The following is a 54384-nucleotide window of genomic DNA, read 5'->3' as shown; positions in this document are numbered from 1 at the left end:
CCGGTCTGGCTCGGCGACCGCGTTGTCGCGAAAGCGCCCTATGAAGGCCCGTTGATCCGCCTGCAGATCGGCCTCGAGGATGTCGACGATTTGAAAGCCGACATTTCGCGCGGCCTGACCGCCGCGGCGACAGCCTGAACGATCAGAAGTCACGGAATTCTATTCCCACAAAACGCGACTTCGCGGATCAATTTGGCTTTCAAATCTCGTGAAGTCGCGCCATTGCGTTGCGATCATCACGATTTCTACTTTCCCTGGAATACGGCAGAAGTTTTTCGACGTCATGGCGTTCCGCCTCTTTGTTCCCATTCTTGCCGGCGCGACGCTGCGCGAACGCCTCGTCGCCTGTATCGGCGCGACGGTCGGCATTGCGCTCACTGGTGTCATCGCCAGCCTTGTGCTCGGCAACGGCCCGCACGTGCCGCTGCTGGTGGCGCCGATGGGGGCGTCTGCCGTGCTCCTGTTCGCCGTGCCCGCCAGCCCGCTGGCGCAGCCATGGTCGATCATCGGCGGCAACACGATTTCGGCACTAGTCGGCGTGATCGCGGCGCATTTCATCCACGAAACCGCCCTTGCCACCGGCATCGCGGTGGCACTGGCCATCGCCGCAATGTCGTTCACGCGTTGCCTGCATCCGCCAGGCGGGGCGGCCGCCCTGACCGCGGTGCTGGGAGGGCCCGCCGTCATCAGCGCCGGCTTCCTGTTTCCGTTCGTGCCGGTGGCGCTGAACTCGATCCTGCTGGTGGCACTCGGATACGGCTTCCACAGACTGGCCCGGCGCAATTATCCGCATGTAACGGTTGCAGCGCCGGCGAATAGCCATGGCACCAGCGATCCGCCTGCACAGTCGCGCGTCGGCTTCCGGTCCGAAGACATCGATGCCGCGCTTGGCGCACTCGACGAGACGTTCGATATCGATCGCAGCGATCTCGACCGGCTGCTGCGGCAAGTCGAATTGCAGGCGATGGTGCGCGCGCACAAAACCGTTCTGTGCGAGGACATCATGTCGCGCGATGTGATCTCGGTCGACGCACACACGTCGGCCGAGGCGGCGCGCCAATTGCTGCTTGACCACAACATCCGCACCTTGCCGGTCGTCAACGCGGAGGCAAGGCTGGCGGGCACCGTGGGATTGCGGGAACTGACCCAGGCCTGCGGTTCGGTTGCATCCGTGATATCGCCCGCCGCGACCGCCGGCGCCGATTTCGCCGCCATGGGCCTGCTGCCCGTGCTCACCGATGGCCGCAGCCATGCGGTGATCATAGTCGACGACGACGAGCGGATCCTCGGCCTGATCACCCAGACCGATCTCCTGGCGGCAACGGCGCGCCTGCAGGCTGCTGGCAAGCCTTCATTGGATGCGGTAGCTTAACCCCGCCGGACCCGGAGAAAGATCGTCGGGAACCTTTTGCCGGCAACAGCGTCCAATCTCTCAATCGAGGTTCCGGTCCAGAGATCGGGTTGAGGAAACTGGCCATGCCTGCTGTTTTGACGGCCGTGTCGTCCGCATCGGGCGACGTGCAACTCGTGCGGCGCGCCCTGGCGCGCGAGGGCGATGCCTTCCGCACCATTATCAAGATGCACAACCAACGGCTCTACAGGATCGCGCGCGGCGTCGTGCGCAATGACAGCGAGGCCGAGGACATCGTGCAGGAGGCCTATGTCAGGGCGTTCGCCCATCTCGATGCCTTTCGCGGCGACTCTTCGCTGGCCACATGGCTGTCGCGCATCGTCATCAACGAGGCGCTCGGCCGTCTGCGCAAGAGGCGCCGAACGGTGGCAATGCCGGAAAACCCGCAAGCCGAGATCATCAGGTTTCCCCTCAACCCCAGCGACGATCCGGAACGGACGATGGCGCAACGGCAGATCCTCCAACTGGTCGAACAGGCCACCGACAGCCTTCCCGATGTCTACCGAACCGTGTTCGTGGCACGTGTGATCGAGGGGCTGAGCATCGAAGAGACCGCCGATCTGCTCGGCGTGCGGCCGCAAACCGTCAAGACAAGGCTGCACCGCGCCCGTGCCCTGGTGCGCAAGGCGCTGGACGACCAGATCGGGCCGGTGCTGCTCGATGCCTTCCCCTTCGCCGGCCGCCGTTGCGAAAGGCTTACCAGCGCGGTCATGCGGCGGCTCGGGCTGGAGAGCTGACTCCGGCGGATTCAGTTTATTTTGACGGGAACGTTTGCCGCCGTCCCGCATCCAATGATCGTCAACCGAAAAACGCTGTCCGGCGCGACCCTGCGTCCGGGCGAAGGAGATGCCATGCTAATCCGAAACACCGCTGCCCTGGCCGCCCTGCTGCTGCTTGGCACTGCCCCATTTGCGCAAGCCGCCGACAAGCCGACCGACCCGCAGATCGCCCATATCGCCTACACCGCCGGCGTGCTCGATGTGGAGGCCGCCAAGCAGGCGATCAAGAAATCCAAGAACAAGGAAGTCGTGGACTTCGCCAAGGACATGATCCGCGACCATGAGGCGGTGAACGTGCAGGCGCTCGATCTGGTCAAGAAACTCAAGGTCACGCCGGAAAACAACGCCACCAGCAAGGCGTTGACCAAAGCGGCGGAGGAGGAGCGGGCGAAACTCGCCAAGCTCAAGGGCGCGGCCTTCGACAAGGCTTATGTCGACAATGAGGTGGCCTATCACAAGCAGGTCGACGGCGCTCTTGAAACGCTGCTCATCCCGTCGGCGCAGAATGCCGAATTGAAGAGCCTGCTGGAAACCGGGCTGAAGATTTTCCAGGGCCATGAGCAGCATGCCGAACACGTCGCAGGCATGCTGAAGTAAGGGCCGGGTGCATGCCGAAACGCCCTCCGTGGATTGCGTTGATGCTGGCCGTCGGTATCATTCCGGCGCAAGCGGAAACCATCCGGGTCACCATCGACAAACTGGTGTTCTCGCCGGCCACCGTCGAGGCGAAGATCGGCGACACGATCGAGTGGGTGAACAAGGATATGTTCGCCCACACAGCCACGGTGAAAGACGGCTGGGAGGTGATGATCCCGCCGAAGAAATCCGCGAGCCTGACATTGAAGGCGGCGGGATCGGTCGACTATTTCTGCCGCTTTCACCCCAACATGAAAGGCCGCTTGGTGGTGGCGCCCTGATCCTGCGCCAACAAGGTCCGCCTGGCCTCGTCGGGGCGCGCGACATGCGTCCATGAGCCGTCATAGCTCGGCGCGCGCCGCTTGATCCAGGCATCGAGCCCTTCGCGCAAATCGGCGGTCGAGGCCATGCGGGCGAACTGCTCGGCCTCGACCAGCAGGCCTTCCGCGATGCTCTGGTCGAGGCCGCGCGTCACCGCCGTGAGGATGCTGGCGATCGCCGGTTCGGAGTGCCGCAAGCCTTGGCACGCGAGGTCGTGCTCCTGATCGACGGCTCGTTTTCGATCATGCTGATCCACCGCAACCCCGATTATATCGAGGCGGCCGGCCGCGCCGCAGCGACGCTTGTGCGGGCGCGGATTTCAGGCAGCCAGGTTTAGAACGCCAGCCATGCCGTGCCCATACCAAGCGTTATCAGCGTCAATGGCAAGCCGATCTTGAAGAAGGCGCCGAATGACAGCGGCGTGCCGGCGGCCCGTGCCTGTTCGGCGACGATCAGGTTGGCGACCGAACCAAGCAGCGTGAAATTGCCGGCCAGCGTCGAGCTCATGGCGACGACCAGCCAGGCGCGCTCGGGGTTTCCGAGGCCGGGTATGAAGGGCCGCAGCGCCAGCACGGCCGGGACATTGCTCATGATGTTGGAGAGCACCGCGGTGAAGCCGGACAGGCGCCAGACATCGTCGAGGCCGAGGTTCTTCGCCGAGGCAATCATATCCGAGGTAAGAAGCGTCTTTTCGGCGCCGGCGACGACAATGAACAGGCCGGCGAACATGAACAGCAGCGGACCGTCGATCTCGCGGTAGATGCGTTCCGGCTTGATGGCACGGGTGAGCAAGAGGATCGCGCCGCCGACGAGGGCTGCCTTGGCGACGGGCACGCCGGCGAAGAAGGCAATTGCCAGTCCGATGCAGACCACCACCGCCTTCAGCACCTGCCCCTTGTGCATGCGGCCGCGCGCGACCTCGGGCGTCAGTTGGACCGTGCGTGCGAATTCGGCCCGGTAGACGATGCGGATGATGACAACCACCGCGACGAGGCCGAACAACGCGACCGGAGCGAGTGCCGCCGAAAAGGCCGGATAGGAAATGCCCGACAGCGCGCCGATGACCATGTTTTGCGGATTGCCGGTGATGGTGGCGACGCTGCCGCAATTCGACGCGGTGGCGGTGGCGATCAGATAGGGGATCGGGTTGCGCTTGATGATGCGGGTGACGTGGACGACGATCGGCGCCATGACAAGGCAGATGGCGTCGTTGACCAGGAAGGCCGACAGCACGCCGGTCAGCAGCGTCACCATCACCAAAAGCATGAAGGGCGCATGCGCATGTTCGATGGCGATGGCGCCAAGGCCGCGAAAAGCGCCCGACACTTTCAGATGCGCGACCACGATCATCATGCCGAGCAGAAGCGTGATGGTGTCGAAATTGATCGCCCGGTAGGCGTCCTCCATGCTGAGCGCGCCGATGGCGATCATCGCGGCCCCGCCGAGCAACGCGATCCCCGCACGGTCGAGACGCAGGCCAGGGATGCGGCCAATGGCGACACCGGCGTAAGTCAGGACAAGGATCAGCAGAGCCGCCGCGCTCATCAATGTCATGCGAAGGAGGCCCTGCTCGATTCGTCCAGCCCCGGCAGGGCTGCGGACACTTTAGCGCGATGTCGGCAAAGCGAAAGCGCCGTCTACGTCGAAGCCTTCACAAATCAGTGGGGTGTCCGAGGTTCTTGTCCACAATTGTGACGGGACGCGACGGTTTCGCGGTTGCGATTGATCGGGCTAATCTCAATGCACGGTGGTGACGCTGGGTTGAGGCACCGGAGCGGTCCCCGCCGGATCGAAGCTGACCTGATCGCGCCCGTTCGACTTTGCCGTGTAAAGCCTTCTGTCGGCGGCGGAGAAAATTTCCTCATAGGTGATCGGGCCGGTAAAACTCGCGCCGCCGATGCTGACGGAAAGCGGGCAAGGTCTGCCGCCGGGCGAAAAGTCCATCTCCCTGATACGTCGGCGGATGCTTTCGGCAACCATCCAGGATTGCGAGGGATCTACGCCGGGAAGAAACACGCCGAATTCTTCGCCGCCGATGCGGCCGACAATATCGCCGCCACGCAATTGCCCCTTGATCGCCTGCGCTATCAGCTTGAGCGCCTGATCGCCGCAGTCGTGGCCCAGGCGGTCGTTGATCAACTTGAAATGGTCGGCGTCGATGATCAGCAGTGCCCCCGAACGGGTCTGCTCCTCCTTGCGGGTCTGCTCCAAATAGGCCTCGACCAGCATCGAGAAGGCACCACGGTTCAGCACCGCCGTCAGGCTGTCGGTCGCGGCAATGACGCTCAGGTCGCGCTGCGCGATAGCCAGCTGGCGTATCTTCCACATGAGGAAAAACAGGAAGGATCCGCCCAGCGCCAAAGGCAGCAGCAGGTCCGTCATCTGTGCCCGCCACACGGCTTCGCGCGACAGATAGGGGAAATTAAAGGAATCGACGAAGAACGCCACGGCAATGAAGAATGCCGTACCGGCCGTGGTCACAGCGATCACCCTGCCCCAACTCGTCGGCGACAGATCGATCCTCATCGCGTTCAACTCCGTTAGTCGACGCGACTATGACCGACCAACGCAAACAAATTGATAAGACTTTCCCTCCAATTGAATACCGGGGCGGCAACGGCCGCCGACGGCGGCCGCGCTGGCTCTCACGATAAGAATTTTGGGCTGGTGCAGGGAAATGTCAGCGGTTGGAGGCCTGTTCGCCCAGCGTCTCGAGGACGAAGGATGCCGCGATCAGATCGTCGGCATCCAGCCGTAGGGAGCCATCGCCCGGCCCCATGATGGCGGCGACCTTGTGAAACGTTTTCATCTCATGGTCGGAAATTTCCGCATCCCGCATTCTCGCCTTGAGTTCAGCGATACGCCGCCCCAACGAAGGGGACGTTCCAATTTCACGTTTCGACATAACCTGGATACTCCTACCCCAACCCGCGCTTGTTTTGCCCCTGCCCATTCGCCGGCCCGCACATTGCCTTTTTATGAGGCACCGCGAATACAAGGCCCCGAACGCGTCATGGGAGCTAAGGTTCCAACCCTGCCAGATCACGAAATAATTCCGGATCGCCGCGCCCAGTCGGCTGCAAGCCCAGACTAGGCTCCCTGCGCCATGGAGTTGCGGCGCTGGCAGTCGCTGGATGCCAAGACTTGCGGCATAGATCAGACCATCGGCACAAGTCTTTGAAATTATTGGCGATCCCGACAGGATTCGAACCTGTGACCATCGGCTTAGAAGGCCGGTGCTCTATCCAGCTGAGCTACGGGACCGCTGGCCGGCCGTTGGGCCGGCTGGATACTTGACGCTGGCTGCCGTTCAATGCGTCCAGGGCGTCCTGCGGTCATAGCGGAAATTCTCCGCATAGGAAATCTGGCGGCGCTTGGTCTCTTTCGGCTCCTCGACGCGGTAAGCGAGCCCTTCCCTTTCGGCATAAGCCACCGCCTCTTCGCGGGTATCGAAGGTGAGCCTGATCTGACTTCTCATGTCTCGCGACGTCGTATAGCCCATCAGCGGGTCGATCTTCTTGCGCGTCTCGGGGTCGAATTCCAGCACCCAGTAGCCGGTCTTGGCCGTGCCGGACTGCATCGCGGTTTTGGCAGGGCTGAAAATGCGCGCGGACATGGCCACCTCGTTATTGTGCAAGGCAGCATCGCCGCCCTTCGACCGTCATTACTGCGCAATGCGCATGGCGGCAAGGTTTTTGCACTTGCCATGCTCCACTGAAATGAATAGGCAACAGACCGTTCGGAGTGTAGCGCAGCCTGGTAGCGCATCTGGTTTGGGACCAGAGGGTCGGGAGTTCGAATCTCTCCACTCCGACCACTCCCTGAAAAATTGCAAATGCCCCGGGCGCAAATGCGTGTTCGCCCTGCGCCAACTCCGGCGGTCGGCCTTGTCGCAACAGCTTGCCGGTGCAAGTCTGAGGGCAGCAATGCGGGTGCCATTGCCCGCTCGAACTTCGGCAAACGGGGAATTTCAGATGCTTGGGATCGATGCTTGGGTGTCGCTGTTTGGACCGGCCCACCTTGCCTATGCCGGCATAACGGTTCCCTTCATGGTGACGTGGGCGACTGCCTGCGCAGCACTGGCGATGTGGAACCGGGAAAGCCGCAGACAGGTCAGGCAGGCCCCAGGCGCCATCGTCTCCCGCTCCTGGCGTGCCAGTATAGGGATGTTTGTGCTGGTTGCCGCCGGCTATATCGCCGCCCACTCAGCCGTCTACCTCTTGGTCCGCCATTTTGCCAGAATGTGGCTGTGAGATCAGCCTCCTAAATTCAGCCTAAATCTCGAACTCGCCCTGCCCTTCATCCATGGCACTGACGGTTTCTGCGGCGAGCGTGCGCGTGATCGGCGTCTTGCGCTCGAGCGCGGTGCGGTCCAGCCTTTCCACCACGCGCATCGCTGTCGCCAGCGAGCGCTCGATGCGGCGCACCAGATACTGCACGACATGCGGCTCGACCTCGACCTGGCGGTCGGCGAAAAGCTTGGTGATGACGCCGGCGAGCAAGAGATCGTCGGGCTCATGGATCTCGACCGTCGCCGCCGCCTTCAATCGTGAGGAAAGGTCAGGCAGCCTGACACCCCAGGCCGACGGAAAGCGGCGCGCCGTCAGGAGCAGTGTCGAGCCGGCACCGCGCACCGCGTTGATCAGATGGAACAAGCCTTGTTCATCAATCGCTCCTTTATCGACATCGTCGATCAGTGCCGCGCGGGCGCCGAGATTGGCGATGCTGTCACCGATACGCTTGGCGTCGACCGCCACCGCGTCGGCACGTTTGCGCCATATGGAGGCCAGATGTGTCTTGCCCGAACCGGCGGGACCGGCCAGCACCACCACCTGCGAAGGCCAGTCCGGCCAGCGATCGACCAAAGCTACAGCCTGGTTGTTGGTGCCGGAGACGACGAGCTCGTCGCGCGTGTAGCCGGTGCCATGGCCGAGATCGAGCGGCAACTGGCGCGGCGGGTCGGTTGGCTGGGCAGTCACTTCAGCGACGCGATTGCGTGCGGTGGCCGCCGCCGCGATCTTCCGGAAGCTGCGGCACAGGCGCCGCGCCGTGGCCCTTGTAAAGCGGCGATTCGAGATAGCGGGCGATGGCAAACCGCACCAGCACGGCAACGGCAGCAGAAGCCGGCACCGCGATCAACAAGCCGACGAAGCCGAACAGCGCGCCGAACGCAAACAGCGAAAACATCAACCACACCGGATGCAGGCCGACGCTTTTGCCGACCAGTCGCGGCTGCAGGATGTTGCCTTCGATGAACTGGCCGATGAAGAACACCACCGCGACGGCGACGATCATCGTCCAGTCCGGCCAGAACTGGACGAAGGCTACGCCGACGGCGAGCACCAGTCCGGTGAGCGACCCGACATAGGGAATGAAGGAGATCAGCCCGGCGAACAGACCGATGAGGATGCCGAAATTCAGCCCGGTCAGCGTCAGCCCGGTGGCATACATGGCGCCCAGCACCAGGCACAGCGTGCCCTGGCCGCGCACGAAGCCGGCGGTGGCGGTGTTGATGTCCTTGGCGATGGCGCGCACCGTCGCGACATTGTCGCGCGGCACCCAGCTGTCGATGACTGCCACCATGCGGTCCCAGTCGAGCAGCATGTAGAAGGCGACCACCGGCGTCACCACGAACAGGCTGACCACCGAAACCAGCGCCACGCCGGAACTCCATATCGAGGTGAAGACCGTGGTGAGCAGGCCGAAGCCGGAGGTCAGCAGCGAATTCAGCCCGTCGCGCAGGCCATTGGCGTTGACACCGAATTTCTGTTCCAGCCATTTCGGATCGAAAGACGTGATCAGGCTCTGCAGCCGGGTCAGGTATTCCGGCAATTTGCCGGCGAAATCGGCCATCTGCGTCGCCAGCACCGGAATAAGGATGACGAAGGCCAGCACCAGCACGATGAGGAAGGCGATGAGGATGACCACCGTCGCCATGAAGCGGGAGAGGCCGAGCCGCTGCAGCCGGTCAGCGACCGGATCGAGGAAGTAGGCCAGGACCATGCCGGCGACGAACGGCAAAAGGATGCCTGAGAAGACGTAAAGGAACACCGCCAGCAGGACGGCGCTGATCAACCAGAAGCGGATCTGGCGGCGAAACGCCAGAGACGCAGTTTCGCCTGCCGCCGCAGCCTCGGCGGCCGCTTCGATTGATTCCTGGTCAGGTGTCCGGTTTGGAGCCTTCGCCATAGCCGCTCATATGCCTCAGCCAAGCCACGAGATAGGCCGCGGCCGAAGCCACGGTCAAGACCCCGGACAGCAATATGAGGACTGGCCTTAGCGGGTCGAGGTGAACCGACAGGGCAAGTTCGCCGAGCACCACCGAGGCGAGCACGATCTGGATGGCGGTGTTGGCCTTCGACACGAAAAGCGGCTTCATCTCGACCGGATGAGCCATGACGGAGGACAATAGGACCGCGCAGACGATCAACGCATCGCGCGACACCATGGTGATGACCAGCCACAGCGGCAATTGCCCGATAAAGCCCATGACGACGAAGACCGAAACCAGCAGCAGCTTGTCGGCCATCGGGTCGAGATAGGCGCCGAGCCTTGACTGCTGGTTGAACCGGCGGGCGATAAAACCGTCGACGCCGTCGGAAATGCCGGCAACGAGAAACCCGGCAAAGGCCCAGTCCCAGCTTGCCTGCAGCATTGCCAGCACCACCGCCGGCACCAGAACAAAGCGCAGGATGGTGATCAGATTGGGGATGGTCAAAGCGTGCCTGCCGGGTTTGCTTTCTGATACATGATGGAGACGGAGGAGGATCGCAAGGGAGCAGCGCGCCAGACAGGGCAAAGGTCTGTGTGTGAACCACCCCTTTGCCCTGCCGTTCGGCCATCTCGACAGTCTCGCGTATGCGATGTCCCTAACCTTCACGGAAAAGGTGCGGCTACACCTTCCTTGGTCAGACCGCAGACGCCTCGAGGATGGAAATGGGTCCTCGGGTCTGGATCACTCGTTCAAGGCGTAGCCCGGCGGCGTCGAACAAGCTTGCATATTGGGTCCGCGTTCTCTCCAGGCCGCCAGTGACGGCGAGCATGACCACGTCGATACCCTTGATCTGGTTCGGTTCGTCGCCTGGCGGCACGAGCGTCTCGGCCACAAGCACCTTCCCGTTCGGCAGCATTGCCTTGCGGCAATTTCGCAGGATCTCCGCGGCACGCCCATCATCCCAATCGTGAACGACCTTCTTGATGATGTAGACGTCACCGGTGGGAACGCTTTCAAAGAAATTACCGGCGACAAATTCGGTGCGCGGCAGGTCGCCTCCGGCACCCTGGCGTGCTGCCGCGACGCCCGAAGGCAGATCGAAAAGCACGCCGTCCAGGTGAGGGTTGCGCGCCAGGATCGCCGAGAGAAGCTGGCCATGTCCGCCGCCAACGTCGACGATCCGCGTGAACGGCTTGAAATCGTAAGCTTCGGCAACGGCCTCGTTACTACCTTGGCTCAAGGCGACCATGGCACTCTGAAACAAGGCAGCCTGCTCCGGATGTTCCGACAGCCAGTCAAACCTTGGGCTCCCGAAAACCTTGTCGAAGGCCGGCTTTCCAGTGCGAACAGAATGCAGGAGCTGCTCGAAGGCAAGATAGGCCTCGCTGTTGATCATACGGACGAAGTCACGGGGACCCGGCCGATCGGAGCGCAGCACCGCACCAACCTCCGTCAACTCGAAATGACGGGGCAGCACTTCCCTAAACACCCCTTCAGGCGCGAGAAGTCGCATTACACGATAAAGCGAGTCAGCATCCGATTGAGTGGCAGCCGCCAGTTCATCCACCGACCGCTCGCTGGCAGCCAGGAGATCGGGGATACCGAGTTCGATAATGACGCGCAGCGCCTGTGACACGGCGAATCCGAGGCCTAGCCTCATGATCTGTTGCGAAGGATTGAGCATGGCTTGTTCCCCGGTGCCTGATGCCTGGCAACAGAGCACCAACAACAACTACTTACAAGGATGCAAAGGGGTGAGGCGAAATGGCGACGCGAGGTTTTGCCTCCGATGAGAAACGAGGGTGGAGGAGATTTTGCACAAGGGCGCCATGGCCTCGCTTTTATCGGGGGCAAAAGCCAACCATTCTGTCGTCATCCTTGCGAGGCGCAGCCGTTCATGCGAAGAGCCCGCAAACGAGCAGGAAAATTGCGATGAGCAAGCGCGACACAAGCCAGCCCGAAACGGGCCAGCCCAAAACGAGCAAGCGCAGGAACGGGCTCACCAACGGGCTCACCTATGCCGAGGCCGGCGTCGATATCGACGCGGGCAATCTCATGGTCGAGAAGATCAAGCCGCTGGTGCGGGCGACGCGCCGGCCGGGCGCCGATGGCGAGATCGGCGGTTTTGGCGGCCTGTTCGACCTCAAGGCCGCCGGCTTCATCGATCCGGTGCTGGTGGCGGCCAATGACGGCGTCGGCACCAAGCTCAAAATCGCCATCGATGCCGGCAAGCACGACACGATCGGCATCGATCTCGTCGCCATGTGCGTCAACGACATCGTCGTGCAGGGAGCCGAGCCGCTGTTCTTCCTCGACTATTTCGCCACCGGCAAGCTCGATCCCGACCAGGGTGCCGCGATCGTCGGCGGCATTGCCGAGGGCTGCCGCCAGGCCGGCTGCGCGCTGATCGGCGGCGAGACGGCCGAGATGCCCGGCATGTACCACGGCAACGACTACGACCTTGCCGGCTTTGCAGTGGGCGCGGCAGAACGCGGCCAGCTCTTGCCCACCGACGACATCGTCGAAGGCGACGTGCTGCTGGGCCTCGCTTCCTCGGGCCTGCATTCGAACGGATATTCTCTGGTGCGCCGCATCGTCGCCGTCAGCGGCCTGGCGTGGGGCGATCCGGCGCCATTCAACGACGAGGCCACGCTTGCCGAGGCGCTGCTTGAGCCGACCCGCATCTACGTCAAGTCTATCCTCAAGGCTATCCGCAACACGCATGGTATCAAGGCGCTCGCTCACATCACCGGCGGCGGCTTCCCGGAAAACATTCCGCGCGTGCTGCCCAAGGATTTTTCGGCCGAGCTCGACCTCGAGGCGATCGATGTCCCTCCAGTGTTCTCGTGGCTGGCCAAGACCGGCGGCGTGGCGCCGGAAGAGATGATGCGCACCTTCAATTGCGGCATCGGCATGATTTTGGCGGTCGCGTCCGGCCAGGCGGCGCAGGTTGCCGCCGTGCTGCAGGAGGCCGGCGAGACGGTGACGCCAATCGGCCGCATCGTGCCGCGCCGAGATGCCGGCGTCATCTATCGGGGCTCGATCGGCCTATGAGCGCGCAGAAGAAACGCACCGTTGTCCTGATCTCGGGACGCGGCTCCAACATGACCGCGCTGATCGCGGCAGCCAGCGACCCGGCCTTCCCGGCCGAGATCGTCGGCGTCATTTCCGACAAGGCCGACGCTGCCGGCCTCGGCATCGCCAGGGCGCGCGGCATCGCCACGCAGGTCATTCCGCGCGCCGATCACGGCAGCAAGCAGGCTCATGACGCCGCCATCGACGCAGCGCTCGCGGCATTCAACGCCGAGATCGTGGCGCTGGCCGGCTACATGCGCATCCTCACCCCCGGCTTCGTCCAGAAATGGCAGGGCCGCATGATCAACATCCACCCTGCCCTGCTGCCTGCTTTCAAGGGGCTCGATACTCATGCGCGTGCACTCGCCGCCGGCATCCGCATCCACGGCTGCACCGTGCATTTCGTCACATCCGAGATGGATGACGGCCCCATCATCGCCCAGGCTGCCGTGCCGGTGATGATCGGCGACAGCGCGGACGCGCTGGCTGCCCGTGTGCTGAAGGCCGAGCACCGGCTCTATCCGCTGGCGCTGGGGCTGGTCGCCGAGGGCAAGGCGCGCATGGAGGCCGGCCGCACCGTGCTTGCCCACTTTGCCGATGATGCCGACAACAGCACCTCGGTGGTGATGGCCCCCGACCCGCTGCGCGAGGAAGCCGACCTCGAGCATCTGGCGCGCATCACGCCGTGAGTGTCGAGAGCGTGGCGATGAAACAGCTTCTCCTGCTTCGCCACGCCAAATCGAGCTGGGACGACCCTGATCTCGATGATTTCGACCGTCCACTCACCGACCGCGGATTGAAGGCAGCACATTTGATGGGCCGTGAGCTTGCGTCGCGCGACTGGCTGCCGGAACTGGCGCTGGTGTCGCCGGCCTTGCGCACCCGCGACACCTGGCGGCTGGTGGCGGCGGAACTGCCTGCGCATCCCAAGGTCGCATTTGCCAAGGCGCTCTACGATGCTTCGGCGGCGGATATCCTAAGCCAGATTCGTCAGGTCGATCCGTCGGACGGCAGCGTGCTTGTGGTGGGACACAATCCGGGTCTGGAAGATCTGGCCAACCAGCTTGCCGGGCCAGGGTCGGAGGCCAAGGCGCGCAAGAAGCTCGCTGAAAAATTCCCGACGGCAGCCGTCGTGCGCTTCGTTTTCGAGGGCGACTGGTCGGCCTTGTCTTGCGCCCGGCTGACACATTGTCTGCGGCCGAAGGATCTGGACTAGAATCCAGGCGCGGCAGACCAAGCCTGCCATGCAGCGGACCCCGGTCAATCCGATTTTATTTTTGGCCGAGAACTGTTTGTTGCCGACAGCGAAAATTGGCCGCTTGGGGCAGCGCCCCCGACTGGTGCTACTCTGCGCAAGAAACAAGAGCGGCGGGCCAAGCCCACCGCTCTTTGTAGTCAAGACTTGGTAGTCAAGACTTGCCTGGATTAGCGGCCCCAAATGCCCCGGCCAGACTCACCCGGCACCTTGGCGTTGGCGTCGCCCTGTGCCTTCGAGGGCTTCAGGATCGAGCCGGTGCGCGTGGTGTCGATGTTGAAAGTCGACTGGCCCGAAATCGACTGGCTCGAAGTCGACTGGCTCGAAGTCGACTGATTGGGAACCGGCTGGTTGGCATTGTAGGAGCCGTAATTGTCGCTGCCGGCGAAAGCGGTGCCCGTGGCAACGAGAATGGCGGCGGCGGTGAGTGCGATCTTGGTCATTTTATTTACTCCAATGGTTCTCTGTTCTGTCCGTCTAGTGCGTGCCCTTGGGAGGAATTTCGCGTCGCTCGGACGTCCCCGAGATGGGTTTGCCCTGCCGCGGATTCCAATCACGAAGATGTTCCAAAGATTGTGAGATTTCGGCCCTTGAAATTCGACAAATGGCCTTGGCAATCATAATTTTACGTTCAAAATCAAGTTGTTAACATACATCACCACCGCGGGCGCGACCGTGCACCGAGCCGGTCGTTCACCCCACGCTGCACGGTCCGTCAACAGAAAACGAACCGATCGGTTCGATTTGTCTGGACCTGCTGGTTCCAGCGTTCTCTTCCGAGCGCCGAAAGGGTTCCAATTGTGTGGGCCTGACCTACGCCGGATGACAGCCGGCTGTGTTTTTGCGGCTTCCAACCTGTTGGTTTGGAGGCTGCGATTCACGGTGCCCGTCGGCCGTGCATTTGCCTTGGCGTCAGATCGATATTATCGCTTGTGCACGACCATCAATCGGACGCGACCTTGGCTGTGCCGGTCGAAGAACGGGCGGAATTCCGGGTGACCTGCTTTCCAGGAAAGCGATAGAAATGCGGCTGCTGCTCGTCGAGGACAATCGCGAACTGGCTGACTGGCTGGGCAAGACTCTGCGTCAGGCGAATTATGTCGTCGACATCGTTCATGACGGCGAGGATGTCGAGCACGCTCTGGCCGCCGGCGACCACGCGCTTGTCATCCTGGACTTGGCGCTGCCGCGCATGGGTGGGCTGGAAGTGCTGCGGATGCTGCGGGCGCGCGGCAACCGAGTGCCGGTGATCGTGCTGACCGCCAATGCCAGCCTCGACGGCCGGGTCAAGGGTCTTAATGAAGGCGCCGACGACTATCTGGCCAAGCCCTTCCAGATCGAGGAGCTCGAAGCACGCATCCGCGTGCAGCTGCGCCGCGCCAATGACCGCACCGCGCCCGTCGTTGCCTGCGGCGATCTCGTCTTCGACACCAATACCCGGCTGTTTTCGCTCGCTGGCGAGACCCTGGCGCTGACGCCGCGCGAACACGCAGTGCTGGAGCAATTGATGGTCAAGGCCGGACGCACAGTGAGCAAGGCGGCGTTGTCGGCCGCGATCTATGATTTCGAGACCGACGCCGACCCCAGCGCCATCGAGATCTATGTGCACCGTGTACGCAAGAAGCTAGAAGGATCTCGTGTCCAGATCGCCACCTTGCGTGGCCTCGGCTATCTCTTGCGTCATGACGATTTGGCGCCATGAGGATTAGCAGCCTCCGTTTGCAGTTGCTGGCCTGGGTGGTGTTGCCGCTCGCCGGGCTCGCCACCATCAACCTGTGGACCAGCCACCGCAGCGCGCAGGCGACCGCCGATCTGGTCACGGACCGGATGCTGTTGGGTTCCGCACGCGCGATTGCCGAACAGGTCGCCATCGTCGACGGCGTGCTCGACGCCACGGTGCCGCCGGCGGCGATCGAGATGTTCGACACCGGCGATCGCGACAGCGTCTATTATCGTGTCGAGACGGCTGGCGGGCGTTTGCTGACCGGCTACCCAGACCTGCCCAAGGGTCCGAGGCAGCCCAGCATGGAAGCGGTCTATCGCGACCACGCGCTGCGGCTGCTGACATTCAGCCATGCGGTGGTCGGCGCCGGCACTGACTCGCCAATATCCGTCACCGTTGGTGTCACGCCGGCCGGGCATGATGCGATGGTGAAACGGCTGTGGCTCAGCGCCTTTGCCCAGCAACTGGCGCTGGTGGCCATTGCCGGCATCTTCGTGCTGCTCGGGCTGCGTCGCGGTCTGGCGCCGCTGATCCGGCTGCGCGACGTGGTGCGCTCGCCAGGTCGCAGCGAGCTTGATCCGATCGAAGTGCCGGGGGCGCAAAGCGAGATTCAGCCGCTGATCGATGCGTTGAACGCCTACATGGAGCGGGTGCGCGCGCAGATGGCGGCCCAACGCCGCTTCATCGCTAATGCGGCGCACCAGTTGCGCACACCGCTGGCGCTGCTGTCGACACAGGCAAGCTACGCGCTTCGCGAAAGTGCTACGGAGGCGCGCCAGGAAGCCTTGGTGGCGCTGCAGGCAAGCTCCGGCAAGCTGGCGCGGCTGGCCGAACAGTTGCTTACCCTATCGCGAGCCGAACCCGGTAGCCGGCGGCCGCGAGCCGACCGCATCGACCTGACCGACGCCGCCCGGCACGTGCTGGAAACCCAGGCGCCGGCGGCGATCGCTCGCAGGATCGATCTCGGCTTCGAGGAGGCTGGCCCCGTAGCGGTCATCGGCGACGGCACCATGCTGCGCGAGATGATCGTCAATCTTGTCGACAATGCGCTTCGCTATTCAGCAGCCGGCGGCAGCGTCACGGTGAAACTGGCGGCCACAGACGGCGAAGCCGTGCTGACGGTCGCGGATGATGGGCCCGGCATTCCGGCGGACGAGCGAGACCATGTGTTCGAACGCTTCTACCGCATTGCCGGTTCGACCGAGGAAGGCAGCGGGCTTGGCCTCGCCATCGTGCGCGAGGTCATCGAAAATGCCGGCGGACGCGTCACCCTTGGAGATGGCGCGACCGGTGGCCTGGTGGTTGAGGTAAGATTGCCTTTGGCCTGATCGCGGCATGCCGAAGTGGATCAGGTCCCCTGCTCGTTGAACGGCGTCGGCCGCCATTTGACGACGTAGTTCTCGAAGCGGGTGATGATGAACTCCACCACCAGCGCCATCACCGCCAGGATGATCATGGCGGCAAAGACACCATTGGCGTTGAAGGCGCCCTGCGCCGTGGAGATCAGCAGGCCCATGCCTTGCTTGGCGCCGAGGAATTCGCCGACCACCGCGCCGACCAGGGCAAAGCCGAAGCTGACATGCAGGCTGGCCAGGATCCAGCTCATCGCCGACGGGATGATGACGGTGCGGGTGATCTGGAATGGCGAAGCGCCGAGGATCTGGGCGTTGGCTATCATCGCCCGGTCGGCCTCACGCACGCCCTGGAAGGCGTTGGCGAAAACGACGAAGAACACCATTACCACGGCGAGCGCCACCTTGGAGGCCATGCCGAGGCCGAGCGCGATGATGAACACCGAGCCCAGCACGACGCGCGGCACCGAGTTGGCGATCTTGATGTAGATCGAAAAGACGTCCGCCAGCAGCCGGTTGCGGCCGAGGATGATGCCCGCGGCGATGCCTCCGACGGCGCCGATGACGAAGCCGAGGAAGGTTTCCTCGAGTGTCACATAAATTTGCACCCAGAGCGGACCTTGCGACGTGCCCTCGGTGACCCACACCCAGATCTGGTCCCAGATACCGGACGGGCTGGCGAAGAAGAACGGATCGATGATGTTGTGGTCGGCACCGAGTTCCCATAGGCCGAGGAAGACGACCAGGATAGCCAGGCGTAGGCCGATGACCAGCGCATGCCGGCGGCGCAGCCGCGCCTTTGCCCGGCCTTCGGCAACGGCGATGGAGGCATCGCGGACGGCGGCCTGGGAAGTGGGAGATATGGCGGTCATGGCAGCGTCTCCTCTCAGAGCAATTCCAGGAAAAGCGCCAAGCGGTTTTCCGTCCGGAATTGCGAAAAACAAAACCATTAGAGCGGGTCGGCGACCCGCTTTAATGGCCGGTTTGCAAGGTGCGGGTCTGGCCGAGTTGCACTTCCTCGCGCAGGTCGTTCCAGATCACCTTGGCGATCTCGACGAATTTCGGGTCGTAGCGAATGTCGGCCATGACGCGCGGACGCGGCAGGTCGATGCGGTAGACGCTCTTGACCGTGCCCGGCCCGGCCGTCAGCACATAGACCTTGTCGGCCAGTGCCACTGCCTCCTCCAGATCGTGAGTGACGAACACGACGGAAGACTTCTGCTGCGACCACAGACCCAGCAGCTCGTCCTGCATGGCGGTGCGCGTCTGCATGTCGAGCGCGCTGAACGGCTCGTCCATCAGCAGGATCTTGGGCTGGTTGATGAAGGTCTGAGCGAGCGCGACGCGCTTGCGCATGCCGCCGGAAAGCTGGTGCGGATAGTGCTTTTCGAAGCGGCCGAGGCCGACACGGGCGATCCAGTCACGCGCCAGCTCATAGGCCTGCGCCTTTGGCATGCCGCGATAGAGCGGGCCGGCGGCGACATTGTCGATGACACTGCGCCAGGGAAACAGCGCGTCAGCCTGGAAGACGAAGCCGATGTCGCGGCTGATATCGGTGACGGGGCTGCCCATGACACGGACATTGCCTGTCGTCGGCCGCAGCAGCCCGGTGACGAGATTGAGCGTCGTCGACTTGCCGCAGCCGGTCGGCCCGACGACGCAAGCGAATTCGCCGCGCGCCACCGTCATGGTGAAATCGCGGATCGCCGTCATCATGTGGCCGTCCGGCGTGACGAAGCGCAACGTCACGTCGTCGATGGCGATCGCGGCGTCAGCTGGCGGCGTGGCCTGAGACGGCTTCTCGGCCGCCATGGGTTGCAGTTGCATGACACACTCCTGTCGCGATGGGGCAAGGGAGCCCGCAACGCTGCCGCGGGTCTCCTGGTGGTCCGGCAAGGCCGTGCCGCTGCCGGCTAGATTCAAGCAAGCGGAGCAAGCCGTTGTTCTTCAACGAGCGGAGACGGGAAGCCGTGCCCGTCGGGCGACGCTACTTGGCGGCGTCGACGAACGTCGTCGTATAGGTCTTCGACAGGTCGATCTGCTTGCCCTGCAGACTCTTGGAGAATGTCGAGAGGACCTTGAGCACGGTTGGCGGGCCGTCGGCCGGCATGCGGCCGTCCGGCGTGAACATCGCCTTGCCGCCGGCCAGCCCCTGCACGTAGAGGTCCCTGTTGCCAGCGTAGTAGTCCTTCGGCATCTTGTCGGCGATCTCCTCGGCCGAATGCGTGGCGATGAACTTCATCGTCATGACGAAGGCATTGGCGAGTTTCTGTGCCTCATCCTTGTGGTCTTCGAGCCAAGCGGACTGGACGTAGAAGGACGCCGCCGGATAGGGGCCGCCCAGCGCTTCCTTGGTCTTTTCAGGGGTACGCATGTCGACCAGGACACTGGCCTCACCGGTCTTCAGCAATCGGCCAATCGTCGGCTCGGTGGTCATGCCGGCCTGGATCTGATCCTGCTTGACGGCGGCAATGAAGGTGTTGCCGGCGCCGACTGGCAGCAGCGTATAGTCGCCGGGCTTCAGGCCGTTGCGCACGGCCAGATACTGACTGAGGAAATCGGTCGACGAACCGAGGCCGGTGACGCCGAGCGTGGCGCCCTTGAAGTCGGCCGGCGATTTGATTTCGGGATGCTTGGCGGAGACCAGCTCGACCTCGCCTGGCGCCTGGCTGAACTGGACGATCGACTGGATGTATTTGCCCTTCGACTGCAGGTCGACGGTGTGGTCGTAGAAGCCGACGACGCCCTGAACGGCGCCTGCCAGCAATTCATTCTCGGCCTCGACGCCGGCGCGCGAATTGACCAGTTCGACATCGAGTCCCTGGTCCTTGAAGTAGCCGAGCTGCTGGGTAAGTACGGCCGGCAGATAGATCTGTTTTTCCATGCCGCCGACGATGATGGTGATCTTGTCGGCCGCCGATGCCGCCGTGGCGCCTGTCGCAGCGATGACAAGGGTTAGCGCCGCTGTGCGCAAGGCGCACTTCGAGATGAAACCGGTCACGAAACTTCCTCCACTTGGGCGACGCGCCGTGAAGCTGCGCCGCATTCTCCTCCTCGCCGGCCGCTTGAGGACCGGTTATGCGGTGACACCGCGACCCTGTCATGGCACGCCCAAGCTTTCAGCTGGCTTTCAGCCACTGGGCGAAAAAGATTAGCCGCAATGCCGTGCCGGGGCGCCCAGTCCCAGCACGTCGCGCATGTCATATTCGCCGGGTGGGCGCCCCGCCACCCAGAGTGCGGCGGCGATGGCGCCGCGCGCGAACATGACGCGGTCGCCGGCCGCATGCGACAGGGTCACGGTCTCGCCCTCGGCGCAGAAGCCGACGCTGTGTTCGCCAATGATGCTGCCGCCGCGCATCGCCGCAAAGCCGATCTCGCCGGCTGGGCGCGGGCCGACGACGCCATTGCGGACCCGCCTTGCGACCGTCTCCAGATCGACACCGCGTCCGCCGGCTGCGGCTTGCCCCAGCATCAGGGCGGTGCCCGAGGGCGCATCGATCTTGTGGCGATGATGCGCCTCGACAATCTCGACATCCCAGTAGTCGGGATCGAGCGCTTTCGCCGCCTGCTCGACCAATCCGGCCAGCATGTTGAGCCCAAGCGAGTAGCTGCCGGAGCGCACGATGGCGACGCTCTTCGCGGCGGCCGCAATAACGGCAAGCTCGGCGGCGTGGAACCCGGTCGAACCGATCACAAGTGCTGGCCCGCTACGCGCGGCGCAGGCTTCGGCGAGCGCGGCGGACGCAGCCGGCGTGGTGAAATCGATCACCACATCGGCCATGGCAAGCGCCTCGTCGCGGCTCACCAGACCTTCGCCGACCATGCCCGGCCGGTGGAAGCGGGCGGCAAGCGCCAGCCGCGCATCTGCCTGCACCGCGTCCGTCATCTGCCGACCCATGCGGCCCAGCGCGCCGGCGAGGGCTATCCTGATCGGTGGCTGGAGCATTGCCGCGACTATTTCCACATGCCCCGCATGCGGGCGCCGATGTCGACGCGGACCTCCGGCCGGGCCGCCCTGCCCTGTGCCGCCTGCGCGCTCGGCCAAGATACCTGTTGGAATGCCGCAAGGATCGAAGCCGGGATGAAGCGCGTGCGCGAGGCATAGAGATGGCGGTCGCCGCGCGCCGCCTGGCCGTGCGGAAAGAAGCGTTGCGGCATGACCAGGTTGAGATTGTCCTTGGCGCGTGTCATCGCCACGTAGAGCAGCCGGCGCTCCTCATCGATATCTTCCTTGGTGCCGACGCCGAGATCGGCCGGGATGCAGCCGTCGACCGTGTTCAGGACGAAGACATTCTTCCATTCCTGGCCCTTGGCCGAGTGGATGGTCGAGAGGATCAGATAGTCCTCGTCACGATGCGGCGGGCCGGCCTGGTCGCTGGTCGCATCGGGCGGGTCGAGCGTCAGTTCGGTGAGAAAGCGTTCGCGCGAGACATAGCCCGAACCGATCTGCTCAAGCTGCAACAGGTCGGCGCGCCTGGTCGTCGCGTCTTCGTGGATGCGCTCCAGATGGGGCTCGTACCACAGCCTGATCTGTTCGAGATCGGCCGGCCATTTGGCGCCGGCCCGCAGGCCGGAATAGAGCGAGACGAAACGCGGCCAGTCATCGGCCGCGCGTTGTGGCGGGCGCCAACCGGCCAGGCCCATCGCTTCGTCGAGCGCCGTCGTCATCGTCTCGACTATCTGCGCGGCGGCCGAAGGGCCGATGCCCGGCATCAGTTGCAGCACGCGGAAGCCGGCGACGCGGTCACGCGGGTTTTCGGCAAAGCGCAACACCGCCAGCACGTCCTTGACGTGAGCGGCATCGAGGAACTTCAGGCCGCCGAACTTGACGAAGGGAATGTTGCGACGGGTCAGCTCGAGTTCCAGCGGCCCGCTGTGATGCGAGGTGCGAAACAGCACCGCCTGGGATTTCAACGCCGTGCCGGCCTCGCGCTCGGCCAGGATCGTATCGCAGACGAAATTAGCCTGCTCGACCTCGTCGCGCACGGTCACTAGCCTCGGTCTGTCGGTCGACTTGCGCTCCGACCATAGGTTTTTGGTGAAGCGCTCCGAGGCCTCGCCGATCACAGCATTGGCTGCGGCGAGAATGGTTTCGGTCGAGCGGTAGTTGCGCTCCAGCATCACCACGTCTGCGGCCTGCGCGAACTGTTTGGGGAAGTCGAGGATGTTGCGCACCTCGGCGGCACGGAACGAATAGATCGACTGGGCATCGTCGCCCACCACAGTCAGCCCGGCGCCGTCGGGTTTCAGCGCCAGCAGGATCGAGGACTGCAAGCGGTTGGTGTCCTGATACTCGTCGACCAGCACATGATCGAAACGACCGCTCAGATGCGCCGCTATTTCAGGCTCGGCCGCCATCTGCGCCCAGTAGAGCAGCAAATCGTCATAATCGAGCACGTTCTGCGCCTGCTTGGCCTCGACATAACCGGCGAACAATTGCTTCAGTTGCTCCGCCCAGCCGGCGCACCAGGGAAAGGCAGACCCCAATACCTCGTTGAGCGGCGCCTGAGCATTGACGGCACGGGAATAGATGGCAAGGCAGGTGCCCTTGGTGGGGAAACGCGCTTCCGTCTTCGAGAAACCCAGTTCGTGGCGGACCAGATTCATCAGGTCGGCGGAGTCCTCGCGGTCATGGATGGTGAAGGCCGGGTGGAGGCCGATCTCCAGCGCATAGTCGCGTAGCAGCCGCGCGCCGATGCCGTGAAAGGTGCCGGCCCAGGTCAGCGCATCGGTGATGACCGCGGCATCGCGGCCGAGCACTTCGCCGGCAATGCGTTCGACGCGCTTGGCCATTTCGGACGCGGCGCGGCGCGAGAAGGTCATCAGCAGGATGCGGCGCGGGTCGGCTCCCTTGACGATCAGATGGGCGACGCGATGCGCCAGCGTGTTGGTCTTGCCCGAACCGGCGCCGGCGATGACCAGCAACGGGCCGGCGATCTTGCCGTCGCCATGCTCGACGGCCTGGCGTTGGGCATCGTTCAGCCGGGCGAGATAGGCAGGCTGGACGGTCGGTTCCCGGAAAGTCGAATCAGCGGTGGCGAGGTTCATCGCCCATCAAGCATCGTTTCTGCTTTGTTCGCAACGTTGATGCGAAGCAGACATAGCCTAGCGGAGCGAGGAAACGTGTCACCGCTAGCGCTGGGGATCGACGCCCATGGCGGCTGACTGTCGGCGCAAGGTCTCGCGATCATATTTCAACGGCGGCAACAGCAGCGGGTCGACTGTATTGGGCACGTCTTCGACCATCTTCCTGACGATGCGATAGGCGACATAGACCAAGGCGCCGGCAACAGCAGACGGAACATGGTTTGCAACACTCCTTTGGAGCAGGACCAACCGAGGAGACGGCATTTGGTTCCCTGCCGATCATCCACGCGCGATCAACGATCGAAGGCGGCGATGGCTTCGCTGGCGCTTTCCGATGCATTTCTCGAAGCACTGCAGGCGGAACTTGGCGTAGCGAAATTCGTGTCCTGCCTCATGCCGCCTGTGGCCTCGGAGCTGAGGTCGTCATCAGCTCGCGCTCCAGTTCGGCAGGCTCTTGAGGAAGAAGGCCGGCGCCGCTTGGGAGGAAGGGAGCGCCGGCCAAGCGGATAATGAGGTCCGCCGCGCAGCAGAAGGTAGCTGAATCTTTCCCCAGCGTCATCGGGGGATTGTCTTCGTTAAAAGCGTACCAACAACCAAGGCGCCCGTTTTGCCGACGGCAGGCACGGCGAGTTCGATGCGATCATCTTCGCCACAGGCTTCCGGCCGGGCTATGCCAGATTGTTGCAGCCGGGCATCCAGCCGGGCCACAGCGGCGTCAATGCGAGGGCCTCGGAGCTCGGCCTTTATCTCATCGGCTTTCACAATCCGGTCACCGTACTGCTGCGCGAAATTTCGATCGAGGCAAAGCAGATCGCCGACGACATCAGCTACCGACGAAACCGAAGGAAGGCTGCCGAAATCCTGCCGGTATGATTTGGCGCGTGAGGAACTGAGTTCTCAGCCTGCCGCGCGCAGCCAGACCTTGTTGTCGTGGAAGGCAGCACCGCCATAGGGTGCCGGCGCATCGGCGCCGGTCAGCACATTGATGCCTTCGCCCCGCTCGTGCGCGCTGTTTGGCCAGATGCCTTCGGCGATGACCACGCCTCGCTTGATGCCCTCGAAGAGTTTTGCGTGCAGCACGACTTCTCCACGCTGATTGCCGACTTCGACGCGATCGCCGTCGGCCAGCCCATGTTCCGCGGCATCGTCGGGATGCAACAAGAGTTCCGGCCGGCCTTCCCTGGCCTTCGACACCGGCGTCTCCGAGAATGTAGAGTTGAGGAAGTTGCGCGCCGGCGACGTCGCCAGCCGGAACGGATGCGCCTCGTCGGCGACCTCGATCAAGTCGACATGGTCGGGAAATTCCGGCAGCCGCGCCACTGGGCCGAACAGGCCCATGCTTTTCGGCGGCCGGTTGGGTGCCGCCTGCCCGGTCCAGTCGGCGCGGAAGCGGAATTTTCCATCGGCATGGCCAAACCCCTTGATGAAATGCGCCGTGTCGAAATCCGGCTGCAGGTCGACCCATTTGTCTTGCTTCAAGCTGTCGAAGCTGCCCAGCCCGCGCTTGCCCAGGATGATGTCGATATGCTGCTGCTCGGTGAGACCGAAACCCGGGCGGTCGGCGACCCCGAGACGCTCAGCCAATTCCTCGATGACGAAATGGTTGGTGCGCGGCCCTTCCGGCGGCTCGATCAATTTAGGGCCAAGCGTGATGTGCTGGTTGCCGCCGCCCTTGTAGACGTCATCATGTTCAAGGAACATCGTCGCAGGCAGCACGACATCGGCGAGCTTGGCCGTGTCGGTCATGAATTGCTCATGCACGCAGGTGAACAGGTCGTTGCGCATAAAACCTTGCTTCACCAGCCGCTGTTCCGGCGCGACATTAACTGGATTGGTGTTCTGGATCAGCATCGCCGTCACCGGCGGGCCGCCATAAAGTGCATCGCTGGCGCCGGTCAACACCGGGCCGATGCGTGAATGGTCGAGATGACGGATCGAGGGGTCGCGCATCTTCGTGCCTTCGAGCACATCCTGGTTGAGCTTGAAGATGCCGGAATTGGAGTGGAAGGCGCCGCCGCCCTCATATTGCCAGCTGCCGGTGACAGCCGCGATACAAGATGCGGCATGCATGTTGACGGCGCCATTGCGCTGACGCGCGAAGCCATAGCCGAGGCGGAAATAGGTTTTCTTGGTCGTGCCGACTATCCGGGCGAAGGCCTCGATCTCGGCGACCGTCAAACCTGTGATATCAGCCGCCCACTCCGGCGTGCGCGTCCGCAGATGGGCCTCAAGCCCTTTCGGGTCGTCGGTGTATTTTTCGAGATAGGCGCGGTCAGCGAGGCCGTCGCGGAACAGCACATGCATGATCGCGCAGGCCAGCGCGCCATCGGTGCCTGGCTTCAGCACCAGGCCGAGATCGGCCTGCTTCATCGTCGCGTTCTCGTAGACATCTATGACGACGATCTTCGCGCCGCGCTCCTTGCGCGCCTTGATGGCGTGGGTCATGACGTTGACTTGGGTCACCACCGCATTGGTGCCCCAGATCACCACGCAGTCGGATTTCGCCATCTCGCGCGGATCGGGACCACGCAGCGCGCCTGCCCCCATCATCCAGCCGGTCCAGGCAAGATTGGTGCAGATCGAACCGAAGAAGCCGGAATATTTCTTGGCATGGCGCAGCCGGTCGATGCCGTCGCGCTGCACCAGTCCCATCGTGCCGGCATAGTAATAAGGCCAGACCGACTCCGAGCCGGATTTTTCCTCCGATGCGATAAACTTCTCGGCGACAAGATCGAGCGCGGCTTCCCAGCTCGCTTCCTTCCAGGCGCCATCGCCCTTGGCACCGGCGCGGATCAGCGGCTTCAGAAGCCGGTCGGGATGATGGACGCGGTCGGCATAGCGCGCGACCTTGGCGCAGACGACACCGGCCGTATAGCTGTTGGACTTGGCGCCATGGACGCGGCCGATGCGGTTGCCGTCGAGCAGTTCGACTTCGAGCGCGCAGGTCGACGGGCAATCATGCGGGCAGGCCGAATGGCCGATTCTGAGGTTGGCGTGCTGGTTCATGAACTGAGGTTAGCCGGTTCCAGACGTAGCGTGTAGGGCCAGATTTGCCCATAAGCTGCCTTTGGGAGATGTCTTTTCCACCTGATATGGTGCGGCGGTGGTTCACCCTCCCCTTGATGGGGAAGGTCGGCGCGCAGCGCCGGGGTGAACTGCTGCGCTGCCCCCACCCCGCTCCGCTTCGCGGATCGACCCTCCCCACAAGGGCGAGGGTAAATCACTCGGCCGTGCCTTCCTCATATTCGGCCGACATGGTCAGCCATTTCTCCTCATGGCCGGCCAGCGTCTGGGCGAGTTGCGAGCGCTCCTTGGCTAGTCGGGTCGCTGTCGACGGGTCCTTCTCGTAGACAGCCGGATTGGACAGCTCGTCCTCGATGCCGTCGATGCGCTTTCTGATGCGGTCCATCAGCGCCTCGGTGGCGCGGATCTCCTTCGCCAGCGGCTCAAAAGCGGCGCGGCGCGCTGCCGCATCGCGGCGGCGATCGGCTTTTGACGCCTTGTCGGCCTCGCGCTTGCCGCGGCGGTCGCCTGATACGCCGGTGACCAGCGTCTTGTAGTCTTCCAGGTCGCCATCATACGGGTTGACCGCGCCGTCCTTGACCAGCCACAGCCGGTCGGCGGTCGCTTCCAGCAGATGCCGGTCGTGCGAGATCAGGATGACGGCGCCGGGAAACTCGTTCAGCGCATGGATCAGCGATTCGCGGCTGTCGATGTCGAGATGGTTGGTCGGTTCGTCGAGGATGAACAGGTTCGGACCCTCGAAGGCCGACAGCCCCATCAACAGCCGCGCCTTCTCGCCGCCGGATAGATCCTTGGCGGCGGTGTTCATCTTCTCGGTGGTGAGGCCGAACTGCGCGACACGACCGCGCACCTTCGATTCCGGGGCCTCCGGCATCAGCCGGCGGACATGCTCATAGGCGTTCTCTTCCGGCCTGAGATCGTCGAGTTGATGCTGGGCAAAGATCGCCACCTTCAGCCCGGGCGCCACCGTCATGGTGCCGCTCTCTTGCTTCAGCCGGCCGGACAGCAATTTGGCGAACGTCGACTTGCCGTTGCCATTGGCGCCGAGCAGCGCGATGCGATCGTCGGCGTCGATGCGCAACGTCATCTTTTTCAGGATCGGCTGCCCCTCGGTGTAGCCGACATTGACGTTGTTGAGCGCCACGATCGGTGAGGCCACCGTCTTCACCGGTTCGGGGAATGAGAATGGCCGCACCGAATCGTTCACGATTGCCGCGATCGGCTTCATCTTCTCCAGTGCCTTGATGCGCGACTGTGCCTGCCTCGCCTTGGAGGCCTTGGCGCGGAAGCGTTCAACGAAGGATTCCATGTGCTTGCGGGCGGCCTCCTGCTTGACGCGGCCCTTCTCCTGCAACTCCTTCTGCTCGGTGTACTGGCGCTCGAACTGGTCGTAGCCACCGCGCCAGAAGGTCAGCTTCTTCTGGTCGAGGTGAACGATCGAGTTGACGGCGCGGTTGAGCAGGTCGCGATCGTGCGAGATCAAGAGCACTGTGTGCGGATATTTCGACACATAGTTTTCCAGCCACAGCGTGCCTTCGAGGTCGAGATAGTTGGTCGGCTCGTCGAGCAGCAGAAGGTCGGGCTCGGCAAACAGCACGGCGGCGAGTGCCACGCGCATGCGCCAGCCGCCGGAAAAGGACGAGGCCGGTCGCCGCTGCGCGGCGTCATCGAAGCCAAGGCCGGCAAGAATGGTGGCGGCGCGTGATTCGGCGGAATGCGCGTCGATGTCAGCCAGCCGCATGTGGATGTCGGCGATACGGTGGGGATCGGTTGCCGTCTTTTCCTCTTCGAGCAGCGCCGAACGTTCGAGATCGGCCTTGAGCACGATCTCGATCAGCGCATCCTCGGTACCCGGAGCTTCCTGCGCCACCTGGCCGATGCGGGTGCTCTTCGGCAGACCGATCGAGCCTGTCTCCGAGGGAAAATCCCCGGTGATAGCTTTGAACAGCGTCGTCTTGCCGGTGCCGTTGCGGCCGACAAGGCCGGCCTTGGTGCCGGCCGGCAAGGTCAGCGAGGCATGGTCAAGAAGCAGGCGTCCGGCCATCCGGAGCGAAAGGTCGTTGATGATCAGCATGGCCGCGCTTTTGCACCGGACACCAACGCTTCGCAAGGTCTTGCGGGCCAGTTGGCCGCACACGGCCTGGAAACGACGCCCGCAAGGGCGTCGTCGAAGCAGTCGATCACGACTCGCCTACCGGCCAAGCAGGATTCAGACAGTCGCCTTGCGCTTCGTCGCCTTGGCCGCTGCGGCCGGCGCTGCTGCCGGCTTGCGGCCAAGTCCTGTCGACTTTGCCAGCGCCGACCGCGTCGCCGAGTAGTTTGGCGCAACCATCGGATAGTCCGGCGGCAGACCCCATTTGGCGCGGTAGTCGTCCGGGCTCAGGCCGTGGTCGGTCCGTAGATGCCGCTTGAGAGACTTGAACTTCTTCCCGTCCTCAAGACAGATGATGTAGTCAGGAAACACCGACTTCTTCGGATTCACTGCCGGAACAAGATTTGGCGTTTCCGTGACAACTGCACCGGCGAGCTTGCGAACCGAAGCACTGACGCTAGCAATCAACTCAGGCAAGCCAGAAGCCGGAAGTGGATTGTTGCCTACATAGGCCGAGACAATATCGGCCGTTAGCTCGATAACGGTCTTATCATCGATATTTGACAATTCTTTCATCCTATTTGCGACAAAATCCTCCACCCCAGCGAAGACTTACGTCGATGTATCTCTTTAACCGCGTCCCCCAACGGACCGCCAATCTCAACAAGGAGCAAAGAATCGGCAAAAGTAGCTTTCATCCGAAATCGACGTCACGCAACTTAGAAAATCTAATACTTCGAACCAGCAGATTTCACGGCGGGGCCATCGGCCAATATCTCTAAAATACGCCTCCAGAGTGCGCAACGCCTGAAATCCTTCTGTTCTATCGCCTTTTCGGCCTTCATCGCGGCATAGAGCGGCGCCTCCGCGCCGAATTCCTTGATCAGCCAAAGCGCTTCCCGAACGGCCAGGCGTTCATTTTCGTCAAACATGGTTTTCGGCCTCCGATCGTTCCACGCCGACCGTGACGCAGCTGCCGATGACCAGGACGGCTCCGACAATGGCCGTCATCGTCAGCCGTTCACCGGACAGCGTCAGCAGCAGGGTCGAAGCGACCGGCGTGAGATAAGCGACGACCGCGACCTTGCCGCTACCTTCGAGCTTCAGGGCGCGAGACCAGAAATAGTAGCCCAACCCCATCGGGCCGGCGCCCAGATAGAGGCCGAGGGCCAGGTCCGTACCGAAGGGCCAGGTGAAACCGTCTCGAACACACCACAGAAACGTCATGGCGACGCCGATCAGCGCCGATGGCAGCAACAGACGATCCGGTGAGGTGGCAACCCGGCCCACCATGATCGAATAGAATGCCATGCACAGTGCGGATCCGAATGCGGTGAGATAGCCGACGAGATCGCCCTGGAGCCAGGATTGGTTGAGCCCTCCCGAAATCACCAAAGCAACGCCAATAAAACCCACCACCGCGGCAACGCCAAGCAGAGCCGGGCGCCGCGGATTTTCCAAAATGATGACCGCCGCCGCGACCATCAACGGCCAGGTGTAGGCCAGCAGATTGGCCTCGATCACCGGCATCGACGAGAAGGCTATGTATTGCAGCACCATGGTGCCGACCAGGCCGATGAAGCCGACCGCGAGAGCCATGGGTGCGGCTCCGGCCGCGACCGGCGCGGCGTTTTCCCGGCTCATCAACCGGATGGCAGCAAAGACGATTGCGGCGCCTGCAAACTGCAGGAACTGCACCTGCGACACTGGGTGGCTGGCCAGCAGGGATTTGCCGACCAGCGCGTTGGTCGACCATAACGCCACCGCGCCGGCGGCGAAAACCAGCGCGGATATCGAGCCCGATCCATGCCTGAACAATCGGCATCGAGCACTATGCTCAACCATGGTCCTGCCCGAAAACCGGTTCCCATTTTTCAGAATCATGGCTAATCACCATGATTCCCTGGCTCCACCCGGAACCGGCGCGTCGACAGCGGCAGGCACGGGATGTTCTGCCTCGAACCGGCGATAGGCCGGCAGCTGGTTGGTCCAGACATCTTCGGCCAGTTCGCCGACCCACTCACGGTCGTGGTCGTTGTCGGCGGCGAGATAGAACATGCGGTTGTCGTCGACATAGGGTTTGGCCACCGAGCGCTGGTTGAGCACCAGCGTGACGCGCTCGCCGAACCGGATCGGGGCGGTGCGATGCAGGACGCCCAGGAACTGCCCCAGCGTCGCGTAGTTCATCTTGTGATCGATGCGCATGACGCGGTTGCGGGGAATCTCGCGGCCGGATTCGAGGATAGCGCGGCCGGTTTCGGAGTCGTCGCAGTAGATTTCGAGATGGCCGCCGACCAGCGGATTGCTGATCGACAGTGGAATGAGTTCGGTGACAGGAACGCCATCGCAATGCCATTCCACGGCGCCGTCCTTTGGATTCATGAAAGTAACCGTCGAGCCGACGATCGACAGCGGATAGGGCTCCAGCTTGGTGCCCATCATGTCCGACAGCCGCTCCAGGCGCAGCTTGTCATGCAGCAGTTCCTTGATCTCGGGGATGAAACGGTCTGCCCCGGTGATGAAGGTCAGATCGAGGTGCTTGTGCACGGCATGGCTGGCCTTGAGCTTCAGAGCAGCCTCCTCGATCGCGGCAAGCAGTGCCGGATCGTAACCATGCAGATATTGCGCGACGCCGAAATTCGACACTTTCCAGGCGGTTTCGTGACCGATGATGGCCTCGCGGCTCATCGCATAGCGCAATTCGGGTATGGTATGGGCGTTCATTGTACTTCTCCAAGTGAGGGTAATCACTTAGTTAGCAGTCGATTAAATTAGCACCCCCTGTAAAATTAGGAATGCTGGTGCTAGTGTAAGCTCAGCTTAAGGTCGAAACCGTGCGTCTGCTCAGTCAGGTCAACCTCAATTCGCTGAAAATCGTGGAAAGTGCTGCGAGGCACGGAAATTTCACGCGCGCCGGCGAAGAACAGTTTATCACCGCTTCAGCGGTCAGCCAGCGCGTCAAAAGCCTGGAGGATCAGCTGCGATTCAAGATCTTCCAGCGCGGCGGCAATGCGGTGTCGCTGACGCCGGAGGGCGAGACCTATGTCTCGCGCGTTCGCGAGGCGCTGGAGCGAATCGTCGCTGCCAGCATGGAAGCGACAGGGCAATCCCAGGAACATGTGTTGAAGATATCAGTGCTGCCGACCTTTGCGGCACGCTGGCTGTTTCCGCGCCTGCCGCTGTTCCAGCAGCAATATCCCGATATCGTGATGCGGGTCTCGACCTCCTATGCGACGCATGAGTTCACGACCTCCGAGTTCGATCTTGAAATCCGCTATGGCGACGATCATTTTCACGGGCTGCAATCGGATCTGCTGTTTCGGGAAGACCTGACACCGGTGTGCAGCCGCAAGCTGTTCCACGAAGTTCTCGGCGACAAGCAGTTGTCGAAGGTGACACCGGACGATCTCAGGCACTTCACGCTGCTGCATTCCGATACCTGCACCCAGAACTGGCAATCCTGGCTTGGTTTCGCCGGCGCCAGCTTCGTACTCAGCAAGGCCAAAAGCATCTATTTCGACTCGTGCATGATGTCCTACGAGGCAGCGAATTCCGGGATGGGTTTTGCGGTGGCCAACCGTGCCTATATGGCCAGCGATATCCGTGCCGAGAGGCTTGTGGCTCCGTTTGCCGTCCATCATCCGAACACGGCCGGCTGGTATTTTGTCTCTCCCCCACAACGCCTTGCCACACGCAAGGTTGTGCTTTTCAAGCAATGGGTGATGGCGGAAGCGGCTCTGACCCAGCGCCAGCTCGACAGCGAAACCAGCGGCGAGGCCGCCATGGCTGTCTGACACCATTTCGTTGTCTGCCGATGAGATCCGACCAGCAAGAGTCCGTTGAGAGCCACTGGTTAGTGGCCTGACGTAAGGACGATGCTGCAGCACAAAATGCAGCGATAGCAAGCGAGGGCCCTCAGGCTTCGGACTCACAACCGCCAAACATCGCCAGGATCAGGCGAAAGCCCTGCCTTCCTCACTTCGCTGGAAGAGCATCAGGTCCAACCCCAGGCTTGGCCGTCCCAGGATGGTCAGAATTGCATGCGCTTGGCCGCGATGGTGAGTCTGATGATTGAAGACATGGTCCAGCGCCGGCGCCAGTCTTTGCGAAACCGTGCGCATGTCCGAGACTGTCATGTAGGTGAAGCGGCCCGTCAAAGCCTTGTCATTGAGGCCGCCGACCCAATCGATGATCCTCCTGTCCTCGGCTTCACGCGCCATCCGCAGACCGGGCAAGCCCCGATGCAGGATGGCGTCCAGCGTTGTCGGCGCGTCGCCTTCGCCGGTGAAGCGCTTCATCCAGATGCGGTCGGCTGTCAGCAGGTGGTTGAGGGTGCCCATCATCGAGCCGAAGAAGGCGCCGACATTGCGGTTGAATTCCTCTTCGTCGAGTTCCGCGGCGGCATCATAGATGCGGTTGTTGGCCCATTGATTATAGGCCGCAAACATCATGAAATGCTGTCTCATGGCTTCCCCTCGGCTCGCGTCGACAAGGAGGCCTACCTAACCCGCGAGAGGGCCGCCGCCAATGACCATTCTGCTCTATGACCTCGTCGGACACGACACCACTCGTCCGTTCAGCCCGCATTGCTGGAAGGTGGCGATGGCGCTTGCCCACAAGGGGCTCGACACAGCAGCCGCGCCGACGCGCTTTCTCGAGGTGCCTGCTGTCGAGGGCGGCGTTTCGAAAACCGTTCCGGTGATCCGCGACGGCGAGACGGTCGTTTCGGATTCCTTCGCAATCGCTCTCTATCTGGATGAAGCCTATCCGGACCGGCCGACGCTGTTTGGCGGTGAAGGTGGCAAGGCGATGGCGCGCTTCATCGAACGCTGGTCGCAACTGACCATTCACCCCTATGTGACCACCGCGGCGATCATCGACCTGCATGCCATGCAGGACGCGGAGAACGCCGCCTATTTCCGCCAGAGCCGGGAGCAGCGTCTCGGCAAGCGGCTGGAAGACGTGATGGCAGCCCGGGAGGCCGGGCTCGGCACCTTCAGGGCCTCGCTGGAACCCTTGCGTTCAATGCTCGGCTATCAGCCTTTCATCGGCGGTGCATCGCCGCTGTTTGCAGACTATATCGTCTTCGGCGCGCTGCAATGGGCGCGCATAGCCTTCGCCTTACCAATTGCTCGACGACGGCGACGTGGTGGCGCAATGGTTCGCCCGCTGCCTCGACCTGCATGGCGGGCTGGGACGAAAGGTGGCCGCGGCAGCGTGACGCCGACCGCCTGCCCTTGCCGCAAGAAGCACGAAGGCCGCCGATGCCCGGCAGAAAAGCTCGGTAGCGAGGAGAGCTTTACTTGTCCGACGCCTTCTTTGGCTTGCTAGCCTTGGTGGCAGCCTTCGCTTCCTTGGGGGCGGCTTTTGCCTTGGCGGCGCCAGCTGCCTTCTTGGTTGGCTTTTTGGCCGTCGACGCCCCGGCGGCATCCTCCTGGGCGACATCGGCCGTCGCCTGATGCCAATGGCGCTCATGGTGTCCAGCCGGCTGTCCCTCTTGCAGCCAGATCTGATGCGCGCGGTTGCGAATGCGTTCCTGACGATCGTCTGCCATGGTCGTGTTATCTCCATGCGGGCCGACTTCAGCGCGGCGCCGACAGGTGACTATAGCAAGCAAAGCGTTGCTGTGCAGCCATCCGATCTCGCCTCCGGGCCTGCCCATCGGCGCCCCGCTTTGGCCTCACCCCCAACCTCCAGTGGCTCGCGATGAAACCGGACAACTCATCTGCTGCCTAATCCGGACACCTACGGCACAAGTCGGTCTCGCCCCTTGGCAATGGGCCGGACGGCTTGTATAGAGCCCGCCACCCTCAATTCCATTCTCAGACAAGGACGACCCATGGCGCTCGAACGCACATTTTCCATGATCAAGCCGGACGCAACCCGGCGCAACCTCACCGGCGCCATCACCAAGATGCTGGAAGAGGCTGGCCTGCGCGTCATCGCCTCGCGCCGGGTCTGGATGAGCCGCCGTGAGGCGGAAGGCTTTTACGCCGTGCACAAGGACCGCCCGTTCTTCGGCGAATTGGTTGAATTCATGTCGTCGGCACCGACCGTCGTGCAGGTGCTGGAAGGCGAAAACGCCATTGCCCGGAACCGCGAAGTGATGGGCGCCACCAACCCGGCCAATGCCGCCGAAGGCACGATCCGCAAGGTGCATGCGCTGTCGATCGGCGAAAACTCGGTGCACGGCTCCGATGCGCCGGAGACCGCGGCGGAAGAGATCAAGTACTGGTTCTCGGATACCGAGATCGTCGGCTGAGCCGACAGTCCAAAGCGTGATCACGTAAAAAGGCTGGCGTTTCGCCGGCCTTTTTTCATGGCCGAACAGTCAGTCAGCCCTGCGTGCGAACTGCATGTACTTGGATGAGACATGGAGCCGGACCGAGGACCGAAATTGAGGCTGTCTCCGGAACAGACTGTGGCGGCCGCCGAGGAGGGTGGACTCAGGCTTGCCAACCTGGTCGAGGTGCCGCCCTATGGCGCCGTATTCGAACAAACGATGGCTTGAGGGGCCCGCCGCCGCCACGGCGGGTTCTCGTCACTTCGGCTGGCGATCCTTCACGTTCGCATAGGCGTTCGCTGCCTCCGTATCGGTGGCCGGTGTCTGGGTATCGGCACCCGCAAATGGACTACCCTGCCCAGGCGCGAGATCGCCGCTGTGGCCGGCCTTGTTGGTGTGGAACGCCTGGCCATCGGCGCTGAGACCATGCTCAAGGGCATTGACCAAATGATCGTCCGCCGACGCAAGGCCGGTAAGAGCAAGAAGCGATACGCCTGCGGCAGCGAGGATAAGCGTGTGCGTTTTCATCTCTGGACTCCTTTGAGTTAAGCCAGAACGAGCCGCAGCAGGTCTGGCGGCTTCAACCAAGGGATATTCGAAATATCCCCCTTGCCTTGCCCGCCATGTCTGGGAGAGAAACGCTTCTCTTGCGCAAATTATTCCGAAAAAGTTTTGGTAATGAGATTTGCGCTAGCTTGCGGCGCTGAAGCGCAGGATCTCGCGGCCATCCTTGTCGGCGATGATGAGCTTGCCAGCAGCGACATTGTATGACGCAGCCTTGGCCAACGCATCGAACAGCGCCTTCTCCTCAGCCATCACCTCGGGCGCACAGGCCTTGTAGGTCGAGCCGATATCGCTGATCGCGATCGTCCGGCCATCTATCTTGGCGGTGGCGAAATTGGTGTTGCAGGGGCCCTTGCCGCCTGCCTTGCCAGCCTCGCTGATGCTGAACGTCGCCTGCGGCGCAGTGCTGGCGCCGATGCCGTCGACATAGTCGACCAGCCAGAGCTGGTCAAAGACGGAACCCGTTGGCTCGGCGCTCGGCGTGACCATCTTCAGCATGATGGTCTGCGGCACGTCGGCCGGCGCACCGGCCCGCGACACGTCGGCAAGTTGTACGGAGAGCGCGGCACTCGGCGGCAAGGCGATGCGTTCGCGATAGATCACCTCGCCTCTCACGGTCTTTCCGGCGGCAACGGACGGTTCCGGCACGGCCAACATGCCGACGACCAGAGGCACGAAGCCGAAGACGAAGAACTCCGCGATCCTGTCCAGCATGACCATCTCCCCTTGCGGTCAATTGGCCAAAGGATTGCGGTCAATACATGGCTGCAGCGGGATTTATTCGGACGCTTTCCAGCGTTGTGCGGCGCTGGCGTCGGCTTCCCTGGCCTCGACCCAGCCGCCCTCGGAGCCGTCAGCGCGATGCTCCTTCTTCCAGAAGGGCGCGCGCGATTTCAAATAGTCCATGAGAAAATTCGCTGCCTCGAATGCCGCCTGGCGATGCGCCGAGGCGGCCACCACCAGCACGATGTTGTCGCCGGGCGCGATCTTGCCGTGGCGGTGGATCGCGGTGAGACCCTGCAGCGGCCACCGCTGAACCGCTTCAGCGGCAATGCGGCTGATCTCGGCTTCCGCCATGCCGGGATAGTGCTCGAGCTCGAGCGCCGAGAGTGTGCCCTGCTCGTCGCGGCAAAGACCGGAGAAGGTGACGACGGCGCCGATATCGGCGCGGCCTTGCGTCAGTCTGGCGATCTCGGCGGCGACGTCAAAATCCTGCGCCTGAATGCGCACGACAGGTACGACCGCGCCGGTCATCTCAGCCCCCGGTCATCGGCGGGAACAGCGCAATCTCGCGCGCGCCTGATATCTTCTCGCGGTGCTCGACATGTTCCTGGTTGATGGCGACGCGGATCACGTCGGGATATTGCAGCGCGTGCTCGTAGCTCTCGCCGCGCGATTTCAGCCAGCGCAGGAGGTCTGCGACCGTCTCGATGTCAGCAGGCAAATCGACGTCTTCCTCGGGCACGCCGATGCGTTCGCGCACCCAGGCAAAATAAATGAGCCGGGTCGTCATCTCACTCGTCCATGATGTGTTTGAGGCCGGCGCGGAAATAATCGTAGCCAGTGTAGAGCGTGACCAAGGCCGCGATCCACAGCAGCACCAGCCCGGTCTGGGTGGTCAGCGGGAAGATCTTGTCGCCGGCCGGCCCGGCCAGCAGGAAGGCGATAGCGACCATCTGGATGGCGGTCTTCCATTTTGCCAGCTGCGTCACCGGCACCGAGACCTTGAGCGCCGCCAGATACTCGCGCAGGCCGGAGACGAGGATTTCGCGGCACAGGATGATGATCGCCGCCCACAGCGACCAACCGGCAATGCCCGCATGGCGATCGGTGTCGGCGGCCAGCAGCAGCAGGCAGGTGGCGACCAACAGTTTGTCCGCGATCGGGTCAAGCATCTTGCCGATATTGGAGGTCTGCTGCCAGGCGCGCGCCAGGTAGCCGTCCAGATAATCGGTGATAGAGGCGAGCAGGAAGATGACCAGCGCCGACCAGCGGGCGAAGTCGCTCGACTTCAGATGCCCTTCAAGAAAAAAGCACAGCACCACCAGCGGCACCGCGATAATGCGGGCGTAGGTAAGCATATTGGGCAGGTTGAAAGCGCGCTGGGCCATATCTGGGAAAACTCTTTCTGCCTGCCTACTCAAATCAGATGCCAATGCAGGGGGTCAACAGGCGACAATCGATTGGCCAGACAAAAATGGGACCCTGGCCGTCAGCTCTCGTGGAAATGATTGTAGACCAGTTTCGCCACCCGCTCGGAAATGCCGTCGACTTTGCGCAGATCCTCGATCGCGGCGCGACTGACCGCCTTGGCGGTGCCGAAGGCCAGCAGCAGGGCGCGCTTGCGGCCGGGACCGATGCCGCTGATCTCGTCGAGCGGGCTCTTGACCATCTCCTTCTTGCGGCGCGCGCGGTGCGAACCGATGGCGAAACGATGGACCTCGTCGCGCAAGCGCTGGACAAAATAAAGGACGGGGTCGCGGACCGGCAGCGAAAATGAGTCCCTGCCCCTGACGAAGAAGCGCTCGCGGCCGGCGTCGCGATCCTGGCCCTTGGCGATACCGATCGCCACCACGCGATCTTCGATGCCGAGATCCGAAAGGATCTTGCGCACCGCCGTCATCTGGCCCTGGCCGCCGTCGATCAGGATGACATCTGGCCAGGCCGGGAAGCTGCCGGAGATATCATCCTCGATATCGTCGCCCGCCCCGCCCGCATCGCCGGCAACGGCAACATCGCCATGTTCCTTGAGCAGCCGCGAAAACCGCCGCTCCATCACCTCGCGCATCATGCCGAAATCGTCGCCAGGAGTGATCTCGGTCGAGCGGATGTTGAATTTTCTGTATTGGTTCTTCACAAAACCTTCCGGCCCGGCGACCACCATGGCACCGACCGCATTGGTGCCCATGATGTGCGAATTGTCGTAGACTTCGATGCGCACCGGCGGCTTGGCCAGGCCGAAGGTTTCGGCGAAACCGGCAAGCAGGCGTCCCTGTGTGGAGGTTTCGGCCAGCCGCCTGCCAAGTGCCTCGCGGGCATTCTGCAGCGCGTTGTCGGTCAGGTCCTTCTTCTCGCCGCGCTGCGGCACAGAGATCGCGACCTTGCGGCCGGCGCGGGTGGAGAGCGCCTCGGCCAGCAATTCCTGGTCCTGGACATGATGCGACAGAAGAATGTTCCGCGGCGTCGGCTTGTCGTCATAAAACTGCGCCAGGAAAGAACCCAGCACCTCCGATCCCTCCAGCGCCGGATCGGCCTTGGGGAAATAGGCGCGGTTGCCCCAATTCTGGCCGGTGCGGAAGAAGAACACCTGGATGCAGACCTGGCCGCCTTCCTGATGGATGGCGAAGACATCGGCCTCGTCGACGGTCGCCGGATTGATGCCCTGGTGGCTCTGCACATGCGACAGGGCGGCCAGTCGATCCCGGTAGATCGCGGCGCGCTCGAAATCGAGAGCTTCAGACGCTTGCTGCATGGCGGCCGAGATTTCCGTCTTCACCTTCTGGCTGCGGCCGGACAGGAAGTCCTTCGCTTCGGCGACTAGCTTCGCATAGTCCTGGTGCGAGATCTCTCCGGTGCAGGGGCCGGCGCAGCGCTTGATCTGATAAAGCAGGCAGGGCCGCGTGCGGTTCTCATAGAAAGAGTTGGTGCAGCTGCGCAGCAAAAAGGCGCGCTGCAGAGAGTTGATTGTGCGACCGACTGCGCCGGCGGAGGCGAAGGGGCCGAAATAGTCGCCTTTGCGCGAACGCGCGCCGCGATGTTTGTAGATGCCGGGCGAGATATGGTCACCGGTCAACAGGATATAAGGAAACGACTTGTCGTCGCGCATCAACACGTTGAATCGCGGCCGCAAGCGCTTGATAAGATTGGCTTCGAGCAGCAGCGCTTCGATCTCGGTGCGGGTGACGACGAACTCCATCGTTGACGTCTCGCGCACCATGCGGCCGATGCGGGTGGTGTGGAAGCGGCCTTGCGCGTAGCTGGTGACGCGCTTCTTCAGGCTGCGCGCCTTGCCGACATAGAGCACGTCGCCGGCGGCGTTCATCATGCGGTAGACGCCGGGTGCGTTGGGCAGCCGCTTGACCAGCGTCTGGATCACCTCGGCGCCGACCATGCCTTCGGCGTCGCCTGCATGAGGCGTCCAGTCGATGGCGGTGAAGGCAACATCGGGACCCGCAGGTTCGACGATCTCCTCGACCGCCTCGTCCTCGAGGTCGATATCGGGGGGCAGATCATCGGCGCCGCCGCGCGGCTTGTTCTTGTGATCCAAAGGACTCATTCCATCATGCCTGTCACATCGGGCGTCTGCCATGCAAGATGCTGGCCGCCATCGAGCGCGATCATCTGGCCGGTGACCGAGCGCGCGGCCCAGAGATAACGGATCGTGGCGCCGAATTCCGGCAATTCCGGGCCGCGCTTGAGGATCAAGCCGTCGACTTGCGCGGCAAAATCGCCGTCGTCCTGGCGTGTGTTCTTCAAGGTCGGCCCCGGACCGATGGCGTTGACACGGATGCGGGGACCGAGCGCCTGTGCCATCATCTGCGTTGCCGCCCACAGCGTCGACTTGGACAGGGCATAGGAGAAATAGCGCGGCGTCGGCCGCCAGACGCGCTGGTCGATGATGTTGACGATCAGGCCCTCCTGCCCCTCGGACAACGCCCGGGCGAAGTTCTGCGCCAGCAGCGCGGGTGCCTTCACATGCACTGCAAAGTGCCGATCCCAGGCCCGCCAGTCGAAATCCAGAACCGAATCGTCGACGAACAGCGACGCATTGTTGACCAGCAGCGAGATCGGCCCGAGCGCTGCTTGCGCCCGGCCGACGAGGTCGCCGACGGCATCCATATCGGTCAGGTCGGCGGCGATCACGACGGCGCGGCCGCCCCTGGCATTGATTCCGGCAGCCAACGCATCGGCCTCGGTACGCGAGCGGTTACAATGGATGGCGACGGCAAACCCGTGGGCGGCGAGATCCTCGATAATTGCCCTGCCAATCCGTTTGGCCCCACCCGTCACCAGCGCCGTGGCCGTGGCTTTGCTCATATGGTGTCAATCCTCAATTTCGGTCCGAAAAACGGTGCCGGCGAAATATGGCCCGGCATGCGTTAAATGGCGTTCGCACCTTGGGCAGCATTGTGGCGAAACGGCCTTTTCGGCGTCTCGACTCGCTTGGACTCGGAGCCGCCCGACCGGAATATAGGGCGCTGGACTCCTTGCACCAAGCGGTGTGCAGCGCAGCACGGGACGGTTCCTGCCATTTCGCTGTTGCGAAGATGCAACGTCAAGGTTCTGCCTCATTCGTGCCGGGGAATGACCCAAGTTCAGGTTCGGTTCAGCCGCATTTTGACACGACATTTGGAACCGACGAACGCCAGATCCGTTTCACCCCCCGGACGGGTAGATGGCGGTCGTGAGAAACAAGCCTGTGTCCTGTGGCTTAAGGAGTAAAGAACAATGCAAGCCAATTTCAAATTCGCACGGCCGCTGGCCGTGGCGCTCGGGCTCTTCGCCCTCAGCGGAACTGCCTATGCCGCGGACGTCGTCCAGGAAGAGCCGCCGGCACCCGCGCCGGTCGCCGAACTTCCGGTCGCTTCGTGGGCCGGCCCCTATGCCGGTCTCAACGTCGGCTATGGCTTCAGCGGCCGTACGAAGGAAAAGGATTTCGGCGTTGAGACCGATACCAAGGGTTTCGTCGGCAGCGTCTTCGGCGGCTACCAGTGGCAGCAGGAGAACTTCGTTTACGGTGCCGAAGCCGAACTCGGCTACAACGGCGTGAAGGGTGACGATAACGGCATCGACTCCAAGGCTGGCTTCGAAGGCTCGCTGCGTGCCCGTCTCGGCTACGCTGTGACCCCGGAAATCCTGCTCTATGGCACCGGCGGCCTCGCCGGCAGAAGCCTGAAGGTGGAAGACACCGTGCTTGGCACCAGCGACACCGCAACCATGCTCGGCTGGACCGCCGGCCTCGGTACAGACATCAAGCTGACCGACAATGTGTTCGGCCGCGTCGAATATCGTTACACCGACTTCGGAAGCAAGGACTTCGGCGGCGGCATTGGCAATGTCAAGGCCACCGACAACCGCGTCACCTTCGGCGTTGGTATGAAGTTCTAAGTCGTTCAAGCCACGACACGAAAAAGCCGGGCCTCGCGCCCGGCTTTTTTTGTGCCGGAATGATCCCGCGGGAGCCGAGGCGATTTCACCGGGGAAATCGGGGCGATCACCCGGGGTGATCAAGCGGATCACCGGGTTGATTGAGCGGATCACCCGGGAATGCAGGGCTTGAGTTCTGGAAATTTCTCGTCGAAGCGTGCTACCCAGCGCGTCAGCCGGGCGCGGCCCTTTTCCCATTTTCCAGCGAAGCGCAGAGAGAGATAGCCAAGACAGGCGCGCAGCGCCATTTGGCCGGCAGTGATTTTCTTCGGAAGCTTCGGCGGGTTGGCGTTGAGCAGATCGAGTGCTGCCGTGATCTTTCCCCATTGGCGGTCGAGCCAGGGCTGGTAGACCATCTCGTCAGGCCGCGTGCGCCGCTCATAGACCATCGACAGCGCACAGTCGCAAATGCCGTCCGCCAATGCCTCCAGCACTTCCGCCTCGAGCCGCTTGTCGGGATTGCGCGGAAAAAGCGCGCTCTTCGACAAACGGTTGAGGTGCTGGATGATGGCGCGGCTGTCATGGATGGAGCGGCCGTCATCGAGCACCAGAACCGGGATCTTGCCGAGCGGGTTGGCGATCATCAAGTCGGCTGGCTTCTCCTCAGTCTTGATCGGCACCAGATCGACGGCGATGCCGGCATAGGCTGCTGCCATTCGCACCTTGGAACTGTATGGAGAAGACGACGCGTAGAGCAGCTTCGGCATGGATCGGTTTCCTGTTTTGCGGCGGGCAGTGTTGACCGATCAGGCGCGATCGAGCAATGGCCCAAAGCGGAAAACCCGACGGCCGGCGGCAAGACCGAAAAGCCTCACGGCAACCTTTGACCCGCATCGTTGACACAGAAAAAGCTCCACCGGACTCCGCCCTACGGCGAAGTCCTGGGAGCTGCGAAAAGATATCCTCCGTCCGCCTCTGTTCTCGCCTTCCGAGTGCCGAAGCAACAAGCGGGGCGCCTGTCGGCACCCACCCTTGACTGTCCCGATACTGCCCCCGGCGAGGGAGACGCGATTACTTCTTGCCGGACTTCGCGGGTGCTGCCTTCGGCTTGGCCGCGGGTGCCGCTTTCTTCACCGGCGCTGAAGATTTCGCTGCCGCCGCCTTCTTTGCCGGCGCAGCCTTGGCTGCCGGTTTCTTGGCAGGTGCTGCCTTCGCAGCCGGCTTCTTGGCAGGCGCTGCCTTCTTCACAGCGGGTTTTGCCGCAGCCTTTGCAACCGGCTTCTTGGCCGGCGCCGCCTTCGCAGCCGGCTTAGCCGCTGCCTTGGCAGGAGCTGCCTTCTTCACTGCAGGTTTTGCCGCTGCCTTTGCCGCCGGCTTCTTGGCCGGCGCTGCTTTTGCCTTGGGCGCGACCGCCTTCGGCTTGGCAGCAGGTGCTGCTTTCTTGACTGCAGTTGCGACCTTCGCCGTCGCTGCTTTTACGGGTGCTTTCTTTGCCGGTGCCTTGGACGCCGGCGCTTTGGATGACTGCTTAGCCATGCGATGCCCCTTCCGTTGTGCCGACGGCCGTAATGACCCGGCGCGCTCATGCATATCTGACTCGCGGCTTGCTAGCCAGCGAAGCAATAGACTGATTTTCGCAGCTTAAATTTTGGTTACGGTTGGCACATGATCGTGCTGATCATCGTAGAAATCCGCTGCTGATCTTCAACCATTGCCCAAAGTGTACGGCTGACACTCTCCACACGCTGCAACCGTGGAGCTGTGAAGATCAGCCTCCAGCTTTGCGCGCCGATCTCCGGCCACGGTTACGATGACCTGCAGCTTCAACGGCGCGATCATCTCGTGCAAGCTGGCGATCTACACGGAACATGATGGCCGATCGACGCGTCACCTTGTCAAGCATGATACCGGCGTTCGCTCTTAGGTCAGTTGACAGACAACTCTACGTCACGGAGTATTCTGCGCGAGCTACGCGAGTGCTTCAATGTTGATCACACAGGCGCAAGGGGCGGTGTCGCTGTTCGAGATTGGCGCGACGGCGCCTCCTGGTGGCCGCGTCGTCGGTGGTCTCCGGCGTCGCCGCATTGGAGCTGACCGATGAGTGCCGACGAAATCATCCACCAGAGCACGCGGCTCAGGATCATGGCCACCCTGAACATGCTGGAAAGGCGGGAAACGCTGGACTTCAGCCAATTGAAGGCCATCCTGGACGTCACCGACGGCAATCTCGGCGCGCATCTCGATACGCTGGCCAGGGCCGGCTATGTCGATATCGAAAAGCTGTTCGTCGGACGCCGGCCGCAGACGCGCGTCAGGGCGACGACGAGCGGACGGCGCGCGTTCCGCAGCCACGCCGCTTTCCTACGCAAAATCCTCGATCATGCCCAGGCGGCGCCGCGCAGGAAATAGCGCGGCGATCGCGCGGTTCACCCGGCGCACGATCTTCGGCATGCGCAACAGGTCCTCGCTGGGTAACTGGCGATACCTCGCCATCTTGGCCACATCGGCCTCGGCGATGAACCCGTCGACGCCGGTGCGTGGGCGCGCTTGCCCGCAGCCGATCAAGCCGCAGGCGCGAAAAAGGATCGAAACGGGAAAGCGGTCTTAGCGCAGGACGCGGCAGCGGCCGTTGTAGACCATCCAGCGGTCGAAGCCCGAGACGCAGAATTCGACGTTATCGCCGATCGAGGCGAAGCCCTGGCCTTCCTCGATCAAGTACCAGATCGTGCGGTCACGGCCATCGGAGAGACTGACGGTGGCGCCGCAGTAGCGGCGGCCGATCGGCCAGATGTCGTTGGCTGGCAGATAGCGGTGCTGGTGGATGCGCTGGAAATCAGTGATCTGAACGACCGGCAGATGCGGCACGTGATGCACCTGGTAGGAGAAGCGGCTGGTGATCTTGTTCAGAACCCAGGCTTCGCCACAGACGCCGCTGTCCTCATCGGAATAGACCGTGAGATCGGCCGCCTGCACGGCCTGGGTGACGCCCAGAGGCGCGGCAAGCGGGGTGCAGAGCGAAATCAGGGCGGCGAGTGCGGATTTGGCGAAGCGAGTCATGACAGCCTCTCAAGGTCGATTGCGCGCACTGTGCGGATTCGCTTGGCAGCGGTCAAGCGGTTGTGCGAACAATGGTTTCCCAGGTTGAAACAGCGTTGGCCCGAGCCGGGCTTGCGTGGATCGGAATCACTGCGGCCCGTTGATAGTAGGCCCGAGAGAGCGCGAGCCCTGGGTCGGAGTTCCGCCCTCCTGGCGCCGAACGGCGATATCCGAAGCCCTTCGCCGTCAAGCCTGCTCGCCTGCCAGCCATTCTAGCGACCAGTGCGCCGGCCTCCCAACCGCAAGCAGCCGGTGCAAAGCCGGCAGCAGCATCCGCAGTTCGCCCTCCAGCGTGAAAGGCGGGTTGACCACCAGCAGGCCGCTGCCGTCTAGGCTGGGCTCCGAAGAGGCCGGCCTGATCTCGAATTCTATGTCGAGCAGCTTCGGGATGCCGGATTGCTTGAGCGCCTTCCTGAAGGCAATTATCGCCTTGCGGTCCTTGATCGGATACCACAGCGCATAGATGCCGCCGGGCCACCGCTTGTGCGCCCTTATGAGCCCGTCGACGAGGCGCTCGAACTCACCCGTTTCCTCGAAGGGCGGATCGATGAGAACCAGGCCGCGCTTTTCCTTCGGCGGCAGATGCGCGCCGAGCGCCAGCCAGCCATCGAGCTCGATTATCCGGGCCTGGAAATCGCCGGCAAAAAGAGTCCTCAGCTTCGCCACATCCTTGGGGTGCAGCTCGATCGCCGTCAGCCGGTCCTGCTTGCGCATGAGATGACGCGCGATCAGCGGCGAGCCCGGATATTTCTGGATGCCACCCTCCGGGTTGAGCGACCGCACCGTCTCCAGATAAGGCGCAAGCAGTGCTGCTACCGGCGCGGCAAGCTGGGCATCGATCAGCCTGCCGATGCCGCCTTGCCACTCACCGGTCTTCTGCGCTTCGACCGAGGACAGGTCGTAGCGGCCGATGCCGGCATGGGTGTCGATGACCCGAAACGCCTTGTCCTTCTGCTTCAGATACTCGAGCAACCGCGTCAGCACGACATGCTTGACGACGTCGGCGAAATTTCCGGCGTGATAGGCGTGGCGGTAGTTCATGGTTCGGTGCCGTTATGCATGTCGTTGTCCCAAAACCGCTGCACACTTGTGGGCGACATGCATCAGCCCCTGCCCCAGCGAGGCGGTGGCTGCGAGTTCGGATTTTCCGGCCGGCCGCCATGAGTACGCAAAGTCAGCAAAAACCCGATCAAGCCGACCGCCATCAGCGAGAAGCCGACCGGCCGCGCACGGCTGTCGATCTCGCCGACACCCGAGCGCAGGATCAGATCGACCGCTCGCATCGGTATGTCGTCGGCATCACCCTGTCCGACGGTGAAGACATAAGGACCTGGGTTGACGCTCTCGATCACTCCGGCCTCGTCGCGAAAGATCTTGTCTGGCAGCTGGGGACTGGCCTGGCGCGGACTGTCGGAATGGTTGAACTGGAGGGTCGAGGCGAGCACCGTGCGGCCACTGCTGGCTGCTGTCAGCGTCAGCACGGTGCGCTGCTGCGAGACGATGCGCTCGGCTCTTGCGGTCAGGTCGACCAGCACCCGCACTGGCGCGTCGCGACTGCCGAGCGGCACCGTCAGGGGCTTGAAGCGGCCCTGCTCATAGACCCGCCAGGTGCCGATCTCATGGCCGGAGAAATTGCTCGTTGCCCAGGGATAGATGACACCGATGCCGGTGCCGGCGAGCAGGATCAGGACAAACACAAAGCGCATTCACATCACCACAGGCTATAGTGACCTTGCCAATAGCGCCCCGACGGCCAAAAGGCGATGGCCAGGTGTTGCAGCTTTCGGGCCGCTGGAGCGGGATCACTCGGGGCAGCAACCAGATCGGCGGCGGCACGGCAAGGCAGGCAAGCTTCTACCTATGCGCTCAAACGCAATTGCGATAATGACTGGCATTCCCTCGACGAAATGAATGCGCGTGTACGCTTTCCGGCAAGATGGGGACCACTGGCCCGGGCGCGCGCCTCAAATTGCTTCACCTGTTCTTTGTTGGAATTCCTCGCTGCCCAGCTCTCATTCTGCCTTAAAACGAGATGCCGCGTTCGCCCGCATTTTTTCCACGAGCGAGCCAATACACTGATTCATAATGAGGATCGGCCTTGGGCGCCTATGACTCGGGCTCGAGAAGCCGGCACCCGGCCGTATGAACCATTCGCAAGCAGATATGATTAAGGAATTGCTAATTTAGTTGACTATGATTTCCACAGGTATATTTTTGATATGTTGGGATGTGCAATTTGGGCGAGCAATCGACGATGATGGCACCAGACGTGTGATCGCGATTTCGGGGCACAGAGAACGCTGAGCGGCAACACATAGATCGTGTAGCGGAACCAGCTTCGCGAACCCCAAAGAACAGTTAACGCACATCAGCGATGGCGACTCCGCAGATGCGGAGGGTTTGCCACGTTCTCATGGACGTGGCCGGGCAATGCTTTGTCCGGCCAGGCAATAGCTGTGCTGTGGGTAAGAGGAAACCATGAGTAAGCTTATCAAGGTCCTTAAACTGGAATCCGACTGCCAAAGGGGCGCCAACCAAAACCGAAGCCGCGCCCTGGTCGCCGGAGGTGCTGGATTTTTAGGATCGCATCTGTGCGAGCGCCTTCTGCGGGACGGATACGACGTTGTCGCTCTGGACAATTTCCATACCGGCAAAAAAAACAATCTCAATGCCCTTCTGCGTAATCCGAGATTCATGTGCATCGAGCACGATATCGTCAATGCACTGCCTTCGGGTCTTCGGTTCGATGAGATCTACAATCTCGCTTGCCCAGCCTCTCCGCCGCACTACCAGGCCGACCCGATCCATACCTTCAAGACAAGCGTGCTCGGTTCGCTGAACCTCCTGGAGCTCGCGCTCCAGAACAATGCCAAGATATTCCAGGCCTCGACCTCCGAAATCTATGGCGACCCTTTTGTGCATCCACAGCCCGAGAGTTACTTCGGCAACGTCAATACGCACGGACCGCGGTCCTGTTACGACGAAGGCAAGCGCTCGGCCGAAACCTTGTTCTTCGACTATTCGAGAACGTATGGCCTCAATATCCGCGTCGCCCGCATTTTCAACACCTATGGCCGCCGCATGCAGCCCGATGACGGGCGCGTGGTTTCGAACTTCATCGTCCAGGCGCTGCAGGGCAAAGACCTGACCGTCTATGGCCATGGCCTGCAGACGCGTTCGTTCTGCTATGCCGACGATCTGATCGAGGGCTTTGTCCGGCTGATGAATGCGCCGAATGCACCCGCGCATCCAGTCAACCTCGGCAACCCCAGCGAATTCACGATCATGGAACTGGCGACACTGGTCATCGATTACACCAACTCCCGATCGAAGATTGTGCATCGGCCACTACCGATCGACGATCCCAGACAGCGCAAGCCGGACATTTCCTTTGCCAGGGCCAATCTCGGCTGGGAGCCGAAAATCGGGCTGCGCCAGGGGCTCGCGCGTACCGTCGAGTATTTTGACACCCTGCTTTACGGAGGCCAGCTGGCCAAAGGAGCCACGGCTTCATGACCCGGCCGGCAATTCTGGTGACTGGTGGAGCCGGGTTCATCGGCAGCCACACCTGCAAGCTGCTGGCTTCCGCCGGCTATTTGCCGGTGGTTTTCGACAATCTAAGCCGCGGCAACGAGAAATCCGTTGCCTGGGGTCCGCTTGTCGTCGGCGACATCCGCAGCCAGACCGCGCTGCAGGCGGCGATGAAGACGTATCGGCCGACGGCGGTCATCCACTTTGCGGCGCTGGCCTATATCGGAGAATCCGTTCACCAGCCGGCCGAATACTATTCGACCAATGTGACAGGCACCGTCGCGGTGCTCGATGCGGCGCGTGCGAACTCAATCGAGAACATCATCTTCTCCAGCAGTTGCGCGACCTACGGCGTGCCGGAAGTGTTGCCCGTTCGCGAGACGTCCGCGCAAAATCCGATCAACCCATACGGGCGCACCAAGCTGATGGGAGAACAGATCATCGGCGACTATGCGTCCGCATACGGAATGAAATTCGCGATCCTGCGCTATTTCAACGCTTGTGGCGCCGATCCCGATGGCGAACTCGGTGAGTGGCATTCGCCGGAAACGCATCTGGTTCCCAGGGTGCTAATGGCTGCATCGGGACTCATCGACGAGATCGAGGTTTTCGGCACTGACTACGACACGTCGGACGGCACCTGCGTACGCGACTATATCCACGTCAGCGATCTGGCCCGTGCCCATCTGAAAGCGCTCATGCATCTCGAGGGTGGCGGACAAAGCCTGGCCGTCAACCTCGGCACAGGGCGGGGCATATCCATCAAGGAGATTGTCCAGGCAGTCGGCCGGATGACGTCAAGATCTGTTCCGGCCGTCTTCAGGAATCGGCGGCCGGGAGATCCGGCGGAGCTTTACGCCGACCCCGGAAGCGCACGCGAACGTCTCGGCTTTGAGCCGGAGCTCTCCGACATCGACACGATCATCAGAACGGCTGCCCCATTTTTTGGGTTGGACACAAAACCGATGAAGGAGGCGGCAGCGTCAGCCGCTGCTCGACAGATCAGAGATAGCGGGGGCGGCAGCTCGCGCGTTGGCCAAATCCGCTAGGGCTGCAGATATAAGGCGAACCGCCCAGGAACGTGCCACCACCGCCCGGAGTGAACGAGACCTTCACCGGCGCCGGCGTGCGGACTTCGAGCCGCTGCGGCGATGCAAAAGCGTAGGTTCTTTCAGTCGTCCGTATTGTGCTTGTCGTCAGGATCGGAGGCTCAACTCTGAGCGAGCGCACAAAGAATCCAACTTGGACCGGCTGTACAGCCTGGCTGCGGGCTGCGTGGACCACAGGCTGGATAAGGATCGAATCGGTCTCAGTCGCGTCCATACCCTGACAACCTACAACCAGAAGACTCATTCCCACCGCCGCGGCAATAGATACGAAAGTATTACTTGGGCGAAATGCACCCTTTGCGTCGCTGTCCATCATTTATCCCTTGCTACCAAGTATAATCCAAGGGCGCGTTGCGACATACCATGCCTTCGCCGCTTTCACGCCGGATGAGTGACCATTCGCACATCACGCGTGAACATTAGACATCACTAATTATTAAATTTCATCAAACCCGTGTGGTAGGCCCACCATCTTGTCGTTCTGTCACATAGAATTGAATGCTATCATGCAGCGGTAGGGGCGCCGACCGCACGTGCCGAACGGCTTGATGCTTGACCATAAGCGATTCGCCGCTTCCTGGACAGGCGCCCGGCAAAGTGCAGCCTGCTCTCAGAACAGGGACGGATTTGGAGATTGTTCAACCCATCACGATGGGTCGGGAGCGGATTGCGAAAATCATCGGCTGTGTCATGGCTCATGCCGGCCATGCCGAACGGTACCACCAGAAACCAAGACCGGGCGCGCTCTGGCGCGAGTCCGCTTGTGCCTCAGCGCGGCTGAACACGGCCTAATTCTTGGAATCGACCAGGTTCCGGGCCTCTTAGAACTGCGCGCCCTTTGTGTCGCCTGTTTCGAACTTCCGGTGTTCGTCGGAAATACCCTCGGGAGATCGCTTGAAACTATACCATTCCCCATCCGGGTCCTTGCGTTTCTCGACGTTCCCGCCCTGGATTCGGTGGCTGTAGCAGGTGCGATGCTGCTTGCCGGCGTAGCTCTTCGACCGCCAGGCGAGTTCCATGCACATCTTGCCGCCGCTGGTCACCAGCCATCTGCCCTCCGCGACTGATGCCGTGTCCTGCCCGGACGTCCAGGCCTTGAGGTGTCGGTCGCCCTGAGCGAAATAGGCCGCTCCGTTCTTCCATACCCATGTGCGGCCGGCATACATAAGCTGCAGTTCGTAAGGAGTTGGAACAGTTGCGCTATTCGCTTGCGCAGGTGGACTGTCCTTGGCGGCGTAAGCCGTTCCAGAAAGGGCCGCCTGGCCGAAGACGGCCAGGGAAAACAGAAGTTGCGTGCAACTTGCGAACCGACGACGGTCCTTGTGTCGCCGACGGTCAACACCTGGCGGCGATCTGGTCAGAGCTATCTGCACCATTGACATTCGCATGACTGCTTGACCAAGGGCAGCGCTATCGGCGCGACAGCCATGCAAACTATTTAACAGCCGCGAGAACCGCGATGTCAACGTTCGCGAGGCCAAAGGACAGCACTTATTCGAGACACGCATAGACCGCCGTCGTCAAATTAAGGATTGCGTCGTATACTTCCGCATCTTTGACAATCGCACGCAAGAGCAAATCCGCGGACGTCAGAGGGGACGCGGTTTCAAATGACAGACGACCCGGAATTGAATCAGGCTGAAGTTCGGCAATACCTGCAGCAGCCGACCGGCGGGGACACGGCTGCTCGCAACTATCTGGTCCCCGACACGGCGATCTTGCTGGGGATCCTGTTCATTGCGGTCGTATTCAGGTTCCACGACATAACCTTGCCGCTGGTCGATGCCTTCAGCTGGCGCGAGACCAGCACGGCAATGATGGCAGACAATTTCCAGCAGCGTAGCTGGAATATCTTCTTCCCGGAGATCAGTTGGACAGGGCCCGGGCCAAGTTACCAAGGCCGCGAATTCCAGATCGTCAGCTATCTCACCGCCCTGCTCTATCCACTCTTCGGCTGGCACGACTGGTTCGGCCGGATGATTGCGGCCTTCTTCGGCCTGGTGACGGTGTTTTCGCTGCACAGATTAACGGCGCTATGCTGGGGCGAGACGCACGCCCATGCGGCAGCCCTTGCCTATGCGCTGATGCCGGCGGCGATCATGATCGACAGTTCGTTTCTTCCCGATCCCTCGATGCTGGCCCTGGTGACGCTCGGCGTCTGGCTTTTCGCGAAATACTGGGCCGGCGGCAACGGCCGGCTGTTGCCGCTCGCCACGGTCAGCTTCTCGCTCGGCGTGCTGTCAAAGCCGCCGGGCCTCGCCGCCGGCGCCGTCATCTTCTACCTGATGGTTTGCTGGTTGCTGGAGAAGAAATGGAAGCCGGCGACCAGGGTCTTGCTGTCGGGGCTTTTGAGCCTGGCTATTATCGGCGCCTATTTCAGCTGGGCCATCTATCTCGGCCACAGCTATCCGCCGTTTCATGTCGCGGGTAGCGGCTACATCTGGGATTCCGGCTTCTGGACATTCTTCAGGAACAGCTTCTACTTCAAGTCCGTGTGGAACACCTCAGTCTGGTGGTTCTACGGCTATCCGTTCATGGTGCTGATCGCGGCCGGCTTCTGGATGCCGCCCAGACCCACCATAGACCCGAAGCAACGCGCTCTTTCGGCCATTCCCTATGTTTGGCTGGCCGCGGCCATGGTCGTCTATCTGGCGGCGGCGCGCGAGATCACCAGCAATCCCTGGAATTACCACATCTTCCATGTGCCATTCGCGATGCTCTGCGGCCGCGGCGCGCTTCTGTTGGCGACGCTTGCATCGGGAACCGCCCTGTCGCCGGCGGTCGTGCTGCGCTCGATCTGCATCGCGGTCGTCACACTCGTGTGGTCGACCTTTCCCCTCGTCAGGACGATGAAGGCGCCGATCGCCATGAACGGCAAACTGCTTGGCGAGGAATTGGCGCGGTTGGCGCGCCCGGGCGATCTCGTCGTCGCTATCGCGCCCGAGGCCGGCGATCCCGTCGCAGTCTATTACAGCAGGGCGCGCGGCTGGGTGTTTCCGCCTGGCGGAGGCGATGTCGAATGGTCGAAATTCGTCGCGGACGATGCCACTGCGATCGCGCAACTCGAGGAGTTGCGCGCACAGGGCGCGGACCTGTTCGGCACGGCCAAGAACGCCGCCGACAAGCAGGATCGGTTGTTCGTCGAGCATCATGACGGGGTCATCGACTATCTGGACAAGACCGGAACCAAGCTTGTGGATTCCGATGATTTGCTGGTCTATAGGATCACCCGTCCATGAGAGCTGCGACGGTCCCGGGCTGTGGGCCTTCGACAAGAAGCGGTCCGACGGTCCAGCGGCCCCGCATTCGCCTGCGGAAGGCAACGCGGCGGACCAGGCGAAGCGATCCCTGATGACGCCAGGGATATTCGGGCGCCACCGATGCTGCCGCTGGAACTCGGCGGAGAAAACCGGCGGAGAATTGGTTGAAAAGAGCAATCTCGATAGTCGTGACGCTGGCCCTGCTGGCCTGGCTGGCCAGCGACTCGCGCTGGCGCATGGTCGGCGACGCCTTCGAGCGCATTACGCCCGGCACGTTCGCTGTGGCGACGATCGCGTTTTTCGTCACCTATGTCTTGCGTGCGCTGCGCGTCTGCGACGAGTTCCGCGACGAGGTGAATGGCCGTTTCGGCGCCTGCCTGCGCATTATCCTGATCCACAATGCGATGATCAACGTCGTCCCCTTCCGTGGCGGCGAGACGGCCTTCCCGTTGCTGCTGCGCCAGGTCTTCGGCGTACCGATCATGCGCGCCAGCGCCTCGCTGCTGTGGTTCAGGCTACAGGACGCCTTCGTCGTCGGCGTGCTGGCCCTGGCGGTTTGGCCGGGTCTGCATCCGGCGATAAGGATCGCCGGCGTGGCCGCCTTGATCGCCGCCGCATGGTACCTGCCGCGCTGGGCACGTGCTCCGCATGACTGGGCTGGGCGCAGCAGGATCGTGGCCAAGCTCGGCCTGCTTCGCGACACCTTCACCGAGGCGACCGGTCGCTCCCGCTACGGCTGGTGGTGGACAATCGCCAACTGGTCGCTGAAGCTCACCGTGCAGGGATGGCTGCTGGCGCTGATATTGGGGACATCGTTCACCACCGCATTTCCCGGCGTCGTCGGAGCCGAAGGCGCCGCCATACTGCCAGTGCAAGGCGTCGCCGGCTTCGGTACCTATGAGGCGGGTGCGGCGGCGGCGCTGCTCACCTCCGGAATCGCGATGAAGAGCGGCCTGCAGGCGGCGCTGGCGCTGCACCTGTTCATCTTCTGCTCGGCAATCGTCACGGGCGCGATCGCCTGGCTGTTTCCCTCGAAATCGACGTTGCCGGGGAACCCGGCTGTCGGACCTGCAAGGAAGCCATCACAATGAACATATTGCCCATCCCTGCTTCGGGACTGCCTGACGGCGCAGTGATGCCGGACCATACGCTGTCCATCGTCGTACCCATGTACAACGAGGCCGAGAACGTCGAGCCACTGCTGGCACGGATTCACCAGGCGATGGAAGGCTACGACCGGCTGTGGGAGGTCGTGCTGGTCGATGACGGCAGCACCGACGCGACCGTGAGCGAGATCAGGCGCCTGGCAGCGCATTACGGCCCGCATGTTCACGCGGTCGAGCTGGTGCGCAACTACAAGCAGACCGCCGCGATGCAGGCCGGCATCGACGCAGCACGCGGCGACGTCATCGCCACGATCGACGGCGACCTGCAAAATGATCCCTTCGACATTCCGCGCATGGTTTACCGCCTGCTGAGCGAGGATCTCGACCTGGTGGTCGGCTGGCGCAAGGACCGCCAGGAAGGCTTTTTCATGCGCAGACTCCCCTCGCGTATCGCCAACGCACTGATCGCGCGTGTCACCGGCGTTCGTCTCAAGGACTATGGCTGCAGCCTCAAGGTCTATCGCGGCAATGTCATCCGCAGCGTCAAGCTCTATGGCGAGATGCACCGCTTCATCCCGGCCTGGCTGGCCACGGTGACGACCCCCAGACGCATCGCACAGGAAGTGGTGACACATCATGCCCGCATCCACGGCGAGTCCAAATATGGCATTTCGCGCACCTTCAGGGTCGTTCTCGATCTGGTATTCATGTATTTCTTCATGCGCTATCGCACACGTCCCGGACATTTCTTCGGCGGCATCGGCATCGTGCTTGGCGCGCTGGGATCGTTGATCCTTGCGTACCTGCTTTGCCTGAAGTTGTTTTTCGCACAAGACATCGGAACACGCCCGATGCTGTTCACCGGCTTCTTCCTGCTTATCGCGGGAGTGCAGATGGTGACGTCGGGCGTGCTGGCCGAGATGCTGGCACGCGTCTATCACGAGGCGAACGGAGCATCGGCCTATGTCGCGCGGCCGCAGCCGGCTTCCGACAACAATGACGGTTGGCACCGCCCTGGTCGGGCATCGTGACCTGATTGGAACGCCCTATAGGTTCCATGCCGATCGTGGTGACCGGAGCGGCGGGCATGTCTGCCGGCGGCTTGCGGATCGACGAAGTCGTCGGCAACATGAACGCCTGGTGCAATCCGGCACTGAAGGTGGCAAGGCGCAGCCGGCTTGCCGCCAGGAAGGTGCGGATCGAGCAAGGACTGGTTTGCCGAACCGTGTCGCCAGAATGATGATCGAAGGGCAAGAGGTAAGGCGCAACGCCTGCGCCAACCTCTTGCCCTTGACTCTCGCCCCCCGGCGAAGACCAGAGCGGCCGGCTCTTCACTCAAACCGCGCCGCCGCTTTTGCGTCTGATGTTCTAAACTAGAA

The 54384-nt window shown here is 62.4% G+C and carries 58 protein-coding genes, 2 tRNA genes and 3 pseudogenes (1 of these 63 running past the window's edge); 25 read left to right on the top strand and 38 right to left on the bottom strand.

Translation table 11 applies throughout. The features are described from left to right. The 5 genes from NKH57_RS10275 to NKH57_RS10255 all read left to right on the top strand — a co-directional run. Positions 1–138 carry the 3' end of a cystathionine beta-lyase gene (locus NKH57_RS10275; RefSeq protein ID WP_352943918.1) on the top strand. The gene continues 1047 nt to the left of window position 1, outside the view, so 138 of the gene's 1185 nt are visible here — the last part of the coding sequence; the start codon falls outside the window, past its left edge; it ends in the stop codon at positions 136–138. A 145-nt stretch (positions 139–283) separates the two neighbouring features. Beyond that, on the top strand, positions 284–1372 hold the full coding sequence (locus NKH57_RS10270) for an HPP family protein (protein WP_352943916.1): 1089 nt from the start codon (positions 284–286) through the stop codon (positions 1370–1372). 104 nt (positions 1373–1476) lie between these two features. After that, positions 1477–2148, top strand: coding sequence for an RNA polymerase sigma factor (locus tag NKH57_RS10265; protein ID WP_352943914.1), 672 nt, complete (start codon positions 1477–1479; stop codon positions 2146–2148). Between the two features lie 114 nt (positions 2149–2262). After that, a complete protein-coding gene (locus NKH57_RS10260) occupies positions 2263–2787 on the top strand; it encodes a DUF4142 domain-containing protein (RefSeq protein ID WP_352943912.1) in 525 nt (174 codons plus the stop codon). Between the two features lie 11 nt (positions 2788–2798). Then, positions 2799–3107, top strand: a complete 309-nt coding sequence (locus NKH57_RS10255; RefSeq protein ID WP_352830056.1) for a cupredoxin domain-containing protein — start codon at positions 2799–2801, stop codon at positions 3105–3107. On the opposite strand, the pseudogene NKH57_RS10250 reads toward NKH57_RS10255, so the two are convergent. Continuing rightward, positions 3068–3364 (bottom strand): annotated as a pseudogene (locus NKH57_RS10250) (enoyl-CoA hydratase); the annotation flags it as partial. The gene NKH57_RS10255 and the pseudogene NKH57_RS10250 overlap by 40 nt on opposite strands. Between NKH57_RS10250 and NKH57_RS10245 the strand changes: the two are divergent. Beyond that, a pseudogene (locus NKH57_RS10245) lies at positions 3338–3484 on the top strand (TetR/AcrR family transcriptional regulator); the annotation flags it as partial. The pseudogenes NKH57_RS10250 and NKH57_RS10245 sit on opposite strands and share 27 nt — an antisense overlap. Here NKH57_RS10245 and NKH57_RS10240 read toward each other — a convergent pair. From NKH57_RS10240 to NKH57_RS10220, 5 genes are all read right to left on the bottom strand, one after another. After that, on the bottom strand, positions 3481–4701 hold the full coding sequence (locus NKH57_RS10240; RefSeq protein ID WP_352943910.1) for an anion transporter: 1221 nt from the start codon (positions 4699–4701) through the stop codon (positions 3481–3483). The pseudogene NKH57_RS10245 and the gene NKH57_RS10240 sit on opposite strands and share 4 nt — an antisense overlap. 183 nt (positions 4702–4884) lie before the next feature. Next, positions 4885–5673: a GGDEF domain-containing protein gene (locus NKH57_RS10235; protein WP_023761938.1), complete on the bottom strand. Its 789-nt coding sequence runs from the start codon at positions 5671–5673 to the stop codon at positions 4885–4887. A gap of 154 nt (positions 5674–5827) precedes the next feature. Further along, positions 5828–6052 carry a hypothetical protein gene (locus NKH57_RS10230; RefSeq protein WP_023761937.1) on the bottom strand — a complete coding sequence of 75 codons (225 nt, stop codon included), beginning with the start codon at positions 6050–6052 and terminating at the stop codon, positions 5828–5830. A 282-nt stretch (positions 6053–6334) separates the two neighbouring features. Next, a tRNA-Arg gene (locus NKH57_RS10225) sits at positions 6335–6411 on the bottom strand. A 46-nt stretch (positions 6412–6457) separates the two neighbouring features. Beyond that, entirely contained in the window at positions 6458–6763 is a 306-nt protein-coding gene (locus NKH57_RS10220) for an ETC complex I subunit (RefSeq protein WP_352943907.1), read from the bottom strand. Between the two features lie 124 nt (positions 6764–6887). On the opposite strand from NKH57_RS10220, the gene NKH57_RS10215 reads away from it, so the two are divergent. Continuing rightward, a tRNA-Pro gene (locus NKH57_RS10215) sits at positions 6888–6964 on the top strand. A 157-nt stretch (positions 6965–7121) separates the two neighbouring features. Next, positions 7122–7400, top strand: coding sequence for a hypothetical protein (locus tag NKH57_RS10210; protein WP_023761935.1), 279 nt, complete (start codon positions 7122–7124; stop codon positions 7398–7400). 21 nt (positions 7401–7421) lie between these two features. On the opposite strand, the gene hdaA is transcribed toward NKH57_RS10210, so the two are convergent. From hdaA to NKH57_RS10190, 4 genes are all read right to left on the bottom strand, one after another. Further along, positions 7422–8126: a DnaA regulatory inactivator HdaA gene (hdaA, locus tag NKH57_RS10205; RefSeq protein ID WP_352943905.1), complete on the bottom strand. Its 705-nt coding sequence runs from the start codon at positions 8124–8126 to the stop codon at positions 7422–7424. A gap of 1 nt (position 8127) precedes the next feature. Then, the gene (locus NKH57_RS10200; RefSeq protein WP_352943903.1) at positions 8128–9336 is read right to left on the bottom strand and encodes an AI-2E family transporter; all 1209 of its coding nucleotides are present in this window, start codon (positions 9334–9336) and stop codon (positions 8128–8130) included. Further along, entirely contained in the window at positions 9308–9865 is a 558-nt protein-coding gene (locus NKH57_RS10195; RefSeq protein WP_023761932.1) for a CDP-alcohol phosphatidyltransferase family protein, read from the bottom strand. Before NKH57_RS10195 ends, NKH57_RS10200 begins: the two co-directional genes overlap by 29 nt. A 190-nt stretch (positions 9866–10055) precedes the next feature. Beyond that, positions 10056–11021, bottom strand: coding sequence for a methyltransferase (locus NKH57_RS10190; RefSeq protein WP_502907275.1), 966 nt, complete (start codon positions 11019–11021; stop codon positions 10056–10058). 272 nt (positions 11022–11293) lie between these two features. On the opposite strand from NKH57_RS10190, the gene purM reads away from it, so the two are divergent. Genes purM through NKH57_RS10175 form a run of 3 tightly spaced genes read left to right on the top strand, consistent with a single transcriptional unit; the run spans position 11294 to position 13652 of the window. Beyond that, a complete protein-coding gene (gene purM, locus NKH57_RS10185; protein WP_352943899.1) occupies positions 11294–12415 on the top strand; it encodes a phosphoribosylformylglycinamidine cyclo-ligase in 1122 nt (373 codons plus the stop codon). Continuing rightward, complete coding sequence (purN, locus tag NKH57_RS10180; protein WP_352943897.1) at positions 12412–13125, top strand: phosphoribosylglycinamide formyltransferase; 714 nt, start codon at positions 12412–12414, stop codon at positions 13123–13125. The genes purM and purN overlap by 4 nt, the downstream gene beginning before the upstream one ends. Positions 13126–13142: 17 nt before the next feature. Further along, complete coding sequence (locus tag NKH57_RS10175) at positions 13143–13652, top strand: SixA phosphatase family protein (RefSeq protein ID WP_352599051.1); 510 nt, start codon at positions 13143–13145, stop codon at positions 13650–13652. A gap of 209 nt (positions 13653–13861) precedes the next feature. Here the strand turns inward: NKH57_RS10175 and NKH57_RS10170 are convergent, their stop codons facing one another. After that, complete coding sequence (locus NKH57_RS10170) at positions 13862–14134, bottom strand: DUF680 domain-containing protein (RefSeq protein ID WP_352943894.1); 273 nt, start codon at positions 14132–14134, stop codon at positions 13862–13864. Between the two features lie 581 nt (positions 14135–14715). On the opposite strand from NKH57_RS10170, the gene NKH57_RS10165 reads away from it, so the two are divergent. Both NKH57_RS10165 and NKH57_RS10160 read left to right on the top strand, forming a co-directional pair. Next, on the top strand, positions 14716–15393 hold the full coding sequence (locus tag NKH57_RS10165) for a response regulator (RefSeq protein ID WP_023761926.1): 678 nt from the start codon (positions 14716–14718) through the stop codon (positions 15391–15393). After that, complete coding sequence (locus NKH57_RS10160; RefSeq protein WP_352943892.1) at positions 15390–16742, top strand: sensor histidine kinase; 1353 nt, start codon at positions 15390–15392, stop codon at positions 16740–16742. Before NKH57_RS10165 ends, NKH57_RS10160 begins: the two co-directional genes overlap by 4 nt. A gap of 20 nt (positions 16743–16762) precedes the next feature. Here NKH57_RS10160 and NKH57_RS10155 read toward each other — a convergent pair whose 3' ends face one another. The 6 genes from NKH57_RS10155 to NKH57_RS10130 form a co-directional block, all read right to left on the bottom strand. Continuing rightward, positions 16763–17638: an ABC transporter permease gene (locus NKH57_RS10155; RefSeq protein ID WP_352943890.1), complete on the bottom strand. Its 876-nt coding sequence runs from the start codon at positions 17636–17638 to the stop codon at positions 16763–16765. A 100-nt stretch (positions 17639–17738) separates the two neighbouring features. Further along, positions 17739–18593 (bottom strand): ABC transporter ATP-binding protein, encoded by an 855-nt coding sequence (locus tag NKH57_RS10150; RefSeq protein WP_352943888.1) that lies wholly within the window; start codon positions 18591–18593, stop codon positions 17739–17741. Between the two features lie 160 nt (positions 18594–18753). After that, positions 18754–19767: an ABC transporter substrate-binding protein gene (locus NKH57_RS10145; RefSeq protein WP_352599059.1), complete on the bottom strand. Its 1014-nt coding sequence runs from the start codon at positions 19765–19767 to the stop codon at positions 18754–18756. A gap of 150 nt (positions 19768–19917) precedes the next feature. After that, entirely contained in the window at positions 19918–20712 is a 795-nt protein-coding gene (gene dapB, locus NKH57_RS10140; RefSeq protein WP_352943886.1) for a 4-hydroxy-tetrahydrodipicolinate reductase, read from the bottom strand. Between the two features lie 8 nt (positions 20713–20720). Further along, a complete protein-coding gene (locus NKH57_RS10135; protein WP_352943884.1) occupies positions 20721–22814 on the bottom strand; it encodes an ATP-dependent helicase in 2094 nt (697 codons plus the stop codon). A gap of 84 nt (positions 22815–22898) precedes the next feature. Further along, positions 22899–23117, bottom strand: a complete 219-nt coding sequence (locus tag NKH57_RS10130) for a hypothetical protein (protein WP_352943882.1) — start codon at positions 23115–23117, stop codon at positions 22899–22901. A gap of 414 nt (positions 23118–23531) precedes the next feature. Between NKH57_RS10130 and NKH57_RS10125 the strand changes: the two genes are divergently transcribed. After that, positions 23532–23726 carry a hypothetical protein gene (locus NKH57_RS10125; RefSeq protein ID WP_352943880.1) on the top strand — a complete coding sequence of 65 codons (195 nt, stop codon included), beginning with the start codon at positions 23532–23534 and terminating at the stop codon, positions 23724–23726. Between the two features lie 24 nt (positions 23727–23750). Here the strand turns inward: NKH57_RS10125 and NKH57_RS10120 are convergent, their stop codons facing one another. The 6 genes from NKH57_RS10120 to NKH57_RS10095 all read right to left on the bottom strand — a co-directional run bounded on the left by NKH57_RS10120 (position 23751) and on the right by NKH57_RS10095 (position 30693). After that, positions 23751–25859, bottom strand: coding sequence for a molybdopterin-containing oxidoreductase family protein (locus tag NKH57_RS10120; RefSeq protein WP_352943878.1), 2109 nt, complete (start codon positions 25857–25859; stop codon positions 23751–23753). 214 nt (positions 25860–26073) lie between these two features. After that, positions 26074–27951: an ABC-F family ATP-binding cassette domain-containing protein gene (locus tag NKH57_RS10115; RefSeq protein ID WP_352943876.1), complete on the bottom strand. Its 1878-nt coding sequence runs from the start codon at positions 27949–27951 to the stop codon at positions 26074–26076. A gap of 135 nt (positions 27952–28086) precedes the next feature. Beyond that, positions 28087–28545, bottom strand: coding sequence for a Ros/MucR family transcriptional regulator (locus NKH57_RS10110; protein ID WP_023761547.1), 459 nt, complete (start codon positions 28543–28545; stop codon positions 28087–28089). A gap of 152 nt (positions 28546–28697) precedes the next feature. After that, positions 28698–28901, bottom strand: coding sequence for a hypothetical protein (locus NKH57_RS10105; RefSeq protein ID WP_023761548.1), 204 nt, complete (start codon positions 28899–28901; stop codon positions 28698–28700). Beyond that, positions 28894–29814, bottom strand: coding sequence for an EamA family transporter (locus NKH57_RS10100; protein ID WP_031260803.1), 921 nt, complete (start codon positions 29812–29814; stop codon positions 28894–28896). Before NKH57_RS10100 ends, NKH57_RS10105 begins: the two co-directional genes overlap by 8 nt. A gap of 45 nt (positions 29815–29859) precedes the next feature. Then, entirely contained in the window at positions 29860–30693 is an 834-nt protein-coding gene (locus tag NKH57_RS10095) for a hypothetical protein (RefSeq protein WP_023761550.1), read from the bottom strand. A 110-nt stretch (positions 30694–30803) separates the two neighbouring features. Here NKH57_RS10095 and NKH57_RS10090 point away from each other — a divergent pair, with 110 nt between their 5' ends. Next, positions 30804–31763, top strand: coding sequence for a LysR substrate-binding domain-containing protein (locus tag NKH57_RS10090; RefSeq protein ID WP_023761551.1), 960 nt, complete (start codon positions 30804–30806; stop codon positions 31761–31763). A 159-nt stretch (positions 31764–31922) separates the two neighbouring features. Here the strand turns inward: NKH57_RS10090 and NKH57_RS10085 are convergent, their stop codons facing one another. After that, positions 31923–32435 carry a DinB family protein gene (locus NKH57_RS10085; RefSeq protein WP_023761552.1) on the bottom strand — a complete coding sequence of 171 codons (513 nt, stop codon included), beginning with the start codon at positions 32433–32435 and terminating at the stop codon, positions 31923–31925. Positions 32436–32496: 61 nt separating this feature from the next. On the opposite strand from NKH57_RS10085, the pseudogene NKH57_RS10080 reads away from it, so the two are divergent. Further along, a pseudogene (locus NKH57_RS10080) lies at positions 32497–33190 on the top strand (glutathione S-transferase family protein). Between the two features lie 78 nt (positions 33191–33268). On the opposite strand, the gene NKH57_RS10075 reads toward NKH57_RS10080, so the two are convergent. Beyond that, entirely contained in the window at positions 33269–33523 is a 255-nt protein-coding gene (locus tag NKH57_RS10075; protein ID WP_352943873.1) for a DUF2934 domain-containing protein, read from the bottom strand. A gap of 285 nt (positions 33524–33808) precedes the next feature. Between NKH57_RS10075 and ndk the strand changes: the two genes are divergently transcribed. Further along, complete coding sequence (ndk, locus tag NKH57_RS10070) at positions 33809–34231, top strand: nucleoside-diphosphate kinase (RefSeq protein ID WP_023761556.1); 423 nt, start codon at positions 33809–33811, stop codon at positions 34229–34231. A gap of 279 nt (positions 34232–34510) precedes the next feature. Here ndk and NKH57_RS10065 read toward each other — a convergent pair whose 3' ends face one another. The 7 genes from NKH57_RS10065 to NKH57_RS10035 all read right to left on the bottom strand — a co-directional run bounded on the left by NKH57_RS10065 (position 34511) and on the right by NKH57_RS10035 (position 39853). After that, positions 34511–34780, bottom strand: a complete 270-nt coding sequence (locus tag NKH57_RS10065; RefSeq protein ID WP_352943871.1) for a hypothetical protein — start codon at positions 34778–34780, stop codon at positions 34511–34513. 162 nt (positions 34781–34942) lie between these two features. Beyond that, on the bottom strand, positions 34943–35530 hold the full coding sequence (locus tag NKH57_RS10060; RefSeq protein ID WP_352943869.1) for an META domain-containing protein: 588 nt from the start codon (positions 35528–35530) through the stop codon (positions 34943–34945). 63 nt (positions 35531–35593) lie between these two features. Then, the gene (locus NKH57_RS10055) at positions 35594–36070 is read right to left on the bottom strand and encodes a molybdenum cofactor biosynthesis protein MoaE (RefSeq protein ID WP_352943867.1); all 477 of its coding nucleotides are present in this window, start codon (positions 36068–36070) and stop codon (positions 35594–35596) included. Position 36071: 1 nt separating this feature from the next. After that, positions 36072–36329 carry a molybdopterin converting factor subunit 1 gene (gene moaD, locus NKH57_RS10050; RefSeq protein WP_352599085.1) on the bottom strand — a complete coding sequence of 86 codons (258 nt, stop codon included), beginning with the start codon at positions 36327–36329 and terminating at the stop codon, positions 36072–36074. 1 nt (position 36330) lies between these two features. Then, positions 36331–36927 (bottom strand): CDP-diacylglycerol--glycerol-3-phosphate 3-phosphatidyltransferase, encoded by a 597-nt coding sequence (gene pgsA / locus NKH57_RS10045; RefSeq protein WP_352943865.1) that lies wholly within the window; start codon positions 36925–36927, stop codon positions 36331–36333. 101 nt (positions 36928–37028) lie between these two features. After that, complete coding sequence (gene uvrC / locus NKH57_RS10040; protein WP_352729861.1) at positions 37029–39092, bottom strand: excinuclease ABC subunit UvrC; 2064 nt, start codon at positions 39090–39092, stop codon at positions 37029–37031. Continuing rightward, the gene (locus NKH57_RS10035) at positions 39089–39853 is read right to left on the bottom strand and encodes an SDR family oxidoreductase (protein ID WP_352943862.1); all 765 of its coding nucleotides are present in this window, start codon (positions 39851–39853) and stop codon (positions 39089–39091) included. The genes uvrC and NKH57_RS10035 overlap by 4 nt, the downstream gene beginning before the upstream one ends. Positions 39854–40264: 411 nt before the next feature. Between NKH57_RS10035 and NKH57_RS10030 the strand changes: the two genes are divergently transcribed. After that, complete coding sequence (locus NKH57_RS10030; protein WP_023761565.1) at positions 40265–40924, top strand: outer membrane protein; 660 nt, start codon at positions 40265–40267, stop codon at positions 40922–40924. Between the two features lie 149 nt (positions 40925–41073). On the opposite strand, the gene NKH57_RS10025 is transcribed toward NKH57_RS10030, so the two are convergent. Beyond that, a complete protein-coding gene (locus tag NKH57_RS10025; RefSeq protein ID WP_352943860.1) occupies positions 41074–41670 on the bottom strand; it encodes a glutathione S-transferase family protein in 597 nt (198 codons plus the stop codon). A gap of 304 nt (positions 41671–41974) precedes the next feature. Beyond that, positions 41975–42439, bottom strand: a complete 465-nt coding sequence (locus tag NKH57_RS10020) for a hypothetical protein (RefSeq protein ID WP_352729856.1) — start codon at positions 42437–42439, stop codon at positions 41975–41977. Between the two features lie 561 nt (positions 42440–43000). On the opposite strand from NKH57_RS10020, the gene NKH57_RS10015 reads away from it, so the two are divergent. Continuing rightward, positions 43001–43312, top strand: a complete 312-nt coding sequence (locus NKH57_RS10015) for a transcriptional regulator (protein ID WP_352830003.1) — start codon at positions 43001–43003, stop codon at positions 43310–43312. Positions 43313–43507: 195 nt separating this feature from the next. On the opposite strand, the gene NKH57_RS10010 is transcribed toward NKH57_RS10015, so the two are convergent. From NKH57_RS10010 to NKH57_RS10000, 3 genes are all read right to left on the bottom strand, one after another. Continuing rightward, positions 43508–43960 (bottom strand): hypothetical protein, encoded by a 453-nt coding sequence (locus tag NKH57_RS10010; RefSeq protein WP_352943858.1) that lies wholly within the window; start codon positions 43958–43960, stop codon positions 43508–43510. A 225-nt stretch (positions 43961–44185) separates the two neighbouring features. Continuing rightward, positions 44186–45040, bottom strand: a complete 855-nt coding sequence (locus NKH57_RS10005; RefSeq protein ID WP_352943856.1) for a 23S rRNA (adenine(2030)-N(6))-methyltransferase RlmJ — start codon at positions 45038–45040, stop codon at positions 44186–44188. Positions 45041–45102: 62 nt separating this feature from the next. Then, on the bottom strand, positions 45103–45705 hold the full coding sequence (locus NKH57_RS10000; RefSeq protein WP_352943854.1) for a hypothetical protein: 603 nt from the start codon (positions 45703–45705) through the stop codon (positions 45103–45105). Between the two features lie 772 nt (positions 45706–46477). On the opposite strand from NKH57_RS10000, the gene NKH57_RS09995 reads away from it, so the two are divergent. Next, complete coding sequence (locus tag NKH57_RS09995) at positions 46478–47515, top strand: UDP-glucuronic acid decarboxylase family protein (protein ID WP_352943852.1); 1038 nt, start codon at positions 46478–46480, stop codon at positions 47513–47515. Further along, complete coding sequence (galE, locus tag NKH57_RS09990) at positions 47512–48579, top strand: UDP-glucose 4-epimerase GalE (RefSeq protein WP_352943850.1); 1068 nt, start codon at positions 47512–47514, stop codon at positions 48577–48579. Before NKH57_RS09995 ends, galE begins: the two co-directional genes overlap by 4 nt. Positions 48580–49460: 881 nt before the next feature. Here the strand turns inward: galE and NKH57_RS09985 are convergent. Further along, positions 49461–50015 (bottom strand): DUF995 domain-containing protein, encoded by a 555-nt coding sequence (locus tag NKH57_RS09985; RefSeq protein WP_352943848.1) that lies wholly within the window; start codon positions 50013–50015, stop codon positions 49461–49463. 234 nt (positions 50016–50249) lie between these two features. Between NKH57_RS09985 and NKH57_RS09980 the strand changes: the two genes are divergently transcribed. The 4 genes from NKH57_RS09980 (at position 50250) to NKH57_RS09965 (ending at position 54245) form a co-directional block, all read left to right on the top strand. Then, positions 50250–51878: an ArnT family glycosyltransferase gene (locus tag NKH57_RS09980; RefSeq protein WP_352943846.1), complete on the top strand. Its 1629-nt coding sequence runs from the start codon at positions 50250–50252 to the stop codon at positions 51876–51878. Between the two features lie 185 nt (positions 51879–52063). Beyond that, the gene (locus tag NKH57_RS09975; RefSeq protein WP_352943844.1) at positions 52064–52990 is read left to right on the top strand and encodes a lysylphosphatidylglycerol synthase transmembrane domain-containing protein; all 927 of its coding nucleotides are present in this window, start codon (positions 52064–52066) and stop codon (positions 52988–52990) included. A 44-nt stretch (positions 52991–53034) separates the two neighbouring features. After that, the gene (locus NKH57_RS09970) at positions 53035–54036 is read left to right on the top strand and encodes a glycosyltransferase family 2 protein (protein ID WP_352943929.1); all 1002 of its coding nucleotides are present in this window, start codon (positions 53035–53037) and stop codon (positions 54034–54036) included. A 56-nt stretch (positions 54037–54092) separates the two neighbouring features. Then, positions 54093–54245, top strand: a complete 153-nt coding sequence (locus NKH57_RS09965; RefSeq protein WP_352943842.1) for a hypothetical protein — start codon at positions 54093–54095, stop codon at positions 54243–54245. The last annotated feature ends 139 nt before the right edge of the window (positions 54246–54384 follow it).

The organism is Mesorhizobium sp. M1050 (assembly GCF_040318715.1).
Taxonomy (GTDB): Bacteria; Pseudomonadota; Alphaproteobacteria; order Rhizobiales; family Rhizobiaceae; genus Mesorhizobium.
The sequence above is the reverse complement of the archived record's forward strand: the minus strand, read 5'-3'. Positions and strand labels throughout refer to the sequence as shown.

Excerpts from the sequence above, each read along its gene's own strand:
- NKH57_RS10270 (WP_352943916.1), top strand. The coding sequence starts at position 284 with ATGGCGTTCCGCCTCTTTGTTCCCATTCTTGCCGGCGCGACGCTGCGC.
- NKH57_RS10265 (WP_352943914.1), top strand. The coding sequence starts at position 1,477 with ATGCCTGCTGTTTTGACGGCCGTGTCGTCCGCATCGGGCGACGTGCAA.
- NKH57_RS10260 (WP_352943912.1), top strand. The coding sequence starts at position 2,263 with ATGCTAATCCGAAACACCGCTGCCCTGGCCGCCCTGCTGCTGCTTGGC.
- NKH57_RS10255 (WP_352830056.1), top strand. The coding sequence starts at position 2,799 with ATGCCGAAACGCCCTCCGTGGATTGCGTTGATGCTGGCCGTCGGTATC.
- NKH57_RS10240 (WP_352943910.1), bottom strand. The coding sequence starts at position 4,701 with ATGACATTGATGAGCGCGGCGGCTCTGCTGATCCTTGTCCTGACTTAC.
- NKH57_RS10235 (WP_023761938.1), bottom strand. The coding sequence starts at position 5,673 with ATGAGGATCGATCTGTCGCCGACGAGTTGGGGCAGGGTGATCGCTGTG.
- NKH57_RS10230 (WP_023761937.1), bottom strand. The coding sequence starts at position 6,052 with ATGTCGAAACGTGAAATTGGAACGTCCCCTTCGTTGGGGCGGCGTATC.
- NKH57_RS10220 (WP_352943907.1), bottom strand. The coding sequence starts at position 6,763 with ATGTCCGCGCGCATTTTCAGCCCTGCCAAAACCGCGATGCAGTCCGGC.
- NKH57_RS10210 (WP_023761935.1), top strand. The coding sequence starts at position 7,122 with ATGCTTGGGATCGATGCTTGGGTGTCGCTGTTTGGACCGGCCCACCTT.
- NKH57_RS10200 (WP_352943903.1), bottom strand. The coding sequence starts at position 9,336 with ATGGCGAAGGCTCCAAACCGGACACCTGACCAGGAATCAATCGAAGCG.
- NKH57_RS10190 (WP_502907275.1), bottom strand. The coding sequence starts at position 11,021 with ATGAGGCTAGGCCTCGGATTCGCCGTGTCACAGGCGCTGCGCGTCATT.
- purM (WP_352943899.1), top strand. The coding sequence starts at position 11,294 with ATGAGCAAGCGCGACACAAGCCAGCCCGAAACGGGCCAGCCCAAAACG.
- purN (WP_352943897.1), top strand. The coding sequence starts at position 12,412 with ATGAGCGCGCAGAAGAAACGCACCGTTGTCCTGATCTCGGGACGCGGC.
- NKH57_RS10175 (WP_352599051.1), top strand. The coding sequence starts at position 13,143 with ATGAAACAGCTTCTCCTGCTTCGCCACGCCAAATCGAGCTGGGACGAC.
- NKH57_RS10170 (WP_352943894.1), bottom strand. The coding sequence starts at position 14,134 with ATGACCAAGATCGCACTCACCGCCGCCGCCATTCTCGTTGCCACGGGC.
- NKH57_RS10165 (WP_023761926.1), top strand. The coding sequence starts at position 14,716 with ATGCGGCTGCTGCTCGTCGAGGACAATCGCGAACTGGCTGACTGGCTG.
- NKH57_RS10160 (WP_352943892.1), top strand. The coding sequence starts at position 15,390 with ATGAGGATTAGCAGCCTCCGTTTGCAGTTGCTGGCCTGGGTGGTGTTG.
- NKH57_RS10155 (WP_352943890.1), bottom strand. The coding sequence starts at position 17,638 with ATGACCGCCATATCTCCCACTTCCCAGGCCGCCGTCCGCGATGCCTCC.
- NKH57_RS10150 (WP_352943888.1), bottom strand. The coding sequence starts at position 18,593 with ATGCAACTGCAACCCATGGCGGCCGAGAAGCCGTCTCAGGCCACGCCG.
- dapB (WP_352943886.1), bottom strand. The coding sequence starts at position 20,712 with ATGCTCCAGCCACCGATCAGGATAGCCCTCGCCGGCGCGCTGGGCCGC.
- NKH57_RS10135 (WP_352943884.1), bottom strand. The coding sequence starts at position 22,814 with ATGAACCTCGCCACCGCTGATTCGACTTTCCGGGAACCGACCGTCCAG.
- NKH57_RS10130 (WP_352943882.1), bottom strand. The coding sequence starts at position 23,117 with ATGCCGTCTCCTCGGTTGGTCCTGCTCCAAAGGAGTGTTGCAAACCAT.
- NKH57_RS10120 (WP_352943878.1), bottom strand. The coding sequence starts at position 25,859 with ATGAACCAGCACGCCAACCTCAGAATCGGCCATTCGGCCTGCCCGCAT.
- NKH57_RS10115 (WP_352943876.1), bottom strand. The coding sequence starts at position 27,951 with ATGCTGATCATCAACGACCTTTCGCTCCGGATGGCCGGACGCCTGCTT.
- NKH57_RS10110 (WP_023761547.1), bottom strand. The coding sequence starts at position 28,545 with ATGAAAGAATTGTCAAATATCGATGATAAGACCGTTATCGAGCTAACG.
- NKH57_RS10105 (WP_023761548.1), bottom strand. The coding sequence starts at position 28,901 with ATGTTTGACGAAAATGAACGCCTGGCCGTTCGGGAAGCGCTTTGGCTG.
- NKH57_RS10100 (WP_031260803.1), bottom strand. The coding sequence starts at position 29,814 with ATGGTTGAGCATAGTGCTCGATGCCGATTGTTCAGGCATGGATCGGGC.
- NKH57_RS10095 (WP_023761550.1), bottom strand. The coding sequence starts at position 30,693 with ATGAACGCCCATACCATACCCGAATTGCGCTATGCGATGAGCCGCGAG.
- NKH57_RS10085 (WP_023761552.1), bottom strand. The coding sequence starts at position 32,435 with ATGAGACAGCATTTCATGATGTTTGCGGCCTATAATCAATGGGCCAAC.
- NKH57_RS10075 (WP_352943873.1), bottom strand. The coding sequence starts at position 33,523 with ATGGCAGACGATCGTCAGGAACGCATTCGCAACCGCGCGCATCAGATC.
- ndk (WP_023761556.1), top strand. The coding sequence starts at position 33,809 with ATGGCGCTCGAACGCACATTTTCCATGATCAAGCCGGACGCAACCCGG.
- NKH57_RS10065 (WP_352943871.1), bottom strand. The coding sequence starts at position 34,780 with ATGAAAACGCACACGCTTATCCTCGCTGCCGCAGGCGTATCGCTTCTT.
- NKH57_RS10060 (WP_352943869.1), bottom strand. The coding sequence starts at position 35,530 with ATGCTGGACAGGATCGCGGAGTTCTTCGTCTTCGGCTTCGTGCCTCTG.
- NKH57_RS10055 (WP_352943867.1), bottom strand. The coding sequence starts at position 36,070 with ATGACCGGCGCGGTCGTACCTGTCGTGCGCATTCAGGCGCAGGATTTT.
- moaD (WP_352599085.1), bottom strand. The coding sequence starts at position 36,329 with ATGACGACCCGGCTCATTTATTTTGCCTGGGTGCGCGAACGCATCGGC.
- pgsA (WP_352943865.1), bottom strand. The coding sequence starts at position 36,927 with ATGGCCCAGCGCGCTTTCAACCTGCCCAATATGCTTACCTACGCCCGC.
- uvrC (WP_352729861.1), bottom strand. The coding sequence starts at position 39,092 with ATGAGTCCTTTGGATCACAAGAACAAGCCGCGCGGCGGCGCCGATGAT.
- NKH57_RS10035 (WP_352943862.1), bottom strand. The coding sequence starts at position 39,853 with ATGAGCAAAGCCACGGCCACGGCGCTGGTGACGGGTGGGGCCAAACGG.
- NKH57_RS10030 (WP_023761565.1), top strand. The coding sequence starts at position 40,265 with ATGCAAGCCAATTTCAAATTCGCACGGCCGCTGGCCGTGGCGCTCGGG.
- NKH57_RS10025 (WP_352943860.1), bottom strand. The coding sequence starts at position 41,670 with ATGCCGAAGCTGCTCTACGCGTCGTCTTCTCCATACAGTTCCAAGGTG.
- NKH57_RS10020 (WP_352729856.1), bottom strand. The coding sequence starts at position 42,439 with ATGGCTAAGCAGTCATCCAAAGCGCCGGCGTCCAAGGCACCGGCAAAG.
- NKH57_RS10015 (WP_352830003.1), top strand. The coding sequence starts at position 43,001 with ATGAGTGCCGACGAAATCATCCACCAGAGCACGCGGCTCAGGATCATG.
- NKH57_RS10010 (WP_352943858.1), bottom strand. The coding sequence starts at position 43,960 with ATGACTCGCTTCGCCAAATCCGCACTCGCCGCCCTGATTTCGCTCTGC.
- NKH57_RS10005 (WP_352943856.1), bottom strand. The coding sequence starts at position 45,040 with ATGAACTACCGCCACGCCTATCACGCCGGAAATTTCGCCGACGTCGTC.
- NKH57_RS10000 (WP_352943854.1), bottom strand. The coding sequence starts at position 45,705 with ATGCGCTTTGTGTTTGTCCTGATCCTGCTCGCCGGCACCGGCATCGGT.
- NKH57_RS09995 (WP_352943852.1), top strand. The coding sequence starts at position 46,478 with ATGAGTAAGCTTATCAAGGTCCTTAAACTGGAATCCGACTGCCAAAGG.
- galE (WP_352943850.1), top strand. The coding sequence starts at position 47,512 with ATGACCCGGCCGGCAATTCTGGTGACTGGTGGAGCCGGGTTCATCGGC.
- NKH57_RS09985 (WP_352943848.1), bottom strand. The coding sequence starts at position 50,015 with ATGGTGCAGATAGCTCTGACCAGATCGCCGCCAGGTGTTGACCGTCGG.
- NKH57_RS09980 (WP_352943846.1), top strand. The coding sequence starts at position 50,250 with ATGACAGACGACCCGGAATTGAATCAGGCTGAAGTTCGGCAATACCTG.
- NKH57_RS09970 (WP_352943929.1), top strand. The coding sequence starts at position 53,035 with ATGCCGGACCATACGCTGTCCATCGTCGTACCCATGTACAACGAGGCC.
- NKH57_RS09965 (WP_352943842.1), top strand. The coding sequence starts at position 54,093 with ATGTCTGCCGGCGGCTTGCGGATCGACGAAGTCGTCGGCAACATGAAC.